General features: G+C 73.5%; 51 protein-coding genes and 1 CRISPR repeat array (1 of these 52 only partly in view). Of the genes, 27 read left to right on the top strand and 24 right to left on the bottom strand.

The features are described from left to right. From C5N14_RS19945 to C5N14_RS19935, 3 genes are all read right to left on the bottom strand, one after another. Window positions 1–163, bottom strand: the 5' portion of a protein-coding gene (locus tag C5N14_RS19945; protein ID WP_207892797.1) for a hypothetical protein. 23 nt of this gene lie to the left of the window's left edge; the window shows 163 of its 186 coding nt (coding positions 1–163); it begins with the start codon at window positions 161–163; its stop codon lies beyond the left edge, outside the window. Window positions 164–418: 255 nt separating this feature from the next. Then, window positions 419–935: direct repeats of the CRISPR family, unit length 28 nt; unit sequence GGATCACCCCCGCGTGCGCGGGGAGCAG. Window positions 936–1,139: 204 nt separating this feature from the next. Further along, complete coding sequence (locus tag C5N14_RS19940; RefSeq protein ID WP_117669638.1) at window positions 1,140–1,328, bottom strand: DUF397 domain-containing protein; 189 nt, start codon at window positions 1,326–1,328, stop codon at window positions 1,140–1,142. Next, window positions 1,315–2,121 carry a helix-turn-helix transcriptional regulator gene (locus tag C5N14_RS19935; RefSeq protein ID WP_117669637.1) on the bottom strand — a complete coding sequence of 269 codons (807 nt, stop codon included), beginning with the start codon at window positions 2,119–2,121 and terminating at the stop codon, window positions 1,315–1,317. Before C5N14_RS19935 ends, C5N14_RS19940 begins: the two co-directional genes overlap by 14 nt. A 555-nt stretch (window positions 2,122–2,676) precedes the next feature. Between C5N14_RS19935 and C5N14_RS33290 the strand changes: the two genes are divergently transcribed. From C5N14_RS33290 to C5N14_RS19920, 3 genes are read left to right on the top strand one after another with little or no spacing between them, the layout of a single operon-like run. Further along, window positions 2,677–2,859 (top strand): hypothetical protein, encoded by a 183-nt coding sequence (locus C5N14_RS33290; RefSeq protein ID WP_243639813.1) that lies wholly within the window; start codon window positions 2,677–2,679, stop codon window positions 2,857–2,859. Beyond that, on the top strand, window positions 2,856–3,104 hold the full coding sequence (locus C5N14_RS19925) for a flavin reductase (RefSeq protein WP_117669636.1): 249 nt from the start codon (window positions 2,856–2,858) through the stop codon (window positions 3,102–3,104). Before C5N14_RS33290 ends, C5N14_RS19925 begins: the two co-directional genes overlap by 4 nt. 42 nt (window positions 3,105–3,146) lie before the next feature. Beyond that, window positions 3,147–5,015, top strand: a complete 1,869-nt coding sequence (locus C5N14_RS19920) for a PucR family transcriptional regulator (RefSeq protein ID WP_117669635.1) — start codon at window positions 3,147–3,149, stop codon at window positions 5,013–5,015. A 35-nt stretch (window positions 5,016–5,050) separates the two neighbouring features. Here the strand turns inward: C5N14_RS19920 and C5N14_RS19915 are convergent, their stop codons facing one another. Next, a complete protein-coding gene (locus C5N14_RS19915; protein WP_117669634.1) occupies window positions 5,051–6,400 on the bottom strand; it encodes a hypothetical protein in 1,350 nt (449 codons plus the stop codon). Between the two features lie 87 nt (window positions 6,401–6,487). Here C5N14_RS19915 and murD point away from each other — a divergent pair, with 87 nt between their 5' ends. After that, a complete protein-coding gene (gene murD / locus C5N14_RS19910) occupies window positions 6,488–7,837 on the top strand; it encodes a UDP-N-acetylmuramoyl-L-alanine--D-glutamate ligase (RefSeq protein ID WP_117669633.1) in 1,350 nt (449 codons plus the stop codon). Window positions 7,838–7,854: 17 nt separating this feature from the next. Here murD and C5N14_RS19905 read toward each other — a convergent pair whose 3' ends face one another. From C5N14_RS19905 to C5N14_RS19890, 4 genes are all read right to left on the bottom strand, one after another. Continuing rightward, window positions 7,855–8,805, bottom strand: a complete 951-nt coding sequence (locus C5N14_RS19905; RefSeq protein ID WP_207892796.1) for an NAD(+)/NADH kinase — start codon at window positions 8,803–8,805, stop codon at window positions 7,855–7,857. 162 nt (window positions 8,806–8,967) lie between these two features. Continuing rightward, window positions 8,968–9,486, bottom strand: a complete 519-nt coding sequence (locus C5N14_RS19900; RefSeq protein ID WP_243639812.1) for a DUF6114 domain-containing protein — start codon at window positions 9,484–9,486, stop codon at window positions 8,968–8,970. Between the two features lies 1 nt (window position 9,487). Next, window positions 9,488–10,117: a DUF6230 family protein gene (locus tag C5N14_RS19895; protein WP_117669631.1), complete on the bottom strand. Its 630-nt coding sequence runs from the start codon at window positions 10,115–10,117 to the stop codon at window positions 9,488–9,490. 229 nt (window positions 10,118–10,346) lie between these two features. Beyond that, complete coding sequence (locus C5N14_RS19890) at window positions 10,347–11,129, bottom strand: TetR/AcrR family transcriptional regulator (protein WP_117669630.1); 783 nt, start codon at window positions 11,127–11,129, stop codon at window positions 10,347–10,349. A 482-nt stretch (window positions 11,130–11,611) separates the two neighbouring features. Here C5N14_RS19890 and C5N14_RS19885 point away from each other — a divergent pair, with 482 nt between their 5' ends. Then, window positions 11,612–12,289, top strand: a complete 678-nt coding sequence (locus C5N14_RS19885; protein ID WP_117669629.1) for a Tat pathway signal sequence domain protein — start codon at window positions 11,612–11,614, stop codon at window positions 12,287–12,289. Window positions 12,290–12,348: 59 nt separating this feature from the next. Here C5N14_RS19885 and C5N14_RS19880 read toward each other — a convergent pair whose 3' ends face one another. Next, window positions 12,349–13,368: a hypothetical protein gene (locus tag C5N14_RS19880; RefSeq protein ID WP_243639810.1), complete on the bottom strand. Its 1,020-nt coding sequence runs from the start codon at window positions 13,366–13,368 to the stop codon at window positions 12,349–12,351. Window positions 13,369–13,636: 268 nt separating this feature from the next. Between C5N14_RS19880 and C5N14_RS19875 the strand changes: the two genes are divergently transcribed. Together C5N14_RS19875 and C5N14_RS19870 are read left to right on the top strand one after the other, a co-directional pair. After that, entirely contained in the window at window positions 13,637–14,944 is a 1,308-nt protein-coding gene (locus C5N14_RS19875; protein ID WP_117669628.1) for an aspartate aminotransferase family protein, read from the top strand. Then, window positions 14,941–16,437: a CoA-acylating methylmalonate-semialdehyde dehydrogenase gene (locus C5N14_RS19870; protein ID WP_117669627.1), complete on the top strand. Its 1,497-nt coding sequence runs from the start codon at window positions 14,941–14,943 to the stop codon at window positions 16,435–16,437. Before C5N14_RS19875 ends, C5N14_RS19870 begins: the two co-directional genes overlap by 4 nt. Here C5N14_RS19870 and C5N14_RS19865 read toward each other — a convergent pair. Then, complete coding sequence (locus C5N14_RS19865) at window positions 16,409–17,782, bottom strand: acyltransferase (RefSeq protein ID WP_117669626.1); 1,374 nt, start codon at window positions 17,780–17,782, stop codon at window positions 16,409–16,411. The genes C5N14_RS19870 and C5N14_RS19865 overlap by 29 nt on opposite strands. A gap of 155 nt (window positions 17,783–17,937) precedes the next feature. Between C5N14_RS19865 and ngcE (C5N14_RS19860) the strand changes: the two genes are divergently transcribed. Genes ngcE (C5N14_RS19860) through C5N14_RS19850 form a run of 3 tightly spaced genes read left to right on the top strand, consistent with a single transcriptional unit; the run spans window position 17,938 to window position 21,160 of the window. After that, complete coding sequence (gene ngcE, locus C5N14_RS19860) at window positions 17,938–19,353, top strand: N-acetylglucosamine/diacetylchitobiose ABC transporter substrate-binding protein (RefSeq protein WP_117669625.1); 1,416 nt, start codon at window positions 17,938–17,940, stop codon at window positions 19,351–19,353. Continuing rightward, window positions 19,350–20,258, top strand: a complete 909-nt coding sequence (locus C5N14_RS19855) for a carbohydrate ABC transporter permease (RefSeq protein WP_117669624.1) — start codon at window positions 19,350–19,352, stop codon at window positions 20,256–20,258. Before ngcE (C5N14_RS19860) ends, C5N14_RS19855 begins: the two co-directional genes overlap by 4 nt. Then, window positions 20,255–21,160 (top strand): carbohydrate ABC transporter permease, encoded by a 906-nt coding sequence (locus C5N14_RS19850; protein WP_117669623.1) that lies wholly within the window; start codon window positions 20,255–20,257, stop codon window positions 21,158–21,160. Before C5N14_RS19855 ends, C5N14_RS19850 begins: the two co-directional genes overlap by 4 nt. Here C5N14_RS19850 and C5N14_RS19845 read toward each other — a convergent pair. Both C5N14_RS19845 and C5N14_RS19840 read right to left on the bottom strand, forming a co-directional pair. Then, window positions 21,153–23,639: a tetratricopeptide repeat protein gene (locus tag C5N14_RS19845; RefSeq protein ID WP_165878164.1), complete on the bottom strand. Its 2,487-nt coding sequence runs from the start codon at window positions 23,637–23,639 to the stop codon at window positions 21,153–21,155. The two genes, C5N14_RS19850 and C5N14_RS19845, sit on opposite strands and share 8 nt — an antisense overlap. 426 nt (window positions 23,640–24,065) lie before the next feature. Continuing rightward, window positions 24,066–25,055 carry an N-acetylglucosamine kinase gene (locus C5N14_RS19840; RefSeq protein ID WP_117669621.1) on the bottom strand — a complete coding sequence of 330 codons (990 nt, stop codon included), beginning with the start codon at window positions 25,053–25,055 and terminating at the stop codon, window positions 24,066–24,068. Window positions 25,056–25,257: 202 nt separating this feature from the next. Here C5N14_RS19840 and C5N14_RS19835 point away from each other — a divergent pair, with 202 nt between their 5' ends. The 10 genes from C5N14_RS19835 to C5N14_RS19790 all read left to right on the top strand — a co-directional run bounded on the left by C5N14_RS19835 (window position 25,258) and on the right by C5N14_RS19790 (window position 35,853). Continuing rightward, window positions 25,258–26,214 carry a MurR/RpiR family transcriptional regulator gene (locus tag C5N14_RS19835; RefSeq protein WP_117669620.1) on the top strand — a complete coding sequence of 319 codons (957 nt, stop codon included), beginning with the start codon at window positions 25,258–25,260 and terminating at the stop codon, window positions 26,212–26,214. Next, complete coding sequence (locus C5N14_RS19830; protein ID WP_117669619.1) at window positions 26,211–26,960, top strand: SIS domain-containing protein; 750 nt, start codon at window positions 26,211–26,213, stop codon at window positions 26,958–26,960. Before C5N14_RS19835 ends, C5N14_RS19830 begins: the two co-directional genes overlap by 4 nt. A gap of 26 nt (window positions 26,961–26,986) precedes the next feature. Continuing rightward, the gene (ngcE, locus tag C5N14_RS19825; RefSeq protein WP_117669618.1) at window positions 26,987–28,399 is read left to right on the top strand and encodes an N-acetylglucosamine/diacetylchitobiose ABC transporter substrate-binding protein; all 1,413 of its coding nucleotides are present in this window, start codon (window positions 26,987–26,989) and stop codon (window positions 28,397–28,399) included. A 42-nt stretch (window positions 28,400–28,441) separates the two neighbouring features. Then, window positions 28,442–29,383: a carbohydrate ABC transporter permease gene (locus C5N14_RS19820; protein WP_117669617.1), complete on the top strand. Its 942-nt coding sequence runs from the start codon at window positions 28,442–28,444 to the stop codon at window positions 29,381–29,383. Between the two features lie 12 nt (window positions 29,384–29,395). Beyond that, window positions 29,396–30,355 (top strand): carbohydrate ABC transporter permease, encoded by a 960-nt coding sequence (locus C5N14_RS19815; protein ID WP_117669616.1) that lies wholly within the window; start codon window positions 29,396–29,398, stop codon window positions 30,353–30,355. A 160-nt stretch (window positions 30,356–30,515) separates the two neighbouring features. Beyond that, window positions 30,516–32,192, top strand: a complete 1,677-nt coding sequence (locus C5N14_RS19810; protein ID WP_371685876.1) for a bifunctional 3'-5' exonuclease/DNA polymerase — start codon at window positions 30,516–30,518, stop codon at window positions 32,190–32,192. Window positions 32,193–32,625: 433 nt separating this feature from the next. Beyond that, complete coding sequence (locus tag C5N14_RS19805; RefSeq protein WP_117669615.1) at window positions 32,626–33,219, top strand: NTP transferase domain-containing protein; 594 nt, start codon at window positions 32,626–32,628, stop codon at window positions 33,217–33,219. Between the two features lie 91 nt (window positions 33,220–33,310). After that, a complete protein-coding gene (locus tag C5N14_RS33810) occupies window positions 33,311–33,436 on the top strand; it encodes a hypothetical protein (protein WP_256371537.1) in 126 nt (41 codons plus the stop codon). A gap of 118 nt (window positions 33,437–33,554) precedes the next feature. Next, a complete protein-coding gene (locus C5N14_RS19800) occupies window positions 33,555–34,085 on the top strand; it encodes a phosphotransferase (RefSeq protein WP_117669614.1) in 531 nt (176 codons plus the stop codon). 484 nt (window positions 34,086–34,569) lie between these two features. Continuing rightward, complete coding sequence (locus C5N14_RS19790; RefSeq protein WP_117669612.1) at window positions 34,570–35,853, top strand: glycosyltransferase; 1,284 nt, start codon at window positions 34,570–34,572, stop codon at window positions 35,851–35,853. An 86-nt stretch (window positions 35,854–35,939) separates the two neighbouring features. Here the strand turns inward: C5N14_RS19790 and C5N14_RS19785 are convergent, their stop codons facing one another. The 4 genes from C5N14_RS19785 to C5N14_RS19770 form a co-directional block, all read right to left on the bottom strand. Next, window positions 35,940–36,749, bottom strand: a complete 810-nt coding sequence (locus tag C5N14_RS19785; protein WP_117669611.1) for a metal-dependent hydrolase — start codon at window positions 36,747–36,749, stop codon at window positions 35,940–35,942. Window positions 36,750–36,965: 216 nt separating this feature from the next. Then, window positions 36,966–38,687 carry a serine/threonine-protein kinase gene (locus tag C5N14_RS19780; RefSeq protein ID WP_117669610.1) on the bottom strand — a complete coding sequence of 574 codons (1,722 nt, stop codon included), beginning with the start codon at window positions 38,685–38,687 and terminating at the stop codon, window positions 36,966–36,968. 79 nt (window positions 38,688–38,766) lie between these two features. Then, complete coding sequence (locus C5N14_RS19775; RefSeq protein ID WP_243639808.1) at window positions 38,767–39,066, bottom strand: hypothetical protein; 300 nt, start codon at window positions 39,064–39,066, stop codon at window positions 38,767–38,769. A gap of 102 nt (window positions 39,067–39,168) precedes the next feature. After that, window positions 39,169–41,112 carry an amylo-alpha-1,6-glucosidase gene (locus C5N14_RS19770; protein WP_117669609.1) on the bottom strand — a complete coding sequence of 648 codons (1,944 nt, stop codon included), beginning with the start codon at window positions 41,110–41,112 and terminating at the stop codon, window positions 39,169–39,171. 42 nt (window positions 41,113–41,154) lie between these two features. Between C5N14_RS19770 and C5N14_RS19765 the strand changes: the two genes are divergently transcribed. Further along, complete coding sequence (locus C5N14_RS19765) at window positions 41,155–43,881, top strand: glucosidase (protein ID WP_117669608.1); 2,727 nt, start codon at window positions 41,155–41,157, stop codon at window positions 43,879–43,881. A 63-nt stretch (window positions 43,882–43,944) separates the two neighbouring features. Further along, window positions 43,945–44,655 (top strand): HAD family hydrolase, encoded by a 711-nt coding sequence (locus tag C5N14_RS19760; protein WP_117669607.1) that lies wholly within the window; start codon window positions 43,945–43,947, stop codon window positions 44,653–44,655. Between the two features lie 441 nt (window positions 44,656–45,096). Here C5N14_RS19760 and C5N14_RS19755 read toward each other — a convergent pair whose 3' ends face one another. From C5N14_RS19755 to C5N14_RS19745, 3 genes are all read right to left on the bottom strand, one after another. Further along, on the bottom strand, window positions 45,097–45,372 hold the full coding sequence (locus C5N14_RS19755; protein ID WP_117669606.1) for a hypothetical protein: 276 nt from the start codon (window positions 45,370–45,372) through the stop codon (window positions 45,097–45,099). 47 nt (window positions 45,373–45,419) lie between these two features. After that, window positions 45,420–45,851, bottom strand: coding sequence for a hypothetical protein (locus C5N14_RS19750; protein WP_117669605.1), 432 nt, complete (start codon window positions 45,849–45,851; stop codon window positions 45,420–45,422). 230 nt (window positions 45,852–46,081) lie between these two features. Then, window positions 46,082–46,327: a VOC family protein gene (locus C5N14_RS19745; protein ID WP_117669604.1), complete on the bottom strand. Its 246-nt coding sequence runs from the start codon at window positions 46,325–46,327 to the stop codon at window positions 46,082–46,084. A 43-nt stretch (window positions 46,328–46,370) separates the two neighbouring features. On the opposite strand from C5N14_RS19745, the gene C5N14_RS19740 reads away from it, so the two are divergent. From C5N14_RS19740 to C5N14_RS19725, 4 genes are read left to right on the top strand one after another with little or no spacing between them, the layout of a single operon-like run. Continuing rightward, on the top strand, window positions 46,371–47,651 hold the full coding sequence (locus C5N14_RS19740; RefSeq protein ID WP_117669603.1) for an ABC transporter substrate-binding protein: 1,281 nt from the start codon (window positions 46,371–46,373) through the stop codon (window positions 47,649–47,651). Then, entirely contained in the window at window positions 47,648–48,634 is a 987-nt protein-coding gene (locus tag C5N14_RS19735) for a carbohydrate ABC transporter permease (RefSeq protein ID WP_117669602.1), read from the top strand. Before C5N14_RS19740 ends, C5N14_RS19735 begins: the two co-directional genes overlap by 4 nt. Before the next feature lies 1 nt (window position 48,635). Beyond that, the gene (locus C5N14_RS19730; RefSeq protein WP_117669601.1) at window positions 48,636–49,469 is read left to right on the top strand and encodes a carbohydrate ABC transporter permease; all 834 of its coding nucleotides are present in this window, start codon (window positions 48,636–48,638) and stop codon (window positions 49,467–49,469) included. Window positions 49,470–49,480: 11 nt separating this feature from the next. Next, complete coding sequence (locus C5N14_RS19725) at window positions 49,481–50,686, top strand: ABC transporter ATP-binding protein (RefSeq protein ID WP_117669600.1); 1,206 nt, start codon at window positions 49,481–49,483, stop codon at window positions 50,684–50,686. A 158-nt stretch (window positions 50,687–50,844) separates the two neighbouring features. Here the strand turns inward: C5N14_RS19725 and C5N14_RS19720 are convergent, their stop codons facing one another. From C5N14_RS19720 to C5N14_RS19705, 4 genes are all read right to left on the bottom strand, one after another. Next, entirely contained in the window at window positions 50,845–51,921 is a 1,077-nt protein-coding gene (locus tag C5N14_RS19720; protein WP_117669599.1) for a winged helix DNA-binding domain-containing protein, read from the bottom strand. Window positions 51,922–52,132: 211 nt separating this feature from the next. Then, the gene (locus C5N14_RS19715) at window positions 52,133–52,840 is read right to left on the bottom strand and encodes a YsnF/AvaK domain-containing protein (RefSeq protein WP_117669598.1); all 708 of its coding nucleotides are present in this window, start codon (window positions 52,838–52,840) and stop codon (window positions 52,133–52,135) included. 285 nt (window positions 52,841–53,125) lie between these two features. Beyond that, window positions 53,126–53,701 (bottom strand): HAD hydrolase-like protein, encoded by a 576-nt coding sequence (locus C5N14_RS19710; protein ID WP_371685874.1) that lies wholly within the window; start codon window positions 53,699–53,701, stop codon window positions 53,126–53,128. Between the two features lie 33 nt (window positions 53,702–53,734). Beyond that, entirely contained in the window at window positions 53,735–54,223 is a 489-nt protein-coding gene (locus tag C5N14_RS19705; RefSeq protein WP_117669597.1) for a GNAT family N-acetyltransferase, read from the bottom strand. Between the two features lie 104 nt (window positions 54,224–54,327). Here C5N14_RS19705 and wrbA point away from each other — a divergent pair, with 104 nt between their 5' ends. Continuing rightward, entirely contained in the window at window positions 54,328–54,948 is a 621-nt protein-coding gene (gene wrbA / locus C5N14_RS19700) for an NAD(P)H:quinone oxidoreductase (protein WP_117669596.1), read from the top strand. Window positions 54,949–55,017: 69 nt separating this feature from the next. Here the strand turns inward: wrbA and C5N14_RS19695 are convergent. Further along, the coding region (locus C5N14_RS19695) for a chorismate-binding protein (RefSeq protein ID WP_117669595.1) at window positions 55,018–56,661 on the bottom strand (1,644 nt) is incomplete at its 5' end.

Below are 56,661 nucleotides of genomic sequence, written 5' to 3'. Positions count from 1 at the left end.
CTCGGCCGACCGCCACGCCGACGCCGGCCAGCCGTTTCGTGAACTCCCCGCCGGGCGGCGCGCACACCAGCACCTCCGCGCCGGCTGCCCGCAACCGCACCGCGAGGCCCGCCAGCGGTTCGACCCACCCGCGCGAGTCATACGTCGACAACAACACTCGCATTTCGCGGCTCCCATTTCCCCAGTTCCTGGCCTCGGCCAGCGATTCTGCGGCACGCCCCGGGTCTTGCCGCAAGCCCCCCGGTGCGCTATACGTTAGGAGTGGAAGGAGTGAGTGCTCTCCTTTCCGGCATCGTCGGCGGCCACGGCCAGGCTTTCAGCCACAGTGAGGAAGTCCGGTCGCGAGGCCGCCGCAAACACATCGGGTGCCGTCTTCGTTGCCATACCGAAATCTGCTGTGGCGACCATGGCCGTTCCAGCTTCTTCTTTCCCGACGCGGGGAGCAGCCGCCATCGCTCGGCGGCGTCATGCCTGCCTTGAGGATCACCCCCGCGTGCGCGGGGAGCAGGGACACTCCTTGCGTGAGGTGTCCCGGGTGTGCGGATCATCCCCGCGTGCGCGGGGAGCAGGCCCGCGCCCTGCGCGTACCCACCAGCGCGCTGGGATCACCCCCGCGTGCGCGGGGAGCAGCAGCGGTACCGCACCTCATGCCGATGCCCGGCCGGATCACCCCCGCGTGCGCGGGGAGCAGCGGTACAACGCGGGTGTCCTTGCGTGCCCGGTGGGATCACCCCCGCGTGCGCGGGGAGCAGTCGGCTCGCCATTGTCGGTCCACATGCGTGTCTGGATCACCCCCGCGTGCGCGGGGAGCAGACGAAGACGCCGACCAGGGACGCCAGGACGACCGGATCACCCCCGCGTGCGCGGGGAGCAGCCCCTTTCCTCTAGCCACTTTTCCGCGCACACCGGATCACCCCCGCGTGCGCGGGGAGCAGACTTGCTGACCTGGGGCTCTAAAGATCAACAGTCGGGTTTTCCTTCACTTTGCTGTGCAAGATCGTCTCCTGGGCGGCTACTCGCTTGACGGTTCGAGGGTCGTGCAGAGGGCAAGCGGGACTGGGGTCGTTGAACAGGATCCAGGCCGCCGTACGGAAAGACGACGAAGACCTTCGGCGCGAGGGTCTTCGGGTCGGTGTCGGTCAGGCGCGCTTGGCGAGGCCGAGGAACGCCGTCCAGGCGGCCGGGTCGAAGGTGAGCGCCGGGCCTGCCGGGTCCTTGCTGTCGCGGATGGCGACGACGCCGGGCAGGTTGTCGGCGACCTCGACGCATTCGCCGCCGCTCGACCCGCTGCGGGTGGACTTGCGCCACGTGGCGTCACTGAGGTTCATGGTGAGCCTGCACTTCCTTCATCAGGTCGATGGACTGCCGGCGGGGCAGCGCCTCGGTCCGGACATTCTCCCACCTCGCCAGGAGGGCAGCCACCCCGTCCTCGTCGTCGACCACGGCCCCGCCGAGCTGGTGCTCCAGGTGCCCGACCCACCCGCCGTCGGCGGAGCGGGCCAGCGCGAACGGGCCCGACGACCCGATGTGCAGGCCGGTGGTCCTGGGGACAAGGTGGATGTGGACGTGCGGCAGCTCGGCCAGCTCGATCAGCCGGCCGATCTGCTCCACCATGATCCCGCTCAGCCCCTCGGCCGTCCGGCTCAGCACCGACTCGTCCAGGACCACGACGAGCTGCGGCGGGTCCTCCCGGGTCAGGACGTCCTGCCGGGCCAGCCGCGCGGCCAACTTCCGCTCGACCTCGGCCTCGGAGAAGGTGTCGTTGAAGCGCAGCACGGCGCGGGCGTAGTTCTCCGTCTGGAACAGGCCGGGAATCAGAGCTGGGTTGAAGTACCGGAGCTGCCTGGCGGCGCGTTCGGCCTCCAGCCACGGCTTGAACCACGAGGGCTCCCGGTCCCGCTCGGCGATCCGGAGCAGCGCCACGAGCAGGTCGCCGGACTTGAGCGCCTCGTCCGCGCGGGCGAGGAACACCCGGTCGAGCGGGCGGGTGCCGGTCTCCACGGCGGACACCAGCGACGCCGAGTAGTGCACCAGTCGGCCGAACTCCTCCTGGCTCAGGCCGGCGTTCATCCGCAGCCGGCGAAGCTGGGTGCGAATCAGGTCGGTGGTCGCTTCCTCCACAGTTCCTCCACAAAGGTCACGTGAGATCCACTCGGGAATCCGGCTTGGCGCACCGCCGTCGACGTGTGGCCACGACCGGGCTGAATGCTTTCCGACGGTAGTCGCGTACTCACCAGACTGTCACGCAGGCGGACCCGCCCGTCGCCAGAGAGGGCTCGGGCGGGTCCTGCCCTCCGGGCCGCCCCGCTTCCGTGCGGCCCGTCCCTGCCGATGGAGGCCGACGTGTGTGTTCCCTGGTACCAGCGGGTGTTCGCGGTGCTGCCCGTCCTGCCCAGACGCGTGCCGGGCGCGCGCCACCGGGAGCTGATGCGCCCGCCGGAGCCGATGCGCCGGCCGCCGGAGTCGTCGCTCCCGCCGGAGTCGTCGCTCCCGCCGAGCCGGCCGATGGCGGCGCGGAAACCCGGGGCATGGCGGGGGTCTGACCCCGTAGTGGCGGGCGAACAGAGGCCGTCTCTCGTGACGACGACAGTCCAGGTCGCCGGCCACGCGGCGGGCTCGCCCGACTGGCGGTGCCGGGGATGCGCGGAGCCCTGGCCCTGCCTCGAGCTGCGGGCGATGCCGAACCTCGCGACGCGCGACCTGCTTCCGGTGGTCTCGACCCTGATCACCACCGCGATCCGCGACCTTCGCGGCCGGCCGGGCGGCCCCGACCCGATCGACGTGGTGCGGCGGTTCCTCTGGTGGCTGCCGCTGAGCCACGAGGAGGCCCGCGCCATCGCCCTGCGGATGAGCCGATGACGCACCGGATGATCCCGCACGTACCGATGCGCCCGCTCTGGCGGTGCCGCAACTGCGGCGCGGAGTGGCCCTGCCAGCCGGCCCGGCTCGGCCTGCTGGTGGAGTACCGGGGCGACCGCACCGGCCTGCTGATCTACCTGAGCGGGCTGATGGCCGAGGCCCGTGCCCAGCTCGTCCAGCTCAACCCCGAACGCGTCGTCAACCTGCACGAGCGCTGCCTCAACTGGGCGCGGGCCCGAGACTGAGCCGGCGCGGGCCGGTGCGGAATTGACGTCACGGACGGTAGCGTGTCGCCCGTGTTTCCTACCGTCCGTGAGGTCCTCGCGCTGGACCCGGTCCGCCATGGCGCGCCCCGCCTGGTCGCCGGGGAGGCCGGCCTGGACCGGCCGGTGCGCTGGGTGCACGTGGCCGAGGTGCCGGACATCGCCACCCTGCTGCGCGGCGGCGAGTTGGTGCTCACCACCGGCATCGGGCTGCCCGCCGACGACGTCGGCCTGCGCGCGTTCATCGGCGCGCTGGCCGACGTCGGGGTCTCCGGTCTGGTGGTCGAGCTGGGCCGCCGGTACGTCAGCGGCGTGCCCCGGGTGATGGCCGCCGCCGCCGAGCGGCGCGGTCTGCCGCTGGTGGAGCTGCGCCGGGCCACCCCGTTCGTCCGGGTGACCGAGGCCGTGCACGCGCTGATCGTCGACGCCCAGCTCACCGAGCTGCGGGCGACCGAGGAGATCCACCAGCGGTTCACCGAGCTGTCGGTCGAGGGCGCCGGCCCGGCGGAGGTGGTCCGGCAGGCCGCCGAGCTGTCCGGCTGCCCGGTGGTGCTGGAGAACCTGTCCCGCCAGGTGCTCGCGTACGACCCGGCGGGGGAGAGCGCCGAGCTGCTGCTGGACGGCTGGGAGCAGCACTCGCGGCGGATCAGCCCGGCCGGGCGCACCGCGTACGACCCGGACAGCGGCTGGCTGGTGACCACCGTCGGGGCCCGGGGGCAGGACTGGGGTCGGCTGCTGCTGCGCTGGCCCGGCGGCGGCGAGCTGGCCACCCCCACGCCGGTCCCCGACGGGGTGTCGGACCCGGACCCGGGGCACCCCGCCCCGCCGCCGGGCGCGCTGCCGACCCGGCTGACCATCCTCGTCGAGCGGGCCGCCTCCGCGCTCGCGCTGGGCCGGCTGATCCGGCGCGACGCCGAGGGGCTGGAGCGGCAGATCCACCGGACCCTGCTCACCGCCCTGCTGGACCACTCCCGCCCGGTCGACGAGGTGGCCCTGCGGGCCCGGGCGCTCGGGGTGGCGCTGGAACGCCGGCACCTGGTCGGCGTGGTGGTGCGGTACCGGGCCGACGAGCCGGCCGCCGAAGGGGGCGCGCCGGGCGAGCCCGGCCCGGTCGACCCGGAGGCCGGCCCGGCCCGGCTGCGGGACCTGTCCGAGGCGGTCGGGCAGGCCCTGCGCGAGGCGAAGCTGACCGGGCTGAGCAGCGCCGTCGACGACCAGGCCGTCGGCGTGCTGCTGGCCCTGCCCGACCCGGCGGCCGAGGAGCGGGCGCTGAACGCGTTCGCCGCCGCGCTGCGGCGCAACCGGGTGGACGCCGGCCCGCCCCGGCCGCCCGACTCCGCGCCGGCCCGCAGCGCCGCCGGTGGCGGGTCCGGCCGGTCGGGAGGTCCCCCCGCCCCGGCGTGGCCCGGCCCGACTCCGGCGGCCCGGACCGCGGCCGGCCCGGCTGCGGTGATCGTCGCCGCCGGGTCCGGGGTGGGCAGCCTGCGGGAGGCCCGTCGCTCGCTGGTCGAGGCGCGGCAGGTCGCCGACGCGGCCCGCCGGGACCGCCGGGACCTGCCGATCTACCGGCTGCCGCACGTCGGGCTGGCCGGTCTGCTGCACCTGCTGCGGGACGAGCCGCGGTTGCAGACGTTCGTGGAGCGTGAGCTGGGCGCCCTGCTGGCGTACGACGCCCGGCACCCCCGGGAGCAGTTGCTCGGCACCCTGCGGGCGTACCTGGAGCAGGGCCGGAACAAGTCGGCCGGGGCCGCCGCGGCGCACCTGTCCCGGCCCGCCTTCTACGAGCGGCTGGCCCGCATCGCCCGCGTCCTCGACGTCGACCTCGACTCCGTGGAGGCATGCCTCTCGCTGCACGTCGCCCTGCTCGCCCTGGACGCCGTCCGCACCCCCTGACCCGCCAGGGGCCGGGGCCCGGGGGTTGGGGTGGGTCAGGTTAGCGCGGTTAGGGACTTGGCGTAGGGCGGGGGGATGTGGTTGGGGCCGCCGGGAGTGAAGACGTCCGAGTTGGCCGCCGCCGACCAGGCGGTCTCCGGGACCGCGTCGACCAGGGCGCGGACCACCGGGGCGGCGCGCCACTGGTCCTGCTCGGCCAGCAGGCTGAGCGCCACCACCGACTCCTCGACCTCGCCGACGCACTCGAACGGCTTGTGCCCGTCCACGCCCAGCAGCTCCCGGTACCCGGGGATCTGGGCCTCGTCGGCCAGCAGGTCCCCGCCGAAGATGTGGATGATCCGCTCGCGCGGCATGAACGGCGCCATGGCCAGGAAGACGAACCGGCACTTCGGGCAGTCGCGGCACCACCGCTCGCTCGCGTCGCGCAGCTTGAACGCGGCGTTGCAGCTCGTCACCACGTCGTCGTACCGGTCGATCGCGGCGAACAGCCGGGCGATGTGCAGCTCGGACAGTGACCGCAGCAGCGAGAAGTACGGCTCGGTGAGCCCCGCGTGCTCGGCCAGCGCCGCCCGCAGCAGCGCCTCCGCCTCGACCCCCTTGGACCACTGGTGGTTGATCTCGTGCCCGTTCCAGACCAGGTTCGGGTCGGACGCGGACCGCTCGTTGGACATCACCACCGGGCCGAGGCCGTTGAGCACCGCCGTGGCGACCGCGATCAGCGAGTTGATCGCGGTGACCGGGATGTGGCCGTTGCGTGCGCCGGCCGCGTTGAGGTCGAACAGCACCGGGTCGAGCCGCCGCCGGGCGGCCAGGGGGGCCAGCCCGGACGCCTCGTTGACCGAGACGATGACGTGGTTCGGGTTCACCGAGAACGGCACCGGGTCGAGGCCGGCCCGGCGCAGCGCCTCCAGGCTGACGATGGAGTCCTTGCCGCCGCCGACGGCTGACAGCGGGCGCAGGTCGGAGTTGTCGTACTCGCGGGCGGGTGACACCGAGCCCGGCGGGACCTCCGGGGCCAGCTCCAGCACGTGCGGGAGCTGGTTGCGGTACGCGTACTCGGCGAGGCCCTTGGTGTAGACGGCGGTGACCAGCTCGGCGGCGGCCGGGCCGAGCGGCGCCGGCAGCACCAGCCGGGGCGGCGCGGCGGCCTTGTAGTAGCTGACCCCGGCGACGACGTGCAGCAGCTCCAGGACGCGCCCCAGGGTGGCCACCGTCTCGTCCGAGGGCGGTTCGGCCGGCAGCGGCAGGGTGATCACTTCGGTGAACCGCTGCTCGCCGCGCGGACCGGTCAGAGCGTAGTCGAACAACGCCTCGCCGGTGGCGAGGTCGATCGAGTAGGACGGGAAGGTGAAGGCGTCCATCCGCCGGAGCTGCTCGTTGGGCACACGCCATACTAGGCCCTGGTTCGTCCGGCCGTGTCCGGCTGCGCCGGACCGGGCCGCCGACCGACCCCCAGCCCGAGGAGAACACCTGTGCGACTGTCTGACCTGCGCGGACGTACCGTCGCCGTCTGGGGGACCGGTCGGGAGGGCCGGGCGGCGGTGACCGCGATCGCCGCGCACGGCCCGGCCGGCCTGGTCGCCGTGGACGACAGCGCCAACTTCCTCGCCCTGCCGTGGGACGGCCCGCTGGCCGAGGCGGCCCCGCTGGTCACCGGCGAGGAGGGCTTCGCCCGGCTGGCCGCCGCCGACGTGGTGGTCCGCTCGCCCGGGGTGCCGAACACCCACCCGTGGATGGTCGAGCTGCGCCGCCGGGGGGCCACCGTCACCCAGGGCAGCGCACTGTGGATGGCCGACCACGCCCGGCGCACCGTCGGGGTGACCGGCAGCAAGGGCAAGTCCACCACGTCCAGCCTGATCAGCCACCTGCTCACCGCGGTCGACCGGCCGAACGTCTTCGGCGGCAACATCGGGGTGCCGCTGCTCGACCTGCCCGAGGCCGACCGGTACGTGCTGGAGCTGTCCAGCTACCAGTGCACCGACCTGACCGACTCGCCCCGGGTGGCGGTGGTCACCGCGCTCTTCCCCGAGCACCTGGACGCGCACGGCGGCGAGCGGGAGTACTACCGGGACAAGCTCAACCTGCTGGCGCACGGCCCGGAGACCGTGGTGGTCAACGGCGCCGACCCGCGGCTCCTCGCCGAGCTGGGCGACCGGCCGGCCGTGCGGGCGGGCTCCCCGGACACCACCCAGGTGGCCCCCGGCCCGGACGGCGCGCCCTGGTTCCACCTCGCCGACCGGCCGCTGTTCCCGCGCGCCGTGCTGCCCCTGGTGGGCCGGCACAACGAGGGCAACCTGTGCGTCGCCCTGGCCGTGCTCGACGCCCTCGGCGTGGACGTGGTGGCCCGCAAGGACACCCTCGCGGTGGCGGTCGCCGGGTTCCAGGGGCTGGCCCACCGGCTCACCGAGATCGCCGACCCGTCCGGGTTGACCTTCGTCGACGACACCCTGGCCACCAGCCCGTACGCGGCGATGCACGCGATCGACGCGTACGAGGGGCGGCCGTTGACGGTGATCGTCGGGGGCACCGACCGGGGGCTGGACTACACGCCGCTGCGCGATCACCTGGCCGAGCGGGAGCTGACCGTGCTCGGCATCCCGGACAGCGGGGAGCGGATCGTGGGCGCCCTCGCCGGGCTGCCGCAGGTGCGTACCGAGGTGGTCGAGGACCTGGTCGCCGCCGTGCGCCGGGCCCGGGAGCTGACCCCGGCCGACGGGGTGGTGCTGCTCTCCCCGGCCGCGCCCAGCTACGGGCGGTTCCGCAACTTCGAGCACCGCTCCGAGGTCTTCGCCGAGGCGGTCCGGGACACCGCCGCCGGGTAGTCCACCCCCGCCGCCGGTTAGCTCAGGAGAGTTCCCTCGCGCCGTAGCTGCCTGGCCCGCTCGCGCAGGTGCTCGGGCACGAGTTCGAGCAGTTGGTCCGGGCGCAGTGGAAGGTCGAGGAGGCTGAGCTTGACGCGGTTGCGCTGGCCGAGGGCGGCGGGGTCGAACCGGACCACGTTGACGACGTCCGGCCGCAGCCGCAGGGTCACGTGGCCCCGGGGCTCGACCCGGCGGACGGCCGCGCCGTCGAGGGACATCCGCAGGGCCGCCCGCTCGGAGGGGTTGCGGAGCGTGACGACGTCCTCGCCGCCGAGGACGATGGTGCGGCTGATGCCCGACATGGGCGCGACCGGGGTCAGCCCGATCGCGGGGGTCGACGGGGAGATGATCGGGCCCCCGGCGGCGTAGTTGTAGGCGGTCGAACCGGTGGGTGTGCACGCGACCACCGCGTCGCAGCGGTAGTAGCCGTGGCGGACGTCGTTGATCTCCAAGTCCAGGTTCGCCGTCGTCCCCGGGTGTTCGCCGGCGAGCACGATGTCGTTGAACGCGGTCGTCGGTCCCGCGTCGCCCTCGACCTCCAGGCAGCAGTGTGGTTCGAGGCTGAACCGGCCGTTGACCATCTCGTCGAGTGCCGCGGGCAGTTGCGCCGGGGAGACCTCGATGAGGAACCCGAGGTTGCCGTGGTTGACGCCGAGCACGGGGGTCTGCCGCCCCGCCATCAGGCGCATGGCGCCGAGCATGGTGCCGTCCCCGCCGAGGCTGATCACGGCGTCGACGCGTTCGACGAACTCGTGGTCGTCCATGGCCAGCACGCCGTCGCCCAGCCGGGCGGCGTCGCTCGGGCGGGCCACGACGGGTGAGCCGTGACGCGCGGCGGCCCGCGTCACCGTGGCGACCGACTCGCTGACGTCGTTGCGCGGATGAGCCACCAGGCCCAGTACGTACGGCTCCCGTCCTGGTGTGGGCACGTCGGTCATGCTTCTCCCGTCCCGGCGGGGCCGGTCTGTTCCGCAGGGCCACCCCGATCAGGGCACAGGTTACGCACCGGACGGCGCGGGGGTCGGCGTCCCCGGGAAAGCCGTCCCGGCCGGCCCGCTCGCCGGTGTTCTGCCGGCCGCCCGGCGGCGCGACTACGTCTGGTCGACCTCCCGCCGGTGCCGCCCGTCGGCCACGGGGGCGGGCAGCGGCGTGGTGGGGTGGGTCGCCGGGGCGGTGCCGGGGCGGGGCTTCCTGACCGGGGTCCAGGCGAACGCCAGGCAGCCGCCCACCAGCGCGAGCAGCATCCCGACGAAGAACCCGCCCAGGTTGGAGGTCAGCCAGGAGACCAGGGCGAGCACCAGGGAGACCAGCGCGTAGAAGACCCGCTGGGGCGGGTGGGCCACCAGCAGCACGCCGCACAGCAGCAGGATGACCGGCCCGAGGTAGCCGGCCAGCCCCTGGGGCCCGATGTGCAGGATCACCGGCAGCGGGGCGCGCAGGGTCACCAGGATCTCGGCGCCGCCGAGGGCGACCAGCAGCCCGCCCCAGAAGGGGCGGCTGCGCCGCCAGGCCCGCCACCGCCGCCGCGTCGCCCCCGGCCCCGCGCCGGTCAGCCGCGCCGGTGGCCCCGTCGCCCGGCCGGCGTGTGCCGGGGCGTCCCCGTCGGCCATCTCAGCACCCTTCGGAGGTGAACCGCATCCGCAGGTTCGGCAGGGTGAAGACCGCCGCCGTGGTGGCGTAGTTGTTCTGCCGCAGGTCGGTGATGGTCACCGTGTCGGCCTGCTGGCCGAAGACTCCCGGGTTGCCCCGCACCCCGGGCACCTGGTCCAGCGTGCTGGCGTCCTGGCCGATGTCGATCTTTTTGAACGAGGCGTTGCCGGAGAGCTCGTCCGAGTCCACGACCAGGGTGCGGGCGCTGACCGGCTTGCCGTCGTTGCCGGCGGTGAGCTTCATGTACATGCCGCCGAGGTTGATGCTCTGGCACAGGTTGGTGAGTTCGGCCCTGTCGACCGCTGAGACGATCACGACGATCTGGCCGCCCGTGTCGCCCTCGTTGGGGCTGTCCTCGATCATCTGGTCGAGGGTGGCGAACTGCTCGAACCCGGTCCCGCTCAGCTTGTCGGCCGTGACCACGAAGGGCATTCCGGAGATCGCGAACTGCGCGCCGAGCACCCCCTGGGCGGTCAGCACCACCATGCCGGCGGCACCGGCGCCGACGACGGCCAGGCTGGCCGCGAACCGCCGCCAGCGCACGCCGCCCTGGGGCGGGACCGGCTCGATGGGTACGGTGTCGTCCGACATGACGGCTCCTCTTCGAGATCGATTCGTCCGCGACAATGCGAAGAACGCACCGCGGATCATGGGGATGATCTGAATTGGCTGCGCGTTGTGCTGTTCGGGTCGCTGCACCGCGAAGTTACCGCCGGGTAAAGGGGCGGTCAAGATTGACGACCGGGGGAATCGGTCGATCTGCGAAATGCGGCCAATAGTGAGAAACCGCAGCGGTTTCTGATCGTGGTCGGCGGATCGGTCAGGCGTCCCGGCGGGGCGGGCGGACCGGGTCGGCGGCGCAGGGGGCGGTGACGCCGGGGCTGGCGTCCGCGCCGGCGGTCCGGGCGGCCCGCCCGCCGGCGGCCGGGCCGAGGAACGGCGCGGTCATGGCGTACGTCAGCGCCGGCAGGAGCTGGGGCAGTTCCGCTGTGCGCCCCTGGGCGACCCGCTGTCGGACGGTGGTGTGGATGCCGCCGACCACGGCGGTGACCAGCAGTTCGTCGTCCTTTTCGGTCAGCGGCGAGCGGGGGCGGGGTGGGCGGAAGAACCGGTGGAACTCCGCCAGCAGCAGGTCCCGCTCGCCCCGGGCGGCCGGGCCGGCGGCGTCGATCTCCACCAGCGCCATCCGGGCGAACGCGGGCACGCTGGCCAGCACCTCCAGCAGGGTCCGCAGGGTGGCCCGGGCGGCGCCCGCCCAGTCCGGCCCGGCGGCGGCGTAGGCGTCGTCCATCAGGCGCAGCAGGACGGCGGTGCCGTGCCGGTAGGTGGCCAGGAAGGCGTCCTCCTTGCCGGCGAAGAGGGCGTAGAAGGCGGGGCGGGTCACCCCGGCCGCGTGGCAGATGTCGGTGACCCGGGCGTTGTCGTAGCCCCTGGCCGCCACCTCGTGGACGAGCCCGTCGAACAGTCGGTCGCGCTGGGTCGCCGCCACCACCTCGGCGGACAGGCGGCGCGGGCCGCGTTTGATCGCCCGTTCGGGGTCGCGGCCGGGGCGGGCGCCGGGCAGGGGGGTCGCCCCGGCTGCCGGGTGGGGTGCCAGCGACATTGACATCGACCTCTCTGGCTCGACGATTGACTTTGCGACCCTCCGGGGTTTACAACTTCACCACGTTGAGTTCCGGTCGTGTCACTCATGGTCATCTCTTGCCGGATGGTCGCACCGAGCAGCGCCGAGGGAGGGCTCGATGTTCGCCATTATCGCTGACCGCACCCGCGCCCCCAAGGCCGGAAGGGTGCAGGTGACGCGGCTGCGCCGCAGTGCACCAGCCCGCACCGCCCGCTGACCGGTCGGAAGGCTCCAGGCCCGGTGGTGCACCGGTCGCCCAGCCACCGATCCGCGCACGTCGCGCCGCCCCGGCGGCGCCCATCCCGTCGTCGCGACCGTCCCCGGCGACGGGTCCACCGGCGGCGAGGCGTCCCCCCGCGGCCGTCCCCGGGCGGCCGTCCGGTCGGGCCCGGTCCAACGCCGGGCACGGTCGACCCCGGCCGGCCGCCACCGTCGCACCACCACCGTCGAAAGGACCCATCATGCCCAGGTACGGACGCGCCGCCATCGGCCTCGCCGCCGTCGCGCTGCTCGGCTCCCTCGTCGCGGCGGCCCCCGCTGCTGCCGCCGCCCCGCCCGCCCCCCTCGCCAACACGGTGCTCACCACCGGCAGCGCGGCCGGCACCGCCGTCGCGGTCGGGGACGTCCTCCAGGCCAGCCTGAAGGCCACCACCACCGCCAACTTCTACTCGTCCGCCACCGGCACCACCGGCGTGAAGTGCGCCGCGTCCAGCTTCAGCGCCAAGGTGCTGACCAACCCGGCCGCGCCGGGGACCGCCACCGAGAGCCTCACCGCGCAGAGCTTCACCAGTTGCACCACCAACGTGGCCGGCACGCTCGGGGTGAACAGCGTGGTCGTCGACAACCTGCCGTACTCCGTCTCCGTCACCAGCGCCGGCGCGGTCACCCTCACCGGGTCGATCCAGAGCACCGTCTCGCTGCGCACCCTGCTCGGCAACATCACCTGCGTCTATAAGGCCAACGGCAACACCGTGAAGGGGACGGCGTCCAACGCCACCACCTCGATCGCCTTCGTCAACCAGCCCTTCACCAAGTCCGCCGGGCCGGGCACCTGCTTCGGGACCGCGTACTTCAGCGCGACGTACTCCCCGGTCCGGGACACCACCCAGGCGGGCAGCCCGGTCGTCTACGTGAACTGACCGCGCGCCCGGTCCGGGTCGGCGTCCGACACCCCCGTCGGGCGCCGGCCCGCGCCGCCTCAGCCGCCGGCGAGACTCGCGTGCAGGGCGCGCATCGACCGGATCGCCGAGCGGATCTCCTGGAGGTGGCGGCCCGGGGTGAGCGCCGGCTCGGGCAGCCGGGCCAGGTCGGGCACGTCCGGGTCGACGCCGACGGTCTCGATCGCGCACCCGTACGGCACGGTGAGGGTGCGCAGCGCGTCGCAGTGCTGGAACGGCACGTAGATCGGCGCGGTGACCACCAGCACCGGATCGCCCGGCGAGAGCCGCACGTGCTCGGCCCAGAACCGCTGGGTGTCGGCCGTGTGCGCCCGCCGCCGGTCCGGCTCGCTGGACGGGGCGGCGAGCACCCGCACCGGGGGCAGCCCCGCCGGCCGGTAGGTCCGCGAGGACCAGGAGTGGTCCGGGTGCCCGGCGTCCACCCCCTCGGACGCGGCCGGCCCGGCCACCCGGAACGCCAGCCGGACCGCCGCGTCCAGGGCGTCCACCTCGGTGCCGCCGCCCGCCACGCCCGCCTCGGCCAGCGCCCGCAGTTCGGCCCCGGACAGCGGACGGAAGCTGCCCAGCACGGCCACCTCGCCGGCCACCCGGGTGCCGTGGCGCAACAAGTGCGCGGCGTACCCGACCCGGCGCAGGCAGGCGTGCGCCAGCCCGCCGAGGACGACCAGGTGGGCGTACCCGGGGCGGGCCGGCGGGACCGGGCGGACCAGGCCGAGGGCGGACGCCGCGGCGAGCACCAGCGCGGCGGTGCGCGGGTCGAGGGCCGGCTCCCGGGCCTCGGGGCGTTCCCGGCCGCCCCGGAAGTCCCAGTGCCGGGCGGAGAAGTCGTCCAGCCAGGCCAGCACCGCCGCCAGGTCCCCGGCCGGCCAGTCCCCGCCGAAGCGCGCCACCAACTCCCGCAGCGGCGGCGAGGTCACCCAGGACCGCACGCCGTCGACGATCTCCCGCGGGCTCGTGCCCGCCCCGCCGCCGGGCAGCGCCACGTGGGCGTCGACGGGCCGCGGGCGCGGCGCCGACGGGTCGTCCGGGATGATCGGCACCCGCCGGATCGTACCGGCACCCGGCCGCCCGCCCGGGCGACCCGATTCCGTCGGCGTGCCGCCCGGCCACCCGCTGCGGAAAGAGTCGCATCGGTCGGCTCTGACCACCGGAAACGCAGCTCCGATGCCCGCAGGCCGCCGGAAATCGTGGTGTGTGGTTGACGTGGTGTCAGGCGGCGGTCGGCGCTGCGCTACACAGTGGCAGTTGTCCCCGCGCCGTCCGGATGGGAGCGTGCGGTGACCGCCAACGTCTTGGAGGGTGCGACGAATGACTGACGACCTGCTGGCCCGGCACCGGGCCGTGCTGCCGTCCTGGATGCCGCTCTACTACGCCGAGCCGATCGAGCTGGTCGCCGGCTCCGGTCGCCGGGTCACCGACGCGCGGGGGCGCAGCTACCTGGACTTCTTCGGTGGCGTACTGACCAACATGATCGGCTACGACATCCCGGAGATCCGGGAGGCCGTCGAGCGGCAGCTCCGCACGGGCGTCGTGCACAGCTCCACGCTCTACCTGATCCGCCAGCAGGTCGAGCTGGCCGAGAAGGTCGCCCGGCTCTCCGGCATCCCCGACGCGCGGGTGTTCTTCACCAACTCCGGCACCGAGGCCAACGAGGCCGCCCTGCTGGCCGCCACCAACCACCGCCGCTCGCACCAGATCCTCGCGGTGCGCAACAGCTACCACGGCCGGTCGTACGCGGCGATGGGTATCACCGGGAACCGGAACTGGTCGGCCAGCGCGCTCAACCCCCTCCAGGTGGCCTGGCTGCACTCCGGCGAGCGGCTGCGCGGCCTGCTGTCCCGGCTCGACCCGGCCGACCGGGTGGACGCGGCGGTGGAGGACCTGCGCGAGGTGCTCGCCACCCAGACCGCCGGCGACGTGGCCTGCCTGATCGCCGAGCCGATCCAGGGCGTCGGCGGCTTCGTGCACGGCCCGGACGGCCTGTTCGCCGCGTGGAAGAAGGAGCTCGACGCCCACGGCATCCTGCTGATCTCCGACGAGGTGCAGACCGGCTGGGGGCGCACCGGCGAGCACTTCTGGGGGTACCAGGCGCACGGCGTCACCCCGGACCTGCTCACCTTCGCCAAGGGCATCGGCAACGGCTTCGCCCTGGCCGGGGTGGTCGGCCGGGCCGAGATCATGGAGGCGATGCCGGCGATCAGCTTCTCCACCTTCGGCGGCAACCCGGTCTCCACGGCCGCCGGCAACGCCGTCCTGGACTATCTGCTCGACCACGACCTCCAGGCCAACGCCGCCCGTACCGGGGCGATCCTCGCCGACGGCCTGCGCGCCGCCGTGGGCGACCTCGACCGCGTCGCGGAGGTGCGCGGCAAGGGCCTGATGCTCGGCATCGAGTTCGTCCACCCCGGCGGCGTCGAGCCCGACCCGACGCTGACCGCGCACGTGTTCGAGGCGTGCCGGGCCGGCGGCCTGCTGGTCGGCAAGGGCGGCCTGTACGGCAACGTGCTGCGGATGGGCCCGCCGCTGACCCTCACCGAGGACGAGGCCCGCGAGGGGCTGGCCATCCTGGTCGACGCGATCCGCGCCTCGGTGGCGGCGGCGGAGACGGCGGCGTGAGCGCGACGGTGATCGGGCACTTCGTCGACGGCAAGCGGGTCGACGGCACGGCCACCCGGTTCGGGGACGTCTTCGACCCGGCCACCGGCCGGCGTACCGGGCAGGTGGCGCTGGCCTGCGCCGCGGACGTGGCGGCTGCGGTGCAGGCCGCCGGGCGGGCCGCGCGGAGCTGGCGGGACACCTCCCTGGCCAGGCGCACGGCGGTGCTGTTCGCCTTCCGCGAGCTGGTGAACGCCCGCCGGGACCGGCTCGCCGAGGTGATCACCGCCGAGCACGGCAAGGTGCTCGCCGACGCCGCCGGCGAGGTGCAGCGCGGCCTGGAGGTCATCGAGTACGCCTGCGGCATCCCCTCGGCGCTGCGCGGCGGATTCAGCGAGAACGTCTCCACCGAGGTCGACTCGTACAGCCTGCGCCAGCCGCTCGGGGTGGTCGCGGTGATCTCCCCGTTCAACTTCCCGGTGATGGTGCCGCTGTGGTTCGTCCCGATCGCGGTGGCCTGCGGCAACGCGGTGGTGCTCAAGCCGAGCGAGAAGGACCCGGGCGCGGCGCTGCTGCTGGCCGAGTGGTTCGCCGAGGCCGGCCTGCCCGACGGGGTGCTCAACGTGGTCAACGGCGACGCGGAGGCGGTCGACGCCCTGCTCGACCACCCCGACGTGCGGGCGGTGTCGTTCGTCGGCTCCACCCCGGTCGCCCGGCACGTGCACCAGCGCGGCACCGCCGCCGGCAAGCGGGTGCAGGCCCTCGGCGGGGCGAAGAACCACATGGTGGTGCTCCCGGACGCCGACCTGGACCTGGCCGCCGACGCGGCGGTCAACGCCGGGTTCGGCTCGGCGGGGGAGCGGTGCATGGCGATCTCCGCGCTGGTCGCGGTGGAGCCGGTCGCCGACGCCCTGGTGGCGCGGATCGCCGAGCGGATGGCCCGGCTGCGCACCGGCGACGGCCGGCGGGGCTGCGACATGGGTCCCCTGGTGACCGCCGCGCACGCGGCGAAGGTGCGCGGGTACGTCGAGGCCGGGGTGGCCGCCGGGGCGGTCCCGGTGGTCGACGGGCGGGACGTCGCCCAGGACGGGGACCCCGGCGGGTTCTGGCTCGGCCCGACGCTGTTCGACCGGGTCACCCCGGACATGTCGATCTACACCGACGAGATCTTCGGCCCGGTGCTCGGCGTCCTGCGGGTCGGCTCGTACGACGAGGCGGTGGAGCTGGTCAACGCCAACCCGTACGGCAACGGCACGGCGATCTTCACCAACGACGGCGGCGCGGCCCGGCGCTACCAGCACGAGGTGGAGGTCGGCATGGTCGGGATCAACGTGCCGATCCCGGTGCCGATGGCGTACTACTCGTTCGGCGGCTGGAAGGCGTCCCTCTTCGGCGACCTGCACGCCCACGGCGCCGACGGGGTGGCGTTCTTCACCCGCGGCAAGGTGGTCACCAGCCGGTGGCTGGATCCCCGCCACGGCGGGGTCAACCTCGGGTTCCCCACCCAGACCTGAGCAGCCGCAGCAGCCCCGCCCCGGCCAGGTACGCCACCAGCGCCGGGGCGGGCAGCCCCAGCGGCGCGGGCGCCTTCTGCGGGGTGACGGTGTTGACCAGCAGCCCCGCGATCACCGCGGCGTACCCGGCGACCACCAGCGCCGACCGGGCCGGCCGGGCGGCCGTCGACCGGCCCTCGGCCGGCCGGTGCCGGCCGGCCCGGGCCTCGACCGGCCCGACGACGGCGACGAGGCCGGCCAGCACCACGGCGAGCAGCAGCAGCCACGGCACCCGCCAGGCGTACCAGGCCGCGGTCCCCGCCGCCGGGGTGGGCAGCAGGCCGACCGCGTCCAGCAGCCCGATCAGCAGCAGGGCGGCGGTGAGGTGCCAGAGGAACACGGTCAGCACCACGGAGTTGACCGCGATCACCGCCTGCCACGGCCCGGGCCGGCGCAGCCACGGCTGCGCCGGTTGCCGCAGCAGCAGGATCAGCCCGAGCTGGGCGGTGGCCAGGGCGAGCAGCGCCAGGCTGGGCGGGCCGTCGTTCTCCAGCCGCTCGCCGGGCACGTGCAGCATGGCGACCGGGTACGGCCCGATCGTGGTGAGCAGCAGCAGCGCGCCGAACCCGCCGGCCAGCAGGGTCGTCGCCGCCCGCCGCGAGGTGGGCAGGGGGTGTCGGGCGCGGTCGGGTCCCGGGTCCCCGGCGGGGCGGGCGCGGGCGTCGTACCAGGCGAAGCCGACCTGGTGCATGGCGAGCCAGCCGGCGAGCTGGTTGCCGGTGGCCAGCGCCGCCGGACCGGTCAGCCGACCCAGGTCGCCGAGGGCCACCAGCCCGGCCAGCGCCACCGGCACGGCCAGGCCGAAGCGACGGTGCAGCGCGTGCATCGGCGGGGTGAGGGCCACGACGGCCAGGTAGGGCACGAGGAACCACAGTGGGATGGTGGCGAACCAGGCCACCTGGCGGGTCTGGGCCGCCCCGACGCCGAAGAGGTGGGCGCCCGCCGCGCCGACGGCCAGGGCCAGCAGCAGGACGGTGGTCGGCGGCACCAGCCGGGCGCTGCGGTCGAGCAGCCAGCCGGTGGCGTCGCCGCCCCGGCTGCGGTGCGCGGCCAGCGAGGCGGCGTTGGCGAACCCGCCGACCAGGAAGAACACCGGCAGCACCTGGGCGACCCAGGTCAGCGGGTACGCCCACGGCAGGTCGCTGAGCGCCGAGTGCCCGGTGGGCCGCCCGGCCGCGTCCCGGCCGACCACGGTGACGCCCCAGTGCCCGACGACGACCATCCCGATCGCGACCGCCCGGAGCAGGTCGACGTAGCGCTCGCGCCCTGCCGGCGTGCGCTCGGCGAGCTGCCGGAGGCGGCGCATGGGCTCAGGCTATGCCAGCCCGGCCGGCCCGGTGGTGATAACGGTTCGGCGGCCAGGTCTTGAAGTCGACGCGCTCCTGCCGTAGAAATTCTTCAGCAAAGATCAATGAAATGAAGAGAAACGACAGATCCGCCGGGACGATCCGAGGAGTGACGATGGACAGGCGTGACATCCTGCGGCGCAGCGCCGCCGCCGGCCTGCTGGCCACCCCCGCCGCCGGCCTGCTCGCCGGCTGCGCCACCGGTGGCGGCGGCGACTCCGGTGACACGAAGACGTACCAGGGCACCAAGTCCGCGCAGAACCCGCTCGGGGTCGCCGAGGACGCCCCGCTGGAGGTGGTGATCTTCAACGGCGGCTTCGGCGAGGACTACGCCAAGGCCCACGAGGCCATGTACACCGCGAACCACCCGAAGGCCAAGATCCAGCACTCGGCCACCACGGAGATCAGCAAGACCCTCCAGCCCCGCTTCGTCGACGGCACCCCGCCGGACGTGGTGAACAACTCCGGCGCCGGGCAGATCGACTTCAACGGCCTGGTCTCCCAGAACGCCCTCGCCGACCTGGGCGAGCTGCTGGCCGCGCCGAGCCTCGACATCCCCGGCAAGACCGTCAAGGACACCCTGCTGCCGGGCGCGGTCGAGGTCGGCTCGTACGACGGTCGGTTCCTGGTGATGAACTACACCTACACCGTCTACGGCATCTGGCACTCCACCAAGCTCTTCGCCGACCGGGGCTGGGAGTACGCGAAGACCTGGGACGAGCACATCGCCCTGTGCAAGAAGATCAAGGCGGCGGGCATCGCCCCCTGGACGTACGCTGGCAAGCACCCCCGCTACATGAGCTGGCCGGTGATCTCCACCGCGATCAAGTTCGGCGGCACCTCGGTCGCCACCGCGATCGACAACCTGGAGCCGAACGCCTGGAAGTCCGACGCGATGAAGGCCGCCGCCGACGCCTGGCACCAGATCGTCAAGGACAAGTTCATCCTCGACGGCACGCCCGGCCTGGACCACGTCCAGTCGCAGACCGCGTGGTGCCAGGGCAAGGCCGCGTTCATCTCCTGCGGCTCCTGGCTGGAGAGCGAGCAGAAGTCGGTCACCCCGGCCGGGTTCAACATGACCGTCGCGCCCACGCCGAGCCTGGGCGGCGGCGACAAGCTGCCGTTCGAGGCGGTCCGGGGCACCGCCGGCGAGCCGTTCATGGTGCCGGCCAAGGCGAAGAACGTCGCCGGCGGCCTGGAGTACTTCCGCACCATGCTGTCGAAGCAGGGCGCCCAGGACTTCACGAAGAAGGTCGCCAGCCTGACCGTCGTCGCCGGGGCCACCGAGGGCGTCGAGCTGCCGTACGGGCTGACCACCGTGGTCAAGGCCCTGGAGGCGTCCGGTGCCAACGGCTTCAACTGGGTCTACAACAACTACTACCGCAAGCTGGAGCGCAACCTGGTCGACGCCGCGTGCGGCGAGTTCTTCAGCGGGCGGATCGGCCCGGCGGAGTTCCTCGACCAGTGCCAGAAGGGCGCCGACTCGATCGCCGCGGACACCTCGATCAAGAAGTACAAGCGGTCGGCGTGAAGCACGGCAAGATCCCGCTGATCGTCACCTTCCTGGTACCGCCCCTGCTGCTCTACGTCGTCTTCGTCGTGTCGCCGTACCTCCAGGCGTTCCAGATCTCCACCACCGACTGGCTCGGCTACTCCGCCGAGGCCAACCCGGTGGGCCTGGCCAACTTCCGGGCCCTGTGGCACGACGACTACGTGTGGAACGCGCTGAAGAACAACGCGATCCTGCTCGCCCTGGTGCCGGTGTTCACCATCGCGTTCGGGCTGTTCTTCGCCACCATGCTCAGCATGGGCGGGCGCCGGGGCCGGGCGGGGGTCACCGGGGTACGCGGCGGCGCGTTCTACCGCACCGTGTACTTCTTCCCCCAGGTGCTCTCCGTGGTGATCATCGCGGCGCTGTGGAAGGAGGCCTACCACCCGACGAGCGGTCTGCTCAACGGCATCCTCAGGGTGGTGGGGGTGTCCGGGCCGGCCTGGCTCGGCGACCCGGACACCGCCTTCTGGTGCGTGCTGGCGGTGATGGTCTGGGCCAACGTCGGGTTCTACGTGGTGCTCTTCGGCGCCGCCATGTCGGCGATCCCGAGGGAGATCTACGAGGCGGTGCTGCTCGATGGCGCCTCCCGGTGGACCACCCTGTGCCGGATCACCATCCCGCTGCTCTGGGACACCGTGCAGGTCGCCTGGATCTACCTGGCCGTGGCCGCGCTGGACGGGTTCATCCTGGTGCAGCTCATGACCAACGGCGGCCCCAACTTCTCCTCGGACGTGATCGGCGTGCGGATGTACGACACCGCGTTCGGCAGCGAGACCAAGTTCGGCTACGCGTCGGCGATCGGCGTGGTGATGTTCTTCCTGACCCTGTCGGTGGCCGTGCTGGCCCTGCGGGTCGGCCGGCGGGAACGGATCGAGCTGTCATGACCGCTCTGGACAGGCCCGCCGGCGTGGCCGTCGACGGTGACCGGGACGCCCGGGGATCCCGGCCGGTGCGCCGCGAGCGGGGGGTCGTGAATTTCCTCTCGCACGGCTTCCTGCTGTTCTGGGGCGCGCTGACCGTGCTGCCGCTGCTGTGGATGTTCCTCAGCTCGTTCAAGAGCAACGCCGAGATCATCGCCGACCCGTGGGGGCTGCCCGGCGCGCTGCGGTTCGACAACTGGGCCCGCGCCTGGGGAGAGGCGCACATCGGCCGGTACTTCCTCAACAGCGCGGTCGTGGTCACCGGCTCGGTCGCCCTCACCATGCTGATGGGGGCCACCGCCGCGTACGTCTTCGCCCGGTACGAGTTCCGGGGCCGCCAGCTCGCCTACTACCTGTTCGTCGGCGGGCTGATGTTCCCGGTCTTCCTGGCCCTGGTGCCGCTGTTCTTCGTAGTCCGCAACGCCGGGCTCTTCGGCACCTGGACCGGGCTGGTGCTGGTCTACGCGGCGTACTCGCTGCCGTTCACGGTCTTCTTCCTCACCGCGTTCTTCCGCACCCTGCCCACCTCGATCGCGGAGGCGGCGCTGGTCGACGGGTGCGGCCACTTCCGGCTGTTCTTCCGGGTGATGCTGCCGATGGCCCGGCCGGGACTGGTCAGCGTCGCCATCTTCAACTTCCTCAGCCACTGGAACCAGTTCCTGCTGCCCCAGGTGCTGCTCCAGGGCGACGACTCGAAGTGGATGCTGGCCCAGGGCCTGGCCGCGCTGTCGATCAGCCAGGGGTACGCCGGCGACTACGCCCAGCTCTTCGCCGGCCTCACCATCGCCGTGATTCCGGTGCTGCTGGTGTACCTGATCTTCCAGCGTCAGGTGCAGACCGGCCTCACCGCCGGCCAGCTCAAATAGCCGACCGCCAGCCGGTTCGGGGGCCGTCCGGGTCCAGCTCGGCGCAGACCAGCTCGTCGAGGCTGGCCCGGACCCGGGCGGCCTTCGGGTCGTCGACGTCGTCGAGGATGGCCAGCGCGTGCCGCCACGCGGCGGCGGCCCGCTCGGGGTCGCCGGCCTCGCGCAGGGTGTCGCCGAGGTTCGCCCCGGCCTCGGCCTCGCCGTGCCGGTCACCGAGCGCCACGAACAGCTCCTGGGCCCGGCGGTACAGCTCGGCGGCCCGGGCGTGCTCGCCGAGCAGCCGGTGGACGTAGCCGAGGCTGTCCAGGGTCATGGCGACGCCGTCCAGGTCGCCCTTCTCGTCGAGCAGGGCCAGCGCCCGCTCGCAGTCCGCGATCGCCTGCCGGTGGTCGCCGAGCTGGGCGTGGCACCAGCCGACCGAGTTGAGGGTCCTCGCCTCCTGGACGCGGTGGCCGGTGCGCCGGAACAGCTCCAGGGCCCGCAGGTCGTGCCGCAGCGCGGTGGCGTGCTGGCCCGACCGCTCGGCGATCCAGCCCAGGCTGCGGTGCGTGAACGCCTGGTTGAGCTGGTCGCCCAGCTCGCCGAACAGCTCCAGCGCGCGCGACTGGTGGGCGTGGGCGGCCACGAACCGGCCGAGCCGGGTGGCGGCGCCGCCGAGAAAACGGTGCGCGTGTGCCTCGGCGGCCCGGTCGCCGAGCCGGCGGGCGGCGCCCAGCGCGATCTCCTGGGTGCCGGTCCAGTCGTGCCAGTGCCCGCGCAGGTCGAAGAAGCTGACGCAGGCGGCGGCGAGCTGCCAGGCGTGCCCGTCGTGGCCGGTGTCGGCCGCGTGCTCGACGGCGGCGGCGAGCGCCCGGTGCTCCGCGGCGAACCAGACCAGCGCGGCGGCCCGGTCGTCGAGACGTTCCGGGGTCACCCCGGGCGCCGGCTCGGCGAGCGCGATCGGACCCCGGGGCGGCTGCAACGGCCGTTCGGCGCCGTGCGCGGCGTGCAGGTAGTGGTCGAGCACCCGGCGGGTCGCCGCCCGCCGGTCGGGCTCCGGGTCCGCGTCGGCCAGCTCCCGGGCGTACGCGCGCAGCAGGTCGTGACAGGTGAACCGGCCGGGCCGGTGCTCGGTGACCAGGTGCGCGTCGACCAACTCGGCGAGCGGCTGCCGGACCTCGGGCACCGACGCGCCGGCGAGGCTGGCCAGCGCGGCGACCCCGATGTCCGGCCCCGGGACCAGCCCGAACTGCCGGAACAGCCGGGCGGCCGGCGCGCCGACCTGGGCGTACGACCAGGAGAGGACGGCCCGGACGTCGATGCCGGGCTCGGTGCCGGCGAGCGGGTCGAGGCGCCGGGGGGCCTCGCGCAGCTCGGCGGCGATGGCCGCCAGCGGGAATCTCGGCCGGGTGGTGGCGCGGGCGGCGACGACCGCCAGGGCCAGTGGCAGCCCGGCGCAGTGCCGCACGATCTCGTCGACCGCCGCCGGTTCCGCCGCCACCCGGCCGGCGCCGAGCCGGCGGGCCAGCAGCGCGGTCGACTCCTCGGTGGCGAGCAGTTCCAGGGCGATCGGCCGGGCGCCCTGGACCGCGATCAGGCCGGGTAGCTGGCTGCGGCTGGTGATCAGCGCCATGCAGCCGGAGCAGCCCGGCAGCAGCGGGCGGACCTGGTCGGCGTCCCGGGCGTTGTCGAGGACCAGCAGCATCCGCCGGCCGGTCAGCAGGCTGCGGAACAGGTTGATCTGCGCGTCGATGCCGGTCGGGACCCGGTGCCGGGGGACGTCGAAGGCGTCCAGGAAGCCGCGTACCGCCTCGGCGGGCGGGACCGGATCCCGCGCCGGATCGAAACCCCGCAGGTTGACGTGGAGCTGACCGTCCGGAAAACGGTCGCGGACCCGCTGTGCCCAGTGGGTCACCAGGGTGGTCTTGCCCACCCCGGCGGTCCCGGTGACGACCGCGATCACCGGGGCGCCCGGCTTCCCGTCGACCTCGGCGAGCAGCTCGTCGAGGCCCGCCAGGGCGTGCTGCCGACCGGTGAACGCGGTCGAGGCGGGTGGGAGCTGGGCGGGCACCGGCAGCGCCGGACCGGGCCGGTCCGGGGTTCCGGGGGCCGTCGGGTCCGGACCCTGTGCCGGCTCGTCGCCCCGCCGGCCCTCGGTGGTCCCGGCGCGGCTCAGGCCGCTGTCGGCTGTCCGGTTGCCCAGCCGCTCCCCGGTGAGCCGTTCCCACCGCGTCGCCCAGGCCCCCGCGTCGACCGGATCCACCCCGAGGGCGAGCAGCAGCCGGTCGAGGACATCGAGGGGCATGGCGGTGCGCCCGGTCAGGTAGTTCGCCAGGCTGCTCTTGGGCACGCCGGTGGCCGCCGTCAGATCCTGGAGCGACAGCCTGGCCTTGCCGCGTCGGCGGGCCGCGCGGACCCGTAGCGAGTTCAGCTCCGCCAACAACTCCCGCTCGGTCCCACGGCTGTCCAATCTGGACCGGTCACGGGACTTGTCGCTCACCCGCGCATCCTGCCAGGCGCCGTCCACGGTCGTCCACGCACGTCCAACAATCGGGGCGCTGCCGCGCCCGGATGTCACCATCGACGGATCGCCGCACTCACCCGACAGGTTGGTCAAGCTCGGGGTCTGCGACAGTCCCGATTCGGATCGGCGGTGCTGGCCGTCGATCATCAGCACCCGGGCGTGATCGACGGCCCGCGTCCGCTGGTGGGTGAGCCCCTGCGGTGGTGGGTGAGTCGCTCCGGCTGCTCGGAGAGACGGGGGAGCAGCGGGAGCGCCGGCGGACGTGGGTCGTGCTCGGCGGCGGCCGGCGCGCGCCCGCGGGACCGGCCGGAGCCGGCCGGCACCGCCGTCGCGGCGTGGTCCGCGCCGACCGCCGGCCCGGGTCGGCTGCGCCGTCAGGTGCGTCGGCCCGCGCCGGCGTCGTCATGTCGTCGGCGGCACCAGCAGCGGATGAAGGGCCGTCGGGTCGGTGACCTCGGACAGGTCCCGGGCGGCGAGCCAGGCCGCCCCCGCGGCCCCGTCGCCGGCCGCGCGCAGCGGCGCGCCCGGCCACCGCCGGGCCAACTCCCGCCGGACCGCGACGGCCAGCGGGGTGTCCGCCGTGAGCAGGCCGCCCCCGAGGACCACCGGGTCCTGCGCGCCGGCCGGCCGGATCCGCGCGACGCTCTCCGCGAGGTGCGCGGCGGCCTCCGCGATCAGCTCCGCGGCGACCGGTTCGCCCTCGTCGGCGGAGGTCACCACCAGCGGCGCGAGCCGGGCCAGCTCCACCGGCGGACGGCGGGTGACGGCCTGGACCACGGCGTCCACCGTGTCCCGGGGGCGGTCGGCCACCTCGTCGCCGCCCAGCAGCTCGCCGAGCGCCCGCCGGCCCAGCGGGCCCGGCTCCCGGCCGGCGTCCAGGTCGGCCAGGAGCCGGCGGACCGCCTCGCGGCCCAGCCAGAAGCCCGAGCCGGCGTCGCCGAGCAGCCAGCCGTGGCCGTCCGCGATCCGGTCCAGGCGCAGGTCGCGGACCTGTGCCGCGATCGCCCCGGTGCCGGCGATCAGCACCGTCCCGGCGGTGCTGGCGGTGCCCGAGGCGTATGCGACGAGGGCGTCGCCGTGCACCGCGTACGGGCAGCGTAGCCCGGCGTCCCGCCAGGCCCGGTCGAACGCGGCCCGCCCGGCCGGGTCGGCGAGCAGCCGGCCCGCCCCGGCCAGCCCGATCGTGCCGGCCCGGACCCGGGCCGGGTCCACGCCGGCCAGCGCGCCGCGCAGGGCGGCCAGCAGTTCGCCGGCGGCCCGCTCGGCGCCGTGGCTGGTGGGGTTGCCCCCGCCGGCCCGGCCCGTGCCGAGGCGGTTCCCGGACAGGGTGACGGCGAGCGCCCGGGTGGACGTACCCCCGACGTCGAGACCGACCACGACGGTGTCGGACATCCGTTGGGCCTCCTGGGCGCTGCGGGGTGGAGCGGGCGGGTTCATGCTGGTCGGCCCGGCTGCTCGAGGCAAGATTCCCGGCCCGGGCAGCGCTGTGCGCCAGGTAACAGTTTGAAAACTTCGACCACGGTCTTGACAGGGAGGGCCCTTCAGTAAGAACTTTTACCACTAACAGTTAACACTCTTTCTCGAAAGGCGTCCCATGGTGGATCACGAGGTGGACACCCCCGCGGGGGCCGCCGTGGTCGACGCCGACACGGCCGACCGGCGGGGTGGGATCCCCGCCGACGGTGTGCTGGTCCGGGTCCGGGCCGGCGTCGGGGAGCTGACGGGGGCGCTCCGCCGGGTCGCCGAGCACGTGCTCAGCGACCCGGAGGCCGCCGCCCGGGCGACCATCGTCGAGCTGGCCGAGCGCAGTGGCACCTCCCCGGCCACCATCACCCGGTTCTGCCGGGCGATGGGCTTCGAGGGGTACGCGGACCTGCGCCTCGGCATCGCCGCCGAGACCGGCCGGGCCCGCTCTGCCGGCTGGACCGTCGACATCGGCCGGGAGATCCAGCCCGGCGACCCCCTGGAGCGGGTGCTCGGCCAGATCATGGCGGCCGACACCCGGGCCATGCACGACACCGCGGCGCTGCTCGACCTGACCGAGGTCGAGCGGGCGGCGGTGGCCATCGCCGGCGCCAGCCGGGTCAACATCTTCGGCGCCTCCGGCAGCGCCCTCGTCGGCGCGGAGATGCAGTTCAGTCTGCACCGCATCGGGGTGGCCGCCTGGGCCTGGAGCGACGTGCACGAGGGGCTGGCCAGCGCCGCGCTGCTGGGCCCCGGTGACGTGGCGCTGGGCATCTCGCACACCGGGCAGACCCGGGAGACCATCGAGATGCTCGCCGAGGCGGGCAGCCGGGGCGCGAGCACCGTCGCCCTCACCGGCTTCCCCCGCTCGCCGCTGGCCGAACTGGCGGACATCGTGCTGCTCACCGCGAGCCAGGCCACCACCTTCCGGCCGGACGCGCTGTCCGCCCGGCACCCGCAACTCGTCGTGCTCGACCTGCTCTACATCGCGGTGGCGCAGCGCACCCACGCCCGCGCCCACGCGGCCTTCCGGCGCACCGCCCAGGCCGTCGACGGGCACAAGGCCGCGAAGGGGGCCACCGCATGATCAGCGCACAGGGGTACGCCGACGCCGTCCGTCCCGTCCTCGACCGGGTCGTCGACTCGCAGGCGGAGGCGGTCGGCCGGGCCGCCGACCTGATCGTCGCCAGCCTGCGCGCCGGCGGGGTGCTCCAGGCGTTCGGCGCCGGCCACTCCGAGGCGTTCGCCGCCGAACTGGTGGCCCGGGCCGGCGGGCTGGTCCCGACCAACCGGCTCACCCTGCACGACCTCGTGCTGCACGGCGACGCGCCCCGCGACGTGCTCGCCGATCCGAAGCTGGAACGCGACCCGGCCGTCGCCCACCAGCTCTACGCCCTGGCCGCCCCGCACCCGCGGGACGTCTTCCTGGTCGCGTCCCAGTCCGGCATCAACGGCTCGGTGGTCGAGCTGGCGACGCTGGTCAGGGGCAACGGCCACCCGCTGATCGCGGTCACGTCCGTCGAGCACACCGCGCGGGTCGCCCCTCGGCACCCGTCGGGGTACCGGCTCGCCGACCTCGCCGACGTCGTGCTGGACAACGGCGCGCCGTACGGCGACGCACTGCTGCCGCTCGAGGGCGGCGGCGCGGTCTGTGCGGTCTCCTCGGTCACCGCCGCGCTGCTGGCGCAGCTACTGACCGCCGAGGTCGTACGACGGTTCCACCAGGCCGGAGAGGTACCCCCTATCTACCTCTCCGCCAACGTCCCCGGTGGGGACGAGCACAACCTCGCCCTCGAGTCGAGGTACGCCGGGCGTCTCCGGCGTACCGCCTGATTCGACACCACAAGGAGAGACAAAAGATGTCGGTTACCCCCGAGCACCCGGCCGACCTGAGCCGCCGGACCCTGCTGCGGCGCGCCGCCGCCGCGGGCCTGCTCGTCACTCCCGCCGCCGGTCTGCTCAGCGCCTGCGCCGGCAGCGAGCCGAGCAAGTCCGACGACTCCGGGGCCGCCAAGAGCAAGGACAACCCGTTCGGCCTGAAGGACGGCAGCGCCGTCAAGGTGGTCATCTTCAACGGCGGCCTCGGCGACCAGTGGGCCAAGGAGGACAAGACCGTCTTCAACGCCAAGCACGCGGGCGTGACGGTCAACATGAGCTCCACCCAGAAGATCAAGACCGAAGAACAGCCGAAGATGTCGACGCAGCCGAGCGACCTCGTGATGAACTCGGGCGCGGACATGATGGACATCAGCACCCTGGTCAACGAGGGCGCCATCGAGCCGCTGGACGACCTGCTCGCCGCCCCGGCCTGGGACGGCGAGGGCACCGTCGCCGACACGCTGCTGCCGGGCACCGTCGAGGACGGCACCTTCCAGGGCAAGTTCTTCGTGGTCAACGTGGCCTACACCGTCTGGGGCAACTGGTACAACGGCGCGCTGTTCACCAAGGAGGGCTGGGAGCCGCCGAAGACGTTCGACGAGTTCTTCGCCCTGGCGCCGAAGATCAAGGCCAAGGGCATCGCCCCGTACGTGCACGACGCGGTGCACGGCTACTACCCGCGCTGGGCGCTGATGGCGACGATCTGGAAGTCGGCCGGTCGGCAGGTCGTCATCGACATCGACAACCTGAAGGAGAACGCCTGGAAGGCGGACGGTGTCCTGCCCGCCCTGCAGGCGTGGGAGAAGCTGGTCAAGGACAAGCTGCTCCTGCCGGGCAACCTCAACCACACCCAGTCGCAGCAGGCGTGGCTCGACGGCAAGGCGGCGTTCATCCAGGTCGGCACCTGGCTGAAGAACGAGATGGCGGCGACGATCCCGCCGGGCTTCGAGATGAAGCTGTCGGACTACTGGGGCCTGGGCGCCACCGACAAGGCGCCCAAGGACGTCTTCGCCGGTGCCGGCGAGGGCCTGGTGGTGCCGAGCAAGGCCCCGAACAAGGCGGCGGCGAAGGAGTTCCTGCGGGCCGTGCTGTCCAAGTCCGGCTCCACCAAGTTCGCGGAGCTGACCAAGTCGCTCGCCTCCACCAAGGGCTCCGGCGACGGGGTGCAGGACTCGGCGCTGTCCACCGCCAACGAGCTGATGAAGAACGCGCCCAAGGACCTGATCAAGGCCAAGTTCTTCGACTTCTACGCCGACCTGGACAAGGAGAGCCAGAACCTCTCCGAGGAGCTGATGGCCGGCCGGCTCAACGCGCAGCAGTTCGTCGACAAGATGCAGGCGGCCGCCGACAAGGTCGCCAAGGACTCGTCGATCAAGAAGCAGACCCGCGCCTGATGGCGGCGACGGACCACTGATCCGAACGAGAGAGTGAGTGGAATGCGGCACGGTGTCGCGCGCTTCGTCACGGGCTTCCTGGCCCTCCCCGTCGCGCTGTACCTCTTCTACGTGGTGTGGCCCTTCGCCCAGGCAGCCGGATACTCGCTGACCAGCTGGGGAGGCTACTCCGACAAGCAGGAGTTCGTCGGGTTGGACAACTACGTCCGGCTGTTCTCCGACGAACTGATCAGGAAGGCGTTCTGGCACAACGTGTTCTTCCTGGTGACCGTGCCGCTGTTCACGATCGCGCTGGCCCTGTTCCTCGCGTTCCTGCTCAACGTGGGCGGACGCGAGGACAGGGCCGGCATCCGGGGCATCTTCGGCTCCGGGATCTACAAGGTCATCTTCTTCTTCCCGCAGGTCCTGTCACTCGTGGTCATCGCCGTGATGTGGCAGCAGATCTACCGGTCCGACGGGCAGGGCCTGATCAACGGCCTGCTGATAAAGGTCGGGCTGGTCGACGCGGACAACCCGATCGCCTTCACCGCCGACCCCGAGCCCTTCCTCGGCGTGCCCGCGGTGCTCTGGTGGCTGCTGTTGATCGCGGTGTGGAGCGGCGCCGGCTTCTACATGGTGCTCTTCTCCGCCGCGATGCAGTCGATCCCGAAGGACATCTACGAGGCGGCCATCCTCGACGGCGCGGGCCGGTTCCACACCTTCTTCCGGATCACCCTGCCGCTGCTGCGGGACACCATCTCCGTGGCCTGGGTCTACCTGGGCTTCATCGCGCTGGACATGTACGCCCTGGTCTTCGTCATGACGCCCAGCCAGGGCGGGCCCAACCACGCCAGTGAGATCTTCGCGTCGGTGCTCAACTTCACCGCGTTCCAGAAGGGCCAGTTCGGTTACGCCTGCGCGATGGGTGTCTCGCTGGCCATCTTCACGATCCTGCTGGCCGCGCTCCAGCTCCGGATCACCCGCCGTGAGCGGATCGAGTACTGAGGAGGCTGGACGATGAGCACGGTGACCCACCCGTCCGGTGACCGGACCAGCCCGAAGCGGCACACCCCGCCGCCCGCCACGCCCGACGGCGTCCTGAGCCGTGGCCGCGAGCTGGGCGGACGCATCTTCAACGGTTTCTCGCACGTGTTCCTGGCGGTCTGGGCCGTCATGGTGATCTACCCGCTGCTGTGGGTGGTGATGTCGGCGCTCAAGGACGACTCGCAGGTCATCCGCGAGCCGCTGTCGCTGATCCCCGACGAGCTGCACTGGGACAACTTCAGCCGGGCCTGGGGCGAGGGCCACCTCGGGGCGTTCTTCCTGAACACCCTGCTGGTCCTGGTCGGCAGCGTCTTCCTGACCATGCTGCTCGGCTCGATGGCCGCGTACGTGCTGGCCCGCTACGAGTTCCCCGGCAACCGGCTGATCTACTACATGTTCCTGTCGGGCCTGACGCTGCCCATCTACCTCGCCGCGGTGCCGCTGTTCAAGGGCGTCTACAACCTGGGGATCGCGTTCCCGCTGCTGGGCCCGAACAAGCACCTCATGCTGATCTTCGTGTACGTGGCCTGGTCGCTGTCGTTCACGATCTTCTTCATGCACTCGTTCTTCCGGACGCTGCCGAACTCGATCGCCGAGGCGGCGATGGTCGACGGGGCCTCGCACAGCCGGCTGTTCTTCAGCGTCATGCTGCCGATGTCCAAGCCCGGTTTGATCAGCATCGGCATCTTCAACGTGCTGGGCCAGTGGAACCAGTGGTACCTGCCGACGCTGCTGATGCAGTCGGTGGCGGGCGAGCCCAAGAACCAGGTGATCTCCCAGGGGCTGATCGAGCTGTCGGTCAACCAGGGCTACAAGTCCGACTGGTCCGGCCTGTTCGCCGGGGTGACCATGGCGATGCTGCCGGTGCTCATCGTCTACATCGTCTTCCAACGCCAGGTCCAGTCCGGCCTAACCGCCGGCGTAGGCAAGTAACCCCCCACCCACCCCTACTGCGGGCGCGAATTCCCGGAAAGAGTGGCCATTCGACGCGGAATGGCCACTCTTTCCGGGAAAGAGCGCGGCCAGCCCGACGGCGTCCGGAGGGCGGGTGGTGGGGCGCGGACTGTCACAGGGGCGAGGCAGAATCACGTTCGTGCTGGTGGCGGTGGTGTCGGATGACCGGGGCGGGGGAGTCCTGCAACCCCTCGACCCCGCCGGCCGGCCCACCGCCCCCGCCGAGCCGGTGGCCGACCTCGCCGCCGCGGTGGCCGCCCGGGAGGCCGCCGAGCACCCGCGCTGGGTCTGGGCCTGCGGCGCCGCCGGTTACCCGGCGCTGCTGCGCGCCGGGGTCCGGCTCGACCGCTGCCACGACGTGGAGCTGACCGAGTCGCTGCTGCTCGGGCACGCCGGCCGCTGGGGCGAGCCCCGCTCGTTCGCCGCAGCCTGGGCCCGGCTCAGCGGGGCACCGGTGCCGCCCGACCCGCCGCCCCGCCCGGCCGAGCCGCCGGGCCACGGCCAGGGCGCGCTCTTCGACGCGCTGCCAGGGCCGCCGGGCCCCGGCGTCGAGGCCCTGACCCGGGTGTACGCCGACCAGCTCGCCCGGATCGCCGCCACCGAGCACCCCGGCCGGTTCCGCCTACTGGTGGCCGCCGAGTCGGCCGGCGCGCTGATCGCGGCCGAGATGGGTGCGACCGGCCTGCCCTGGCGGGCCGAGGTGCACGACGAGATCCTCACCGAGCTGCTCGGCGAGCCGTCCCCGGTCGGCGGCCCGCCCCGCCGGCTGGCCGAGCTGGCCGCCCGGATCGCCGAGGCGTTCGGGCTGCGCCGGCTGCACGCCGACTCCCCGGCCGAGCTGCTCAAGGCGTTCGCCCGGGCCGGGGTGGAGCTGCCCAACACCCGGGCCTGGGTGCTGCGCGGGGTCGACCACCCCGCGGTGCCGCTGGTGCTGGAGCACAAGGAGCTCTACCGGATCTGGACGGCGCACGGCTGGGCCTGGCGGGACGCCTGGGTGCGCGGCGGCCGGTTCCACCCGGAGTACGTCCCCGGCGGGGTGGTCTCCGGCCGGTGGGCCACCAGGGGCGGTGGAGCGTTGCAGATCCCGAAGGTGATCCGGCGGGCGGTGCTGGCCGACCCGGGCTGGCGGCTCGTCGTCGCCGACGCCGGACAGCTCGAACCGAGGGTGCTCGCCGCGGTCTCCGGCGACGCCCGGCTCGCCGCCGCCGGCGGGGCCGGCGACCTCTACGCCGCCCTCGCCCGGGACTCCTTCGGTGGCGACCGTGCCCGGGCCAAGCTGGCCCTGCTCGGCGCGATGTACGGGCAGACCGGCGGGATGGCCGTCCCCGCCCTCGCGGTGCTGCGGCGCAACTACCCGACCGCCTTCGCGTACGTCGAGGCGGCGGCCCGTACCGGCGAGGCTGGCGGGCTGGTCCGGTCCTGGCTGGGCCGGACGTGCCCGCCCGGCACGGCCGGGTTCGCCGACGGCGCCGACGGCGGGGGCGACCCGGACGCGGCGGCCGACCCGCAGGGGCCGAGGGCCCGGGCGGCCCGCTCCCGGGGCCGGTTCACCCGCAACTTCGTCATCCAGGCGACGGCCGCCGAGTGGGCCTCGACCCTGCTGGCCACCCTGCGGACGGCGCTCGCCGGCACCGACGCCGAGCTGGTCTTCTTCCAGCACGACGAGGTGATCGTGCACTGCCCGGCGGCGCAGGCCGACGCGGTGGCCGCGGCGGTCCGGGCCAGCGGTGAGCGGGCCGCCGCGCTGCTGTTCGGCGACACCCCGGTCCGGTTCCCGCTGGACCTGTCCGTCGTCGATTGTTACGCCGACGCCTGACCGCCGCCCTGCGGCCAGCCCCGCCCCGCCGCCGGTCCGCCGCACCGCCCCGTCCGCAGCGGCGACCGGCTCCGGCGGGCGCGGTGGGGCTGTGCCGGTCAGGCGGTTCCCGGGTGCGCGCGCCCGCGCAGCAGCGGGAGGGCCACCGTGGCCACCGGGGGTGTCGGGCCTCGGGCGGCGCCTGCCCCCGGGCGACGGCGCGGTCGGGGACCGCCAGCCAGCCGGCCGTCCCGGCGGCGCCGGCCTGCTCCTGCGACTGGGCCAGCAGCTCCGGCTCCTCGCCGACGCCCGGTCCTCGAACCGCCGCTGGCCGACGAGTAGGTCGCTGATACCGTCGCTGAGCCGACCCCCGGGGCGAATGTGGGCAAATATCCGTTTCGCCCCGACACTGATCTGTCGGGCGCTCGTTGCTTTCGGTGTGCGAATCGCAGGAATGATCATCGCGGCGGGCGGGGGACGCCGCCTCGGCGGCCCCGAGGCATTGCTCCACAAGGGCGAGCAATCCCTGGTGGACCGGATGATCGACACGATGACCGAGGCGGGCTGTGAACAGCTCGTGGTGGTGCTGGGCGCGGCGGCCGACCAGGTCCGGCAGACCGCCGACCTGAGCCGGGCCACCGTGGTGGTCAACCGCGCGTGGGGGACCGGGGTCGGCTCGTCGATCCGGGCGGGCCTGGCCGCGCTGACCGACGAGGCGGTCGAGGCGGTGGTGGTGGTGCCGGTGGACATGCCGGGGCTCACGCCGGCAGCGGTCCGGCGGGTGGCCGCGCTGCCGTACCCCGACGTGCTGGCCTGTGCCACCTACAGCGGGCTGCGCGGGTACCCGATGATCTTCGGCCGCCGGCACTGGGCCGGTATCGCCACCCTGGCCAGCGCGGACGTCGGCGCCCGGCCCTATCTGCTGGCGCACAAGGACCAGATCGTGGACATCTCCTGCGACTCGGTGGCCGACGGCAGCCGGGTCGACACCCCCGAACTGATGGCCCTGTACGGCCTGACCGTCCCACCCCAACGCATCGGCGCCTGACCCCCACCCCATCCCACCCCCACCCCGGCCGGGTGATCAAGGCGACGGGTGCCGTGCCACGGGCGGGTCGGCAGGACGTAGGGTCGAACGGGTGCCCCGTCCCCCCGTCGACCTGGTGCCCGCCGACGAGCCGGCCGAGGAACTGACCCACAACCCGTTCAACGCGGTGACCGGCGGCATCTGGCGGACCCGCCGGCACGGTCGCCGACCTCGGTGACGCCGCGCACCGCCTCGGCGCCGGGCACGCCGCCTGGCTCGGCCGGTCGCCCGGTTACGACTGGCTGGCCCGGGACTGGCTGCGCGACTACACCCTGACCCGGCCGGTCGTCGAGCCGGTGCCGTGGGACCACCCGGTCGCCGTGGCCGCGTGGCCCGCGCCGCTGCGCGCCGCCCTGCGCGGGCTCTGGGGCCACCGGCACGCGCTGCTGGCCGCCGTCGACGGGCTGCCGGGCACCCTGTGCCACCACGACTGCTGGCCGATGAACCTGGTGTTCGGCGACGCCGGCCCGGTGCTGCTGGACTGGTCGTTCGTCGGCCCCGGGCCGGTCGGCGAGGACGCCGCCAACCTGGTGCTGGACACCTTCCTCGACGGGCTGGTCGACGTCGCCCTGCTCGACGAGGTGGCGGCGACGGTCGTCGACCGGTACGCCGCCGGCCTGGCCGGGGCCGTCAGCCCGGACGTGGTCGTCCGCGCGGTCCGGCTCACCGGGGCGGCGAAGTACTTCTGGCTGGCCCCGCTGATGCTCTGCCGGGCCGGGGGCGGCACGGTGCAGAGCTACGACCGGCGCGGCGAGATCGAGATGTTCTCCGGCCGCCGGCCGGTGCTGGAGCTGCTCGCCCGCTGGGCGGACGAGCAGCTCCGCTGAGCGCGCCGGCCGCCGCCCCGGAGGGACGGCTGTGGAGCGCGCGGACGGCTGCGCAGCGTGGGGACGGTCAGGAGCGCCGCGCTCGTGCAGTCGGCGCAGCATGACACCGTGCTGACGGAGACCCGCGCGAGGCGGGCGACGTCGTGCATGGTGGCCATCGCGCACCTCCTCCAGCGGTGGGCCGGCGAGCCTCGCGGGCTGTGTCGAAACGCTTCGACGAAGCGTTTCGGCAGACCGGCCGCCCCCTCGATCACCGGTGGTGCGGCACCCTCGGTGAGCGGCGCTGCGGCGACCCGCCGCCCGGCCCGACCCGCGTGATCGGCCCGCCCCGCGCGGATCACGCCCGACGATGCGTAATCGCCCGCTCGGTGGAAGTCGGTCGGGACGGATCGCGGGGAGGAATACGAATGACCCTCATGGATGATGGTCCCCGGCATTCGGCGACAGCTACGTTGTTACGCCCCGACCACACGGAGTCGCCACAATGTCCTCTGGCGCCGCAACGCCAATGATCTCCGTCATTATTCCCACCTACAACCGCTCCCGTCTGTTGCGCAGCACGCTGACGGCACTGGCCGACCAGCATGCATCGACGGACGTCTTCGAGGTCGTCGTCGCCGACGACGGGTCGACCGACGACACCCGCCAGACGGTGGAGGACTTCACCGACCGGCTCCGCCTGCGGTACCACTTCCAGGAGGACCTGGGCTTCCGCGCCGGCGCCGCCCGCAACGCCGGTGCCCGGCTCGCCCGTGGCGCGATCCTGGCCTTCGTGGACAGCGGCATCCTCCCCGGCCCCGACTTCGTCACCGGGCACCTGGCCGCGCACCGCGAGCCCGGCCCGGCCCGGGCGGTGGTCGGCTACACCTACGGGTTCCGTCCCGAGCACCCGACACCAGGACTGGAGGAGATCCTCCGGACGCACACCCCCGAGGAGGTCGTGCGCGACTACGGCGCCGTCCCGGCATTCCAGGACTCCCGGCACTCCCTCTTCGCGACCGCCCGCTTCTACCTCGCCCGTACGGCGCTGCCGTGGCAGCTGTTCTGGACCTGCAACTGTTCCGTCCCGGCGGCGGAGTTCTGGGCCGTCGGCGGCTTCGACGAGGACTTCCGCTCCTGGGGCGCCGAGGACACGGAGTTGGGCTTCCGCCTGTACCGGCACGGCCTGTCGTTCGAGGTCAGCCGCGAGGGCTGGGCGGTGGACTCGCCGCATCCGCGCCGGTCGGACCCGGACCTCAGCGACAACCGCAGCAACATGCTCACGTTCCTGCACAAGCATCCCGAGCCGGTGCTGGAACTGCTCTGGGCCTGGTACTCCAAGCACCTGCCCCAGCTTGAGGACACCCGCGACTGGCACGTCAGGCTGGAACTGCCCGCCGTCCGCCGGGCGGTCAACCGGGCCCGCAGCCTGGACGTGACGGCGGAGCTGGCCCACCTGCGCGACACCCTGCCGCCGGGCACCCGGGTCGCCGTGTTCGGCTGCGGCGGCGAACTGCCGGCCGGGTTCCCGCCCGCCGACCTGTTCGACTACGACGAGACGCTGCGCCAACGGCTGCCCACCGACCCGGCACACCCCACCCACCACGCCATCGGCATCCGCACCGTCCTGCCCGACGCCGCCGTCGACGTCGTCCTGATCACCTCCCGGCTCACCCCACTGTGGCGACGCTGGCGCACCCACATCCTGGCCGAGGCCCACCGCATCGGCCGATCCGTACGCGGGCCGCTGTTGGAGGCCGCCGAGCCCGCGTCCGACACGGCCGGCTGATCGCCCGGGCCGAGGGCGGTGCCGCCGGGAACCGGCGGGCGGCACCGCCCTCGGCGGGCGGGTCGTCGACGCGAGCCCGGGCGCGGTCAGATCTCGATGTTGAACTTCCGCAGCACCGAGGGGGCGACCAGGCCTACGGCGGCCAGCACGGCGACGGCGGTCATCGCGGCGCGCAGCACGATCACCTCGGCCTTGCTGCCGGTGCGCAGGGCGATGCTGTTCGGCAGGCCGACCATCGTCCACATCCGGCGCTTGATCGGGATCGGCCAGAGGATCGGCACCCCGGCCCGGGTGATCATGTCGCCGAGGATGTGCACGAAGCAGCCCACCCCGACGGCCAGCCCGATCAGCGGGTATCCCCGGTCGCCGGGCAGGTTGGCGAAGGTGTACCAGGCGGCGGCGGCCGAGGTCAGCGTCACGATCACCCAGCCGGCACGCTCGGCCCACCGGTCGAACAGCCCGCGCAGGGCCAGCCCGAACATGAAGAACAGGATGCCGACCACGGCCCACTTGCCGTACGCCGCGCACAACGTGGTGGTGCCCCAGCCGACCAGCACGGTGAACGGGATGGTGTGGGTCAGGGTGCGGTGGCCGTTGTTGCGCCGCGGGTCCTTGCTCAGCTTCGTGGCGTAGTAGACGCCGAGCGAGATCTTCTCCATCACCTCGGCGACGAAGAGGCTGAACACCCCGAACGTGCGGGCCACCGTGGCGCCGCCCTGGTTGCGGGTCACCTTGCCGGACAGGTCGAGGTCGGGGAAGAGCGCCCCGCCCGCGCAGACCGCGGTGCCGACCGCCAGTGCCAGCGGCGACTGGTGGTAGTCGGCGAACTGGTCGAGCGCCCAGGACCCGGTCAGCCACACCGCCGCGCCGGACAGTGCGTGGGACGGTCCCATCATGACGCCTCGCCCTCCCCAGGGATCTTGATCGACAAACTACGCCACTCTGGCAGAGCCGCCGCCCGAGGGCAATCACCCGGACGGTCCACAGGGGACGGTGTCGGGCTGCGGCGGGTGCGCGTCGCCTCCCTGGGCACCGTACCGGGGGGATCCGACACTTCCCCGTCCGGCGCGCCCCACCCGAACCGGGGGCGGATCTCGGCAAGGGACCAGCGCTCAGCCCGGGTCGCCGGGCCGGAAGCTGACCCGCACCCTGTTCCGCTCGGTCGCGCCGGCCGACCAGTCCGCGTCGGGGCCGCTCCAGGCCAGCGACCACGCCCGGGCCTCGCGTGGGATCAGTTGCACCGCGCGCAGCCGGGCCCCGTACGGGGCGTCCCAGGTGGCCTCCCACTCCGCTCCCCGGCCGGCGACCGTCTCCAGCCGGATCCTGGCGTACCCGGGCAGGGCGCCCGCGTCCAGCGCGCGCCACTCGTTCGACCGTAGTCGGGTCAGTGCGGCGGCGGCGGGATCGCCCGCCGGGGCGACGGTCAGCACCCGCCGGGCCGTCGGGTCCTGGAAGCACACCGCGACCCCCTGCCGGTAGTGCCGCCAGCCGGGCGGCACGGCGAGCCGGAACCCGGCCGGGTCGGCGTACCAGCGCCAACCGACCGGCAGCCGGAGCCGCTCGCCCCGGGCGGGGGAGACGGTGGGGGCGGGTTTGCCGGCGGGGTAGGGCCGCAGGCAGGGGAAGGGCGGGGGCGGTACGCCTCCGTCGGGCGGCGGCCCCGCCCAGGGCTCGGCTCCCGGTCGCCCGGCCCCGATCCCCGGCGGCGCCCCCCGCTCGTGCTCGCGTTGCCCGAGCGCGATCGCGGTGGAGACCGCGGCGAGCGCGGCGAACGCCCCGGCCGCCACGGCCAACGGCCAGCGCCGGCCACCCGATCCGGCCGCATCGGTGCCTGGGCCGGCGGTGCCCCGGCCAGCGGCGCCGGGGGTGCCGCTGGCCCAGGTGGCGAAGGTGTCGGGGCCCCCGCCGGCGGACGCCGGGCCGGCGGGGCCGGACGGTCCGGGGACGCTGTCCGGGTCGAGGAGGTCCGGTGGCAGCACCGCGGCCGGCGCGGCGAGGGCCAGGGGGCACGGCTGCCCGATCCCGGTGGCGGCCGAGGCCAGCCGCCGCCGCGTCTCGTCGTGGCCGGTGCGGTCGCGCGGCTCGCGGCGCAGCAGGCCGGCCAGGACCGGGCGCAGCGGGCCGGCGTGCGGCGCCGCGTCGGGCGGCCGGGTGGCCAGGGCGCTCAGCGTCGCCATCGCGGTGCTGCGGGCGTACGGGGACCGGCCCTCGACGGCCGAGTGCAGGGTCGCCCCGAGCGACCACAGATCCGCCTCCACGCTGGAGCGCCCCTCGGCGGCCCGCTCCGGGGCGACGAACTGCGGCGAGCCGAGCACCAGGCCCGGCCGGGTCATCGCCCCGTCCCCGCCGTCGAACACGGCCAGCCCGAAGTCGGTGAGCATGACCCGCCCGTCGTGGGCGATCAGCACGTTGGCCGGCTTCACGTCGCGGTGCAGCACCCCGGCGTGGTGCGCGGCGCGCAGCGCGGCCAGCAGCGCCAGCCCGATCACCGCGGCCTGCCGGGGCGACACCGGCCCGGAACTGTCCAGCACGTTCTGCAACGACCGGGACGGGACGTACTCCATGATCAACCACGGGTCGTCGCCCACCGACACCACGTCGTAGACCCGGACCACGTTGGGGTGGTTCAGCCGGGCCGCCGTCCGGCCCTCCCGCAGGGTGCGCAGGCGCAGCTCGTCGCGCTCGTCGTCGGACAACCAGGCCGGCGGGACGACCTGCTTGACCGCGACGTCGCGGTGCAGCACGTCGTCTCTCGCCCGCCACACCCGGCCCATCCCGCCGCGACCCACGAGGTCGAGCAGGAGGTACCGGCCGGCGATCACTACCTGCTGCACCGTTCTCCTCCGCTGGCCGCGACGTACACCATAGCCAGCGGATCGGCGTCGACCTATCGGACGACAGGCCGGGAAACGGTCAGCAGGCCGCGGGCCCGGCCGTCAGCAGGTTCCCCTCCGGGATGACGATCCGGGCCCGCCCGGCGGCCAGCCGGCTCGCCGCCCGCCGGGCCTGGAACGTGTCGTGCTCGCGGCGGGCCGCGGCGTAGCTGCTCGCGGTGTGGGCGGCGATGGTCGCCCAGCCGTACCGCTCGCTGACCATGGTGCGGGCCCGGCGGGCCACCCGGCGGGCGAAGACCTCGTCGCCGGAGGAGCCGGTCGACCGCGCCGGCGGGCGCGTCCGGGTCGCTGTGCGGGCAGGGCCGTCGCCGGCGATCACCACCCGCAGCCCGGATGCCGACGACGCGCCCTGGATCGGGGACCAATCCGGCCCCCGGCCGGATAACCAGCGGAGACGTCACCGTTGCCGGGATGCAGAGCGCTACCGGCGGACCCGCCGGGCGCGCAGCACCTCGGCCACCGACCACGCCTGGAACGGGCAGCCGGTCGCGCCGTGCGGCGCCGCCCCGTCGGCGGTCTCGCTGACCGAACCCAGCCCGTACTCGGTCAGGTGTGCGTCGACGCCCACGAACAACCCGTCGACGTCGAGCTTCGCCCGCCGGGCGGCGTCCACGTACGGCCCGAGCAGCCACGGCCACACCGTGCCCTGGTGGTAGCCGCCGTCCCGCTCGGCCGGGCCGCCCCGGTGCCGGCCGACGTAGCCGGGGCAGTCGGGGGAGAGGCTGCGCGGCCCGAGCGGGGTGAGCAGCCCGGCGGCCACCCGGCGCAGGGTCGACTCGTCCGGCTCCAGCGGCGCGTACGGCAGCGACCAGGCCAGCAACTGGTTCGGTCGCAGCAGGTCGTCGTCGTGCAGCGGCGCCCCACCCAGCGGGTACGCGGGCGCGGGCGCGTCCACCACGTCGTGCAGCCAGCCGGCCGGCGAGGGGAAGCGGGCGGCGAACGAGGCGGTGGCCCGGGCGTGCAGCCGCCACAGCCCGTCGGCGTCGGCGCCGGCCAGCTCGGTCAGCTCGGCCAGCCCCGCGAGGCCGTTGACCCACAGCGCGTTGACCTCCACCGGCTTGCCGGTGCGCGGGGTGACCGGCACCCCGTACACCCGGGCGTCCATCCAGGTCAGCGCCGTGTCCGGGGTGCCGCCCTGGGTGATCAGCCCGTCGGCCGGGTCGACGGCGATGCCGTACCGGGTGCCGGCCAGGTGCGCGTCGACCACCCCGCGCAGCGCGGGCAGCAGCTCGTCGCCGAGGTCGGTGTCGCCGGTGACGGTGACGTGCCGGCTCACCGCGTGCAGGAACCACAGCGTCGCGTCGACCGTGTTGTACTCCACCCGCCCGGTGTCGGCGGTGTTGGCGAGCATCCCCTCCGACAGGGTCGCCGCGTACGCCCGCAGCAGCTCCCGCCCCTCGTCGGCCCGGTCGGTGCTCAGGAAGAGCCCCTCGTAGGAGGTCATCGTGTCCCGCGACCAGGCGCCGAACCAGGGGTAGCCGGCGACCACGTCGGGGCCGGCGGCGGTGCGCACCACGAACGCGTCGGCGGCCAGCGCGAGGGTGGCCTCGACCGCGTCGGCGGGCGCGGCCCGCGCCACCACCCGCCGGTTGCGCCGCCGGGCCGCCGCGACGATCTCCTCCGCCGGGGGCGGTTCGGCGGCCAGGTCGCCGGCCCAGGCCAGTACCGACACCGTGTCGCCGGGGCGCTCCAGGGCACCGGAGAACCGGCCGGCGTGCCACACGTCCTCGTCCGGGTGTAGGCCCCGGGTCTCCTCCTCGCGGTGGTGCACCCCGACCCACCACTGGCCCTCCGGGGCCCAGCCCGGCCCGGCGAGCCGGAACGCGTCCTCCACCACGGCGCCGCCGTCCACCGGCTCGACCCGGGGCGCCGGGCCGTCCGCGCGCCGCTCGCCGTGCGCGTCCCGCCAGGTGCAGGCCGCCGACAGGTCCAGCCGGACCGGACCGCCGGCGACCAGCCGGTGCACCACGGCCACGCACGAGCGCCCGTACGCCATGGCCAGTTCGCGCTCGATCACCACATCGCCGACGCGCCACCGCCAGCGGGGCAGGCCGTCGGTCAGGTCGAAGCGTTCCAGCAGCTCGAAGCCGCGCGGGTCGACGTCGCCGGAGGACCACTCGTGCGCGCCGAGGCGCAGCCGCGCCCCGGAGGGGAGGGTGACCGTCGGGTCCAGGCTGACCAGTCCCATCCGTCGGGACGCCGGTGTCTGGCCGGCTATCACCAGCAGCCCGTGGTAGCGCCGGGTGCGCAGCCCGCTCACGGTGCCCATCGCGTACCCGCCCAGGCCGTCCGGGACCAGCCACTCCCTGGTGGCCCCGCCGGTCAGCTCCCCGCACACCTGGGGGCCGAAACGAATGTCGATCAACTTTCCTCCACCAGCCGCGAGGTGTAACACGCCACGACGAGAATGGCCGCTGTGGTGAAGTACCCCGGCGGCGTCGAAGATAGGCACGTGATCACCGACGTGCCCCCCGCAACCGCGTCCGCAGCCGACGCTGAACGGCTCCGGCTGGCCCAGGCCGACTCGGGGGAGCAGGACTGGCGCGCATGGGGTCCCTATCTGTCCGAGCGGGCGTGGGGGACGGTACGGGAGGACTACAGCGAGCACGGTACGGCGTGGGACTACTTCCCCCACGACCACGCGCGGTCCAGAGCCTACCGGTGGAACGAGGACGGCATGGCGGGCGTCTGCGACGACCGGCAGACGTTCTGCTTCGCGCTCGCCCTGTGGAACGGCCGGGACCCGATCCTCAAGGAGCGGATGTTCGGCCTCGGCGGGGACGGCGGCAACCACGGCGAGGACGTCAAGGACTACTGGTGGTATCTGGACTCCACGCCCACCCACTCCTGGATGCGCTGGCGCTACCACTACCCCCAGGCCGCCTTCCCGTACGACGAGCTGGTCGCCGTCAACGCCCTGCGCGGTCGTGACGACACGGAGTACGAGCTGGTCGACACCGGCGTCTTCGACGACGACCGGTACTGGGCGGTGAGCGTCGACTACGCCAAGGCGTCCCCGACCGACATGTGCGTCGTGGTGACCGTCGCCAACCGGGGGGACACCGACGAGCGGCTGCACGTGCTGCCGTCGCTGTGGTTCCGCAACACCTGGGCGTGGGGACTGCCCGGCGGGGACCGGGTGCCCCGGATCGTCGGCTCCGCCGCCGGCTCCGGCTCCGCCGCCCGGCTGGTGGGCGAGCACTGGGTGCTCGGCCAGATCCTCCTGGAGGGCGACGGCGACCCGGTCCCGCTGCTGTGCGACAACGACACCAACGCCGAGCGGCTGTGGGGGTTGCCCGGCCGCTCGGCGTACCCGAAGGACGGGATCAACGACCACGTGGTCGACGGCGCGCCGACGGTCAACCCGGACCGGGTCGGCACCAAGGGCGCGCTGCACTACGTGTTCGACGTGCCGGCCGGCGGGCAGCGTCAGATCCGGCTGCGGCTGACCCGCACCGCCCCGCCGCCCGGCGACACGACGCCGCCCCGGGCCGACCTCGGGGACGGCTTCGACGCGGTGGTGTGGGCCCGGCGGGCCGAGGCGAACCGGTTCTTCGACAGTGTCGTCCCGGCCGCCGCCACCGCCGACGAGGCCCTCGTGGCCCGGCAGGCCATCGCCGGGCTGATGTGGGGCAAGCAGTTCTACCACTTCGACGTCAAGCGGTGGCTGGAGGGCGACCCCGGCTCGTCGCCCCCGCCGGCCGGCCGCCGGCACGGGCGCAACAGCCACTGGTGGCACATGACCAGCTTCGACGTGATCTCCATGCCGGATCCGTGGGAGTACCCCTGGTACGCGGCCTGGGACCTGGCCTTCCACTGCGTCAGCATCGCCCGGGTCGACCCGGGCTTCGCCAAGTCGCAGGTCCTGCTCCTGCTCCGCGAGTGGTACCTGCACCCCAACGGGCAGATCCCCGCGTACGAGTGGGCGTTCGGCGACGTGAACCCGCCGGTGCACGCCTGGGCCGCGCTGAAGGTCTTCGAGATCGACGGCTCCCGCGACCACGAGTTCCTGGCCCGGGTGATGCACAAGCTGCTGCTCAACTTCACCTGGTGGGTCAACCGCAAGGACACCGGCGGCAACAACGTCTTCGAGGGCGGCTTCCTCGGGCTCGACAACGTCGGCCCGTTCGACCGCTCGGCGGCGTTGCCGGTGGCCGGGGTGCTGGAGCAGTCCGACGGCACCGGCTGGATGGGCATGTACGCGCTCAACCTGCTCGACATCGCCGTCGTCCTGGCCGAGCACGACCGCACCTGGGCCGACACCGCCACCAAGTTCTTCGAACACTTCGCCTACATCGCCGCCGCCGCGTACGAGCAGGGGCTGTGGGACGACGAGGACGCGTTCTTCTACGACGTGCTGCGGCTGGCCGACGGCAGCCAGGTGCCGCTGAAGGTGCGCTCGGTGGTCGGGCTGCTGCCGCTGGCCGCCACCACCCGGCTCACCGCGCGGACCCTGCGCCGGCTGCCCGAGCTGGGGGCCCGGCTGCGCTGGTTCCTCACCAACCGCCCCGAGTACGCCGACGTGATCGGCACCCGCCGGATCGGCCCGGACGGCAGCCAGCAGCGGCTGCTGTCCATGGTCGGCCCCGAGCAGGTGGTCCGGCTGTTGGCCCGGATGCTGGACCCCGACGAGTTCCTCTCCGAGTACGGCCTGCGCACGCTCAGCCGCGCCCACCTGGACAAGCCGTTCACCGTCACCCTCGGCGGGCAGGAGTTCAGCGTCGGCTACGAGCCGGCCGAGTCGACCAGCGGCCTGTTCGGCGGCAACTCCAACTGGCGCGGCCCGATCTGGATGCCGACCAACTTCCTGCTGATCAGCGCGCTGCGCGACTACGCCGCGTTCTTCGGCGACGACCTCCAGGTGGAGTACCCGACCAGGTCGGGGGTGAAGCGCACCCTCGACGAGATCGCCGACGACCTCTCCGCCCGGCTGATCGCGCTGTTCACCCGGGACGGCTGGGGCCGGCGGCCGATCTACGGGGCCGCCCAGCTCTTCCAGACCCACCCGGACTGGCGGGACCTGATCTGCTTCCCCGAGTACTTCCACGGCGACAACGGCGCGGGCCTGGGCGCGTGGCACCAGACCGGCTGGACGGCGCTGGTCGCCGACCTGATCCTCACCCTGCGCCGCTGACCCGCCGGCCCCCGTCCAGGCGCCGGCAGTACGGTGTCCCGGGCCGTGCGGAAGGGAAGAGCGATGGAACACGCCACCGGGCAGCGCCGGGACGCGCAGGTGCTGGTCTTCGACGCCGACGACACGCTGTGGGAGAACAACGTGCTGTTCGAGCGGGTGATCCACGACTACCTCGACTGGCTGGACCACCCCACGCTCGACCGGGTCGAGATCCGGAAGGTGCTCGACGACGTGGAGCGGGCCAACGCCGCCGTCCACGGGTACGGCAGCAAGGTCTTCCTGCGCAGCCTGGGTGAGTGCCTGGAGCGGCTGCGCGAGCGCCCCACCACGGACGCCGAGCGCCGGGAGATCGACCTGCTGGCCGAGGCGCTCGTCGCGCACCGGGTCGAGCTGATGCCCGGGGTCGCCGAGACGCTCGACGCGCTGGCCGGGCGGCACCGGCTGCTGCTGCTCACCAAGGGTGACCTGGCGGAGCAGCAGCGCAAGCTGGACGCGTCCGGGCTGCTGCACCACTTCCACGCCGCGCACATCGTGCGGGAGAAGGACGCCGAGACCTACCGGTGGCTGGTCGGAGAGCACGACATCGATCCGGCCGACGCCTGGATGATCGGCAATTCCCCGAGGTCGGACATCCTGCCGGCGCGGGCGGCCGGGATGCGGGCGGTGTTCATCCCCAACGAGAACACCTGGGTGCTGGAGCACGACGACCTGGACCCGACGGACACCGGGGTGCTCCGGCTGGCCACCTTCCCGGACCTGCTCCGGCACTTCTGAGCCAGCCGTCCGGTCCTTGCGAACTCCCCCGGACGGACCCGCTCCCGGTGGGAACAGCGCCGGGGGCGCTGACCGTGTTACGGGGACATGCCGGTTTTCAGCCTTGACATCAATCACCCCGCCGGGCAGCGGGAGAACCTTGTCCGACCTGCGGCGACGGGCCTAACCTGGGCCGGCGCTCGCGGCTCTTCGGGGTGAATCACGAGCGCGCCGAAGTCCGGCGGTGGGGCACCGTGGAGCTGAGTGCGAGCGGGCTGGCCCGTCGCGTTGAGCCGCGCGTGGGCGGCGTGCCGCGCCCACGCGCTCCTCGCGGCGGATTCCGCTGCCATGCCGGACGGCTGGTGGGTCAGGGCCGGGGAGTTGCGGACCCGGTCCTGACCCGTGCCGGCCCGTCGGGCCGACGCCACCGGTCCCGGGCAGGCCGGCGCCCGCGACCGCGGGTCAGGAGATCTCGCCCCGGACGATCGCCACCGCGACCCGGCAGAACTCGTCCATGTCCGGCTGGAAGCCGGCGGCGATGTCCGGGTGCAGCCCGGACCTCGTCTCGTCCAGCAGCCGCTGGCAGACCTGCTCGACCGGTTCGCCCGCGTAGCTGGCCCGGATCCGCTCGGTGGCCGCCTGTAGAGCCGAGGTCAGCTGATCCTCCAGCGGACCCCGCAGCTTCTGCTGCACGGGGTCGAGCCCGCTCGGGTCGAGCGTGACATGTGGCTCCGACATCGGCGCTCCCTTCGTCGGCGTCCGCGGTACCCCACCGTGGACGTCGGTCAAACCCTGGCCGGCAGGGCGGCCACCCGTACCTGGTAGGAGAACTCCTCCGCCGGCTCCTCCAGGTACGACAGCCGGCGGATCTGCCGGTCGTCGGTGTAGAGGGCGACGTCGGCGAGGACCCCGAGGTGGGTCAGGCCGATCGTCGCGACCCGCTTCTTGTCCTGCAGCACCGCGCAGATCCCGCCGAGCAGGGTGCTGGCGTCGGAGGTGCGGTGCCCCGGCGGACAGCGCAGGGTCACCTCCACCTCCACCGACCCGTCCAGCGGGGTCCAGCCGGTGCGCTGGGCCGCCGAGCAGGCCGCCAGGAGCAGGGTCCGGACCCTCGCCGCCTGCCGGTGCCCGGCGGCGAAGATGGACAGGGCTTCGGTCTTCACCGGTGGCAGGCCGCTCACCTCGAACGTCAGGGCGAGAGCGCGGGTGTCCTGCACGACGGCACCTCCTCGTCGTCAACGATCCTGCCCAACCGGTGGACCGGCGGCGGGGGTTCGCTCGATTACCCACCGATCGGGCAGGCAGCGTCCGGCCGGAGGCGTATCGACTTCGACGGCGACGCGCTGGCAGCGGAGTGGGGGAACGCCAGGGAAACGCTAGTCGAACCGGCGGACGCTGGGTAGCATCGCCGGTCACGTGTCGGCGCGCCGGGGCGACGGACCGGCGCTCAGGACCTCGGGCGCGGCGCGAAGGCGCAGAACTCGTTGCCCTCCGGGTCGGCCAGCACCCACCAGCTCACCTCCACGTCCGGCTCGCGGACCAGCCGGGCTCCGGCCGCCAGCAGCTCCGTGGCGGCGGCGTCGCCCTCAGGTTTCGCGGCTGCGCAGGTCGGGCAGTGTTCCGGGCACGAAGCGCGCCCGGGACGGGGCCGGTGGTGGCCCGCTCCGGACCGTTCCGCCGTGCGCCGGGGCACGGGCGAGCTTCCCCGGCCGTTCGCCGAAGAGAGGGGGAGGGCGATGACAGATCCGGCCCGACGTCGGCGCCGACCGGTGGCCCGGCTGGCGGCGGCCACCGCGGCGCTCACGCTGGTCGCGCCGCTGGCCGCGTGCGGCTCCGGCGACGACGGCGGCACGCCCACCATCAACCTGTACTACCCGCCCGAGCAGAACCTGCAGAAGGTGGTCGACGACTGCAACGCCCAGGCCCGGGGGCGCTACGAGATCGCGTACCGGGTGCTGCCGCGACAGGCCGACGACCAGCGGGTGCAGCTCGTCCGCCGGCTCGCCGCCGGGGACACCGGGATGGACGTGCTGGGCCTCGACGTCACCTGGACGCAGGAGTTCGCCAGCGCCGACTGGATCCGGGAGTGGACCGGGCAGGACAGGGCCGAGGTGGAGCAGGGCACCCTCGCCGGGCCGCTCGACACCGCCCGTTACCGGGACAGGCTGTACGGCGCGCCGAAGAACACCAACGTACAGCTCCTCTGGTACCGCACCGACCTGGTGCGGCAGCCGCCGAAGACCTGGGACGAGATGATCAGCGCCGCCCAGGACCTGAAGGCCCAGGGCAAGCCGTACCAGGTGCTCACCATGGGGGCGCAGTACGAGGGCCTGGTCGTCCTCTACAACACCCTGGCCGAGAGCGCCGGCGGGCAGATCCTCAGCGACGACGGCAAGAGGGCCGTGATGGACGCCGGCACCGTCAAGGCGCTGGACCAGCTCCAGCGGTTCGCCGCCTCCGGCGTGACCTCCCCGTCGTTCAGCAACGCCACGGAGGACCCGGTCCGGCTGGAGTTCCAGTCCGGCGACGGCGCGTTCCAGGTCAACTGGCCCTTCGTCTATCCGGCGTTGCAGGAGGCCGACCCGGAGCTGGCGAAGAAGGTGAAGTGGGCCCGGGTGCCGGGGATCGACGCCGACACCCCGAGCAAGGTCACCATCGGCGGGGTGAACCTGGCCGTCAGCGCGTACTCGAAGCACCCGACGGAGTCCTTCGAGGCGGCCCGGTGCGTCCGCAACGCCGCGAACCAGAAGTTCTCCGCGGTCAACGACGGCGTGCCGCCGACCATCGAGCGGGTCTACGACGACCCGGAGATGGACGAGGCGTACCCGATGAAGGAGACCATCCTGGAGGAGCTGAAGGAGCCGGGGACGCGTCCGCTGACCCCCGCGTACCAGAGCATCTCCACCGTGATGTCGGCGATCCTGTCGCCGCCGTCGGCGATCAGGCCGGAGCGGACGGCCGACGAGCTGCGTGACGCCATCGCCGATGCGCTGGAGTCGAAGGGGGTGCTGCCGTGAGCGTCGACGCTTCCGCGCCCGGGGCGCGGGCCGCGGCCGACGGGACCGGCCGGCGGCCGGAGGTGCCCGCCCAGCGGGCCGGCCGCCGGGGCAGGGCACCGCTGAGCGAGAACAAGAAGGCCGAACGCAGGCTCGGCTGGCTGCTCTGCGCCCCCGCCGCGCTGGTCATGGTGCTGGTCACGGCGTACCCGATCGGCTATTCGGTCTGGCTGTCGTTGCAGCGCTTCGACCTGCGCTTCCCCGACCAGCGCGAGTTCGTCGGGCTGGAGAACTACGTGACCGTGCTGACCAACGAGTTCTGGTGGACGGCGTTCGGCGTGACCGCGCTGATCACGGTGGTCACCGTGGCGGTCGAGCTGGTGCTCGGCATGGGCCTGGCGCTGATCATGCACCGGACCCTGGTCGGCCGGGGCATCGTCCGCACGGCGGCGCTGATCCCGTACGGGATCGTCACGGTCGTAGCCGCGTTCTCCTGGCGGTACGCCTGGACGCCGGGCACCGGCTACCTGGCGAACCTGTTCGGCGACGGCGCGCCGCTGACCGAGCGGGCCAGCTCGCTGGCGATCGTCATGCTCGCGGAGATCTGGAAGACCACGCCGTTCATGGCGCTGCTGCTGATGGCCGGCCTGGCGCTGGTGCCGGAGGACCTGCTGAAGGCGGCCTCCACCGACGGCGCGACCGGGTGGCAGCGGTTCACCAAGGTGATGCTGCCGGTGATGAAGCCGGCGATCCTGGTCGCCCTGCTGTTCCGCACGCTGGACGCGTTCCGGGTCTTCGACAACATCTTCGTGCTGACCGCCGGCGGCAACGAGACCTCGTCGGTGTCGATGCTCGCCTACAACAACCTGATCCGGGGGCTGAACCTCGGCATCGGGTCCACGATGTCGGTGTTGATCTTCCTCACCGTGGCGGTCATCGCGTTCGTCTTCGTGAAGCTGTTCGGCACCGCTGCTCCGGGCAGTGACGACTCGGAGAGGCGCTGACATGGCCGAGACCACCACGCGGGCGAAGCTGCGCTGGGGCCTGCTGGACGTCATCGTCGTCGTCTTCGCGCTGGTCCCGGTGCTCTGGATCGCCTCGCTGTCGTTCAAGACCCCGGGCACCCTCACCGACGGCAGGTTCTGGCCCCGGGAGTGGACGCTGGACAACTACCGGACGATCTTCGAGACGGACCAGTTCGTCCGGGCCCTGGCCAACTCGATCGGCATCGCCCTGATCGCCACCGCGATCGCGGTGGTGCTCGGCGCGATGGCCGCGTACGCGATCTCCCGGCTGGACTTCCCCGGCAAGAAGCTGCTCGTCGGTGTCTCCCTGCTGATCGCGATGTTCCCGCAGGTGTCGCTGGTGTCGCCGCTGTTCGAGATCGAGCGGCAGCTCGGGCTGTTCGACACCTGGCCGGGGCTGATCCTGCCCTACATCACCTTCGCGCTGCCGCTGGCGATCTACACGCTGTCGGCGTTCTTCAAGCAGATCCCGTGGGACCTGGAGAAGGCGGCGAAGATGGACGGCGCGACGCAGGGCCAGGCGTTCCGGCGGGTCATCGCCCCGCTGGCCGCGCCGGGGCTGTTCACCACGGCGATCCTGGTCTTCATCTTCTGCTGGAACGACTTCCTGTTCGCCATCACGCTCACCTCCACCGAACGGGCCCGCACGGTGCCGGTGGCGCTGTCGTTCTTCACCGGCGAGTCGCAGTTCGAGGATCCCACCGGGGCGATCTGCGCCGCCGCCGTGGTGATCACCGTTCCGATCATCCTGTTCGTGCTCTTCTTCCAGCGCCGCATCGTCTCCGGCCTGACCTCCGGCGCAGTCAAGGGATAGGTGGTGTAGTCATGGCTGACATCGTGCTGGACAAGGTGGGCAAGCGGTTCCCGGACGGGACCGTCGCGGTGCGCGACGTGGACCTGGAGATCGCCGACGGCGAGTTCGTCATCCTGGTTGGCCCGTCCGGCTGCGGGAAGTCCACCACCCTCAACATGATCGCCGGGCTGGAGGACATCAGCTCCGGTGAGCTGCGCATCGGCGGCCAGCGGGTCAACGACAAGGCCCCCCGGGACCGGGACATCGCGATGGTGTTCCAGTCGTACGCGCTCTACCCGAACATGACCGTCCGGGAGAACATGGCGTTCCCGCTGCGGCTGGCCAAGCTCGACAAGGAGACGATCAACTCCAAGGTCGAGGAGGCGGCCAAGGTGCTGGAGCTGACCCCGTTGCTGGACCGTAGGCCCGCCAACCTCTCCGGCGGCCAGCGGCAGCGGGTGGCGATGGGCCGGGCGATCGTCCGCCAGCCCAAGGCGTTCCTGATGGATGAGCCGCTGTCGAATCTGGACGCGAAGCTGCGGGTGCAGATGCGCACGGTGGTGTCCCGGCTCCAGAAGCAGCTCGGCACCACCACTGTCTACGTCACCCACGACCAGACCGAGGCGATGACCCTCGGCGACCGGGTGGTGATCATGCGGGGCGGCGCGGTGCAGCAGGTCGGGCCGCCGCAGGAGTTGTACGACCACCCGCGCAATCTGTTCGTCGCGGGCTTCATCGGCTCCCCGTCGATGAACTTCCTGCACGCCGCCGTGCAGGACGGAAAGCTGCGCACGGCGGTCGGCGACGTGCCGATCGGCGACCGGATCCGCCGCGGGCTGGAGGCCGGCGACGCCCCGCGCGAGCTGATCCTCGGCATCCGCCCCGAGCACTTCGAGGACGCCGAGCTGGTCGACGACGACACCCGCCGCCGGGGGCTGGAGTTCGAGGCACCGGTGGACATCGTCGAGTCGATGGGCTCCGACAAGTACGTCTACTTCACGGTCGAGGGGGAGCGGGCCAGCGCCGCCGAGCTGGAGGAGCTGGCGGCCGACGCCGGGGCCGACTTCAGCGGCGGCGGCGCCGGCCTGGTCACCCGGCTGTCGGCCGAGTCCGCCGTACGCGAGGGGGAGAGCCGGCGGGTCTGGTTCAACCTGGAGAAGATCCACCTGTTCGACCCGTCGACGGGCCGGAACCTGACCCTGCACGAGGGGCGGTCGTCCGGCGCGTTGGCCGACTGACCGTGCTGGCTCGGGCCCGCCCCGGTCGCCCGACGGCGGGCACCGGGGCGGGCCGCGGCACCCCGGCCGCTCTTGATCGACTCCAGGTCACTGACCTGGCGGGTTCGGGTCGCCGGGACAGCGCGTCGTCAGTGAACTCGAGTCGATCAAGAGAGCGATCATGGAGTGCGGGCGGCCCACTCGACGGCGAGCGGGAGCCCGACGAACGTCGCGTACGCCTCCAGGGCCACCCCCACCCTCGCCCGGCTGTCGGCGTCGACGTCGGCCAGTGGGCGAACCGCCACCTTCACCCGGGTCCTGCCCAGCGTCCGCTTCCAGGTGCCGACCACCCGCCCGCCGCACACCACCGTCGACTGGAACACCCCGTTGCCACCGGGGATGATCGCCTGCTTGTGCGCCTCGTCGAGCATCAGCGACCGGTCCTTGTAGCCCAGCAGGTACTCGTCGAAGCCGGGCAGCGCGTGCACGTCGTCGACCGGGGACCGGGGCGCGTCGAGTAGGGCCGGGTCGACCACCGCCTCCACCCCGTCCACCGACACGGTGGTCAGCGCCGCCCCGGCGGCGGCGATGCCCCGCTTGGCGTCGGCGGCGGTCAGGCCCGTCCAGCCGGCGAAGTCCTGCCGGGTGGTCGGGCCGTGGCTGCGGAAGTAGCGCAGCGCCAGGATGCCGAGCGCCTCGTCGCGGTCGGGGCGGTGCGGGTCCGGCACCCACTCGTCGAGCAGCGCGAACGTCTGTTCGGTGCCGATGTGCGGGGCGATGCAGGTGACGCCACGCTGGGCCGCGTACCAGAGCAGGTGGTAGCCGCGCTGGCCGGTGGTTTCGATGCCGGCCGCGTTGAGCGTGCCCAGGCATTCCGCCCGGGTCATCCGGAGGCCGCCGGCCAGCGCCTCGCCGAGCACGTCGGCGGCCCGGTCGGCCTCGGCCTCGGTGAGCCCGAGGAACGCCCGCCGCCGCTCCGCCCCGGCCAGGGCCCGCACGCCGGTCACCTCCAGCAGCCAGCGGGCGTCCCGGGACGGCACGAGGTGCACGGTGCCGCGCATCGGCCAGGTGCGCAGCGCCTCCCGGCGCTCCAGCGCCTGGTGCACGTCGGCCTGCGTCCAGCCGGGCAGCCGCAGCCCGAGCGACCACAGGCCGCTCGCCACGTCCTGCGCCTGCATCGCGCCGAACCACTCGACCACCCCGGTCACGTCGGTGGGCCGGGCGGTGGGGTGTGGGCGCAGCAGCAGGCTGGTCATCCGCAGCGCGAGCGCCTCCGGGCCGGTCAGCCGCGCCGACCCGGCCGGTGCCGCCGATGTCCGTCTCCCCGCGTCGCTCGTTGCCACTGGTCAGCCGCCTTTCATCCGGTCGACGGCCAGCATAGGACCGGGCACCGACAGCGGCCGGGCCCGTGCGTCGGCGGGCGGACCACCGAGGTCCGCCCGCCCGAGGGCTGCGCCGGTCGTCGCGTCAGCGGCGGCGACGGGCCCGTTCCGGTACGTCCGCGTCGACCTGTTCGCGGCGCACCCGATCGTCGACGGGCCGGTCCTCGACCACCTCGTCCTTGGCCAGGCGTACCCGCTCGACGGGAACCTGCTCCTTGCTGGTCACGGGGTGCTCGGCGCGCAGCGGGATCTCCCGCTGCTCGTCGCCGATCCCGGCCCGCGCCCGGCGGTCGCCCGGGGCGATCGGCTCGCGTTCGATCCGCACCTCGTCGTGCTCCACGGGGACGGTGGTGTGCACGTCCTCGGTGACGACGTGTTTGCGCAGCCTGGCGGTTCCGGCCGGCTCGCTCTCGGTGCCGACCAGCAGCCGCTCCTCGGAGCGGGTCACCTCCGGCCCCTCCGGGCGTTGGCCCGGCTGCTGGAGCTGGTAGTGCGCGTAGAGCTGGCTGAGTTGCTGCGCGTTCAGCGGCTCGTCGGTGCCGGTCTCGACGCTGGGCGCCCCGCGCACCGTCGCCTTGTCGTACGGCAGGGTCACGTTGTTCTGCCGCACCTGGGCCGACTGGAGCGGGGCCATCGACTCCTGGCGGCCCGTCGTGCCGGTCTGGACGCTGACCCAGGTCGCCTCGCCGGCGGCGTCGGCCCACACCTGGCCCACGCTGCCGATCTTCGCACCCGAGCGGTCCTGGACGTCCTGCCCGTACAGCGAGCGGACCTGCTGTTCGGTCAGTCGCATGGTTCGTCCTTCCTCTCGTGGGTCACGACGTGCCTACCCGAGCGGCGGGGGCGCATTCGCCGCGACGGTCGTGAACAGGAGCAGGGCCGGGCGGCCTCGGCCGGGTGCCGGCTAGGGTGGGCTCGCGCTCCGTCAGGTCACCGGGATCCGGTATGTCACCCCACCGCGCTGGCGTCCCGGGTGCTGTGGTTCGACGGGTCGACGGTCAGCCGGCGGCGGAGCTGGACCAGCTGCTGGGTGCCCTGGTCCGCTGAGCGCGCTGCGTGCGGGGTGCCCCTGATCGCGCTACGCCGGCCCGCCGCCGGCGGAGCGCGATCCCCCGTTCAGGTCGCCCGGCGCGTGGCCCCAGGCCACCGGCGCCGGTCCGCTCAGGATGGCGCTTACCCGCCCCGCCGGGGCCCGCCGACCGTGGAACTTGCGCAAATCTTGAGCAGTCACCCCTGGCGCGGCTGCGGGACGCGCACCGGAACCATCCCCGCCTCGGTGGCGGCCCGAATGCCCAGGTCGGCGTCCTCGAAGACCAGGCAGGACCGCGGGGGTACGCCGAGCAGCCGGGCGGCGAGCAGGAACGTCTCCCGGGTCGGGCTTGGGTCGCGCGTAGTCCCCGGCGCAGACCAGCACGTCGAACCGGTCGAGGAGGCCGAGCGCGGACAGCGAGGCGGTGACGGACTCGCGGGTGCTGCCGGAGACCACGGCGAACGGGACCCGTCCGTGGGCGTCGTCGATGTGCCGCAGCACCCCGGGCACGCCGGCCGCCGTCGGCAGGAGTTGCTGGTACAGGGCCTCCCGGCGGGCGGCGACGGCCGCCACCGGCATGGTCAGGTCGTGTCGGGCGTTGAGGTCGGCGACGATGTCGGCCACCGGCCGGCCCGCCCAGGCGTAGAAGAGGTCCGGTCAGAGCCCGCGGTGCATGACGAGCAGGTCGACGTACCCCTGGCTCGGGTGCCGGAAGCCCTCGGGGATCCGGCCGACCACCGTGAAGCCGAGGGACCGCCACAGTGCCACCGCCCGTTCGTTGCTGGCCACCACCGCGTTGAACTGCATCGCCCGGTAGCCCTCGGCCCGGGCCAGGTCCAGCACGTGCGCGCCCAGCGCCCGGCCCACCCCGCGCCCGGCGGCGGCCGGGGAGACCATGAAGCTGGCGTTGGCCACGTGGTCGCCGGGGCCGAGCTGGTTGGGGGCCAGCTTCGCCGTCCCGAGCACCGTCCCGGTGTCGTCGACGGCGACGACCACGCGGGCGGGCGGGCCGGGCAGCCACCGCCGCCGGCCGGTCGACTCGTCGATGTCCCGGGGCCAGGTGTACGTCTCACCGGCGGCCACGATCCGGCGCAGGAACGGCCATATTCCGGGCCAGTCTGCGGCGCTGGCCTCCCTGATCACCATGCGTCGAGAATGCCAGCGCGCGGCCGGGCGGCGGCACCGACCCGGCGTTTGACGCCGCAAGTAACGGGTAGTCGTCGGAGCTGACCCGAACCGAGGAGGATCTGATGGACGGCCAGACCAAGGTCGCGGTGATCTACTACAGCGCGACCGGCATCACGTACCAGATGGCGCAGGCGGCTGCGGATGCCGCCGGTGAGGCCGGAGCCGAGGTCCGCCTGCGCAAGGTGCGTGAGCTGGCGCCGGACGAGGCGATCCGCTCCAACTCGGGGTGGCAGGCGCACCGCCTGGAGACCCAGGAGGTCGAGGAGGCCGAGCCGGACGACCTGTCCTGGGCCGATGTGGTGATCTTCGGTTCACCGACCCGGTACGGCATGGTCGCCGCGCAGCTCAAGCAGTTCATCGACACCACCGGCCCGCTGTGGGCGCAGGGCACGCTGGCGAACAAGGTGTACGCCGCGTTCACCTCGACGGCGACGTCGCACGGCGGGCAGGAGTCCACCCTGCTGTCGTTGCTCACGGTCTTCTACCACTGGGGTGGCATCGTGGTCACCCCCGGCTACACCGATCCGAGCCAGTTCGTCGCCGGCAACCCGTACGGCGCCTCGCACACCAGCAACAACGGCGAGGTGGCGCCGGACTCCGTGGCGCTCGGCGCGACGGCGCTGACCGCGCGGCGGGCGGTGCAGATCGGCACGGCGCTGAAGAGGGGCATGGCCGCCGGCTGACCCCTCGTCGGGCGACCGGTGGCCCGGGCGAGGGCTCCCGCCCCGTCCGGACCGCCGGTCGCGGCATCCCTACGCCCGATCGGCCGGCCCCTGCGCCAGCCCCGCCGGCGCCGGGCGCGCGGCGGCCGGCGACCGGCTCAGCGGCACCGACAGCAGGTGCCCGAGCAGGTCGGCCAGGACCGTCAGGCCGTCGCGGCTGAGCACCGACTCGGGGTGGAACTGCACCCCGGCGAAGCCGGGCCCGCGCAGCGCGTGCACCGCCCGGTCGACCGGGTCCCGGGACAGCTCCACCGGCCCGTACGCGGTGGCCACCCGGTCGGCGTCGGCGAGCGCGGTGAAGGTGGAGTAGAAGCCGACCCGCCGGGTCGCGCCGAACACCGTCACGTCGCGCTGCAACCCCTGGTAGGGCACGTCCCGGCGGTGCAGCGGCAGCCCGAGCAGCCCGGCCAGGAGCTGGTGGCCCAGACACACCGCCAGGGTGGGCGCCCCGGCGGCGAGCCGCCCGGCGAGCAGCGTGCGCAACGCGGCCATCTTGGGCCGGTCCACGACCCGCGGGTCGCCCGGGCCGGGGCCGACCACCACCAGGTCGTACCCGTCGTCGGGGGTGGGCCGGTGCCACGGGGTCAGCTCGACGGTCAGACCGAGGGCCCGTAGCTGGTGGGCCAGCATGCCGGTGAAGGTGTCCTCGCCGTCCACGATCAGTGCCCGGCGGCCGGCCAGCCCGGGTAGCGCCAGCGCACCGGGGGGCCGCTGGTCCAGCCAGAACCGGGCCAGCGGGGCGTTGCGGGCAGCCAGCGCGGCGCGTACCTGCGGGTCGTCGGCCAGCCTCGGCGCCGGTCCCGGCCCGGGGTCGGGGGCGTCCGGGCGCAGGCCGAGGGCGGCCAGCACCCCGGCGGCCTTGGCGTGGGTCTCGGCCACCTCTGACTCGGGCGTGGAGTGGCGTACCAGGGTCGCCCCGACCGGCACCCGTAGCTCGCCGGCGGGGGAGATCTCGGCGGTGCGGATCAGGATCGGCGCGTCCAGGGTCTGCCGGCCGGCGTCGTCGCGGCCCAGCAGGGCCAGCACCCCGGCGTAGTAGCGCCGTCCGCTCGTCTCGTGCCGGGCGATCACCCGGCAGGCGTTCTCCATCGGGCTGCCGGTCACGGTCGGGGCGAACATCGTCTCCCGCAGCACCGCCCGCACGTCCAGGCAGCCCCGCCCGGCCAGCAGGTACTCGGTGTGCGTTAGGTGGGACATCTCCTTGAGGTACGGGCCGACGACCTGTCCGCCGCGTTCGGCGACGGTCGCCATCATCTTCAGCTCCTCGTCGAGCACCATGTACAGCTCGTCGACCTCCTTCGGGTCGGTGAGGAAGCGCAGCAGGCCCGCCCGGTCCGCCGTCCCGCCGTGCCGGAAGGTGCCGCTGATCGGGTTCATCATGACGAGGCCGTCATCGACGCTCACGTGCCGCTCCGGGCTGGCTCCGACCAGGATCCGCGTCCCGGTGTGCACCACGAACGTCCAGTACGCGCCGCGCTCGCGTAGCAGCAGCCGGCGCAGCGCGGCCAGGGCGGCGACCAGCGGGGAGCCCTGCACCGTGGCCCGCAGGGTGCGGTGGATCACGAAGTTCGCGCCCTCGCCCCGGCCGATCTCCTCGGCGAGCACCCGGGCCACGGTGTCGGCGTACTCGGTGTCGGCGATGTCGAACCCGGCGTCGGCGGCGGCCACCGGCGC

The sequence above is a fragment of the Micromonospora sp. MW-13 genome, from assembly GCF_003434305.1.
GTDB lineage: Bacteria > Actinomycetota > Actinomycetes > Mycobacteriales > Micromonosporaceae > Micromonospora.
The sequence above is the reverse complement of the archived record's forward strand: the minus strand, read 5'-3'. Positions and strand labels throughout refer to the sequence as shown.

What these genes read in the sequence shown, in the direction of transcription:
- C5N14_RS19940 (WP_117669638.1), bottom strand. Translation starts at nt 1,328, where the DNA reads ATGAACCTCAGTGACGCCACGTGGCGCAAGTCCACCCGCAGCGGGTCG.
- C5N14_RS33290 (WP_243639813.1), top strand. Translation starts at nt 2,677, where the DNA reads ATGCCGAACCTCGCGACGCGCGACCTGCTTCCGGTGGTCTCGACCCTG.
- C5N14_RS19925 (WP_117669636.1), top strand. Translation starts at nt 2,856, where the DNA reads ATGACGCACCGGATGATCCCGCACGTACCGATGCGCCCGCTCTGGCGG.
- C5N14_RS19900 (WP_243639812.1), bottom strand. Translation starts at nt 9,486, where the DNA reads ATGGCCGACGGGGACGCCCCGGCACACGCCGGCCGGGCGACGGGGCCA.
- C5N14_RS19895 (WP_117669631.1), bottom strand. Translation starts at nt 10,117, where the DNA reads ATGTCGGACGACACCGTACCCATCGAGCCGGTCCCGCCCCAGGGCGGC.
- C5N14_RS19890 (WP_117669630.1), bottom strand. Translation starts at nt 11,129, where the DNA reads ATGTCGCTGGCACCCCACCCGGCAGCCGGGGCGACCCCCCTGCCCGGC.
- C5N14_RS19885 (WP_117669629.1), top strand. Translation starts at nt 11,612, where the DNA reads ATGCCCAGGTACGGACGCGCCGCCATCGGCCTCGCCGCCGTCGCGCTG.
- C5N14_RS19875 (WP_117669628.1), top strand. Translation starts at nt 13,637, where the DNA reads ATGACTGACGACCTGCTGGCCCGGCACCGGGCCGTGCTGCCGTCCTGG.
- C5N14_RS19865 (WP_117669626.1), bottom strand. Translation starts at nt 17,782, where the DNA reads ATGCGCCGCCTCCGGCAGCTCGCCGAGCGCACGCCGGCAGGGCGCGAG.
- ngcE (WP_117669625.1), top strand. Translation starts at nt 17,938, where the DNA reads ATGGACAGGCGTGACATCCTGCGGCGCAGCGCCGCCGCCGGCCTGCTG.
- C5N14_RS19850 (WP_117669623.1), top strand. Translation starts at nt 20,255, where the DNA reads ATGACCGCTCTGGACAGGCCCGCCGGCGTGGCCGTCGACGGTGACCGG.
- C5N14_RS19840 (WP_117669621.1), bottom strand. Translation starts at nt 25,055, where the DNA reads ATGTCCGACACCGTCGTGGTCGGTCTCGACGTCGGGGGTACGTCCACC.
- C5N14_RS19835 (WP_117669620.1), top strand. Translation starts at nt 25,258, where the DNA reads ATGGTGGATCACGAGGTGGACACCCCCGCGGGGGCCGCCGTGGTCGAC.
- C5N14_RS19830 (WP_117669619.1), top strand. Translation starts at nt 26,211, where the DNA reads ATGATCAGCGCACAGGGGTACGCCGACGCCGTCCGTCCCGTCCTCGAC.
- ngcE (WP_117669618.1), top strand. Translation starts at nt 26,987, where the DNA reads ATGTCGGTTACCCCCGAGCACCCGGCCGACCTGAGCCGCCGGACCCTG.
- C5N14_RS19820 (WP_117669617.1), top strand. Translation starts at nt 28,442, where the DNA reads ATGCGGCACGGTGTCGCGCGCTTCGTCACGGGCTTCCTGGCCCTCCCC.
- C5N14_RS19815 (WP_117669616.1), top strand. Translation starts at nt 29,396, where the DNA reads ATGAGCACGGTGACCCACCCGTCCGGTGACCGGACCAGCCCGAAGCGG.
- C5N14_RS19805 (WP_117669615.1), top strand. Translation starts at nt 32,626, where the DNA reads ATGATCATCGCGGCGGGCGGGGGACGCCGCCTCGGCGGCCCCGAGGCA.
- C5N14_RS19790 (WP_117669612.1), top strand. Translation starts at nt 34,570, where the DNA reads ATGTCCTCTGGCGCCGCAACGCCAATGATCTCCGTCATTATTCCCACC.
- C5N14_RS19785 (WP_117669611.1), bottom strand. Translation starts at nt 36,749, where the DNA reads ATGATGGGACCGTCCCACGCACTGTCCGGCGCGGCGGTGTGGCTGACC.
- C5N14_RS19765 (WP_117669608.1), top strand. Translation starts at nt 41,155, where the DNA reads ATGGCCGCTGTGGTGAAGTACCCCGGCGGCGTCGAAGATAGGCACGTG.
- C5N14_RS19760 (WP_117669607.1), top strand. Translation starts at nt 43,945, where the DNA reads ATGGAACACGCCACCGGGCAGCGCCGGGACGCGCAGGTGCTGGTCTTC.
- C5N14_RS19755 (WP_117669606.1), bottom strand. Translation starts at nt 45,372, where the DNA reads ATGTCGGAGCCACATGTCACGCTCGACCCGAGCGGGCTCGACCCCGTG.
- C5N14_RS19740 (WP_117669603.1), top strand. Translation starts at nt 46,371, where the DNA reads ATGACAGATCCGGCCCGACGTCGGCGCCGACCGGTGGCCCGGCTGGCG.
- C5N14_RS19730 (WP_117669601.1), top strand. Translation starts at nt 48,636, where the DNA reads ATGGCCGAGACCACCACGCGGGCGAAGCTGCGCTGGGGCCTGCTGGAC.
- C5N14_RS19725 (WP_117669600.1), top strand. Translation starts at nt 49,481, where the DNA reads ATGGCTGACATCGTGCTGGACAAGGTGGGCAAGCGGTTCCCGGACGGG.
- C5N14_RS19720 (WP_117669599.1), bottom strand. Translation starts at nt 51,921, where the DNA reads ATGACCAGCCTGCTGCTGCGCCCACACCCCACCGCCCGGCCCACCGAC.
- C5N14_RS19715 (WP_117669598.1), bottom strand. Translation starts at nt 52,840, where the DNA reads ATGCGACTGACCGAACAGCAGGTCCGCTCGCTGTACGGGCAGGACGTC.
- C5N14_RS19705 (WP_117669597.1), bottom strand. Translation starts at nt 54,223, where the DNA reads ATGGTGATCAGGGAGGCCAGCGCCGCAGACTGGCCCGGAATATGGCCG.
- wrbA (WP_117669596.1), top strand. Translation starts at nt 54,328, where the DNA reads ATGGACGGCCAGACCAAGGTCGCGGTGATCTACTACAGCGCGACCGGC.